Origin of the sequence: Variovorax sp. CF079 (assembly GCF_900101545.1) — a bacterium.
In the GTDB taxonomy this organism is placed as follows: Bacteria; Pseudomonadota; Gammaproteobacteria; order Burkholderiales; family Burkholderiaceae_C; genus Variovorax.
Genome location: NZ_FMZU01000034.1, coordinates 1 through 54,280, shown reverse-complemented (window position 1 = coordinate 54,280; position 54,280 = coordinate 1). Strand labels below are relative to the sequence as shown.

Annotated in this window: 52 protein-coding genes and 4 pseudogenes; 15 read left to right on the top strand and 41 right to left on the bottom strand. The window is 68.3% G+C overall.

Translation table 11 applies throughout. The features are described 5' to 3' along the window. The 3 genes and pseudogenes from BLS74_RS31825 to BLS74_RS34170 all read right to left on the bottom strand — a co-directional run. Nucleotides 1-377 (bottom strand): annotated as a pseudogene (locus tag BLS74_RS31825) (hypothetical protein); the annotation flags it as partial. Further along, nucleotides 374-1,234: a DUF6502 family protein gene (locus BLS74_RS31820; RefSeq protein WP_093111731.1), complete on the bottom strand. Its 861-nt coding sequence runs from the start codon at nt 1,232-1,234 to the stop codon at nt 374-376. The pseudogene BLS74_RS31825 and the gene BLS74_RS31820, both read right to left, overlap by 4 nt. Before the next feature lie 30 nt (nt 1,235-1,264). Beyond that, a complete protein-coding gene (locus BLS74_RS34170; protein WP_139191799.1) occupies nt 1,265-1,468 on the bottom strand; it encodes a hypothetical protein in 204 nt (67 codons plus the stop codon). 521 nt (nt 1,469-1,989) lie between these two features. Here BLS74_RS34170 and BLS74_RS31815 point away from each other — a divergent pair. Both BLS74_RS31815 and BLS74_RS31800 read left to right on the top strand, forming a co-directional pair. After that, nucleotides 1,990-2,325, top strand: coding sequence for a hypothetical protein (locus BLS74_RS31815; protein ID WP_093111729.1), 336 nt, complete (start codon nt 1,990-1,992; stop codon nt 2,323-2,325). Nucleotides 2,326-3,592: 1,267 nt separating this feature from the next. After that, complete coding sequence (locus BLS74_RS31800; protein ID WP_170855788.1) at nt 3,593-4,171, top strand: hypothetical protein; 579 nt, start codon at nt 3,593-3,595, stop codon at nt 4,169-4,171. Between the two features lie 621 nt (nt 4,172-4,792). On the opposite strand, the gene BLS74_RS31795 is transcribed toward BLS74_RS31800, so the two are convergent. Next, nucleotides 4,793-5,083 (bottom strand): acyl carrier protein, encoded by a 291-nt coding sequence (locus BLS74_RS31795; RefSeq protein WP_244504116.1) that lies wholly within the window; start codon nt 5,081-5,083, stop codon nt 4,793-4,795. A 145-nt stretch (nt 5,084-5,228) separates the two neighbouring features. Here BLS74_RS31795 and BLS74_RS34165 point away from each other — a divergent pair, with 145 nt between their 5' ends. Together BLS74_RS34165 and BLS74_RS31790 are read left to right on the top strand one after the other, a co-directional pair. Next, nucleotides 5,229-5,429 carry a hypothetical protein gene (locus tag BLS74_RS34165; RefSeq protein WP_139191798.1) on the top strand — a complete coding sequence of 67 codons (201 nt, stop codon included), beginning with the start codon at nt 5,229-5,231 and terminating at the stop codon, nt 5,427-5,429. A 134-nt stretch (nt 5,430-5,563) separates the two neighbouring features. Beyond that, nucleotides 5,564-5,830, top strand: coding sequence for a hypothetical protein (locus tag BLS74_RS31790; RefSeq protein WP_139191797.1), 267 nt, complete (start codon nt 5,564-5,566; stop codon nt 5,828-5,830). A 335-nt stretch (nt 5,831-6,165) separates the two neighbouring features. On the opposite strand, the gene BLS74_RS31785 is transcribed toward BLS74_RS31790, so the two are convergent. The 8 genes from BLS74_RS31785 to BLS74_RS31750 all read right to left on the bottom strand — a co-directional run bounded on the left by BLS74_RS31785 (nt 6,166) and on the right by BLS74_RS31750 (nt 14,952). After that, the gene (locus tag BLS74_RS31785; RefSeq protein ID WP_093111721.1) at nt 6,166-6,822 is read right to left on the bottom strand and encodes an HAD family hydrolase; all 657 of its coding nucleotides are present in this window, start codon (nt 6,820-6,822) and stop codon (nt 6,166-6,168) included. 29 nt (nt 6,823-6,851) lie between these two features. Continuing rightward, nucleotides 6,852-8,756, bottom strand: a complete 1,905-nt coding sequence (gene pabB / locus BLS74_RS31780; protein WP_093111719.1) for an aminodeoxychorismate synthase component I — start codon at nt 8,754-8,756, stop codon at nt 6,852-6,854. Then, nucleotides 8,757-9,290, bottom strand: coding sequence for a formaldehyde-activating enzyme (fae, locus tag BLS74_RS31775; protein WP_093111717.1), 534 nt, complete (start codon nt 9,288-9,290; stop codon nt 8,757-8,759). A 30-nt stretch (nt 9,291-9,320) separates the two neighbouring features. Continuing rightward, nucleotides 9,321-10,151 carry a formylmethanofuran dehydrogenase subunit C gene (locus tag BLS74_RS31770; RefSeq protein WP_093111715.1) on the bottom strand — a complete coding sequence of 277 codons (831 nt, stop codon included), beginning with the start codon at nt 10,149-10,151 and terminating at the stop codon, nt 9,321-9,323. Then, on the bottom strand, nt 10,148-11,077 hold the full coding sequence (gene fhcD / locus BLS74_RS31765; protein WP_093111713.1) for a formylmethanofuran--tetrahydromethanopterin N-formyltransferase: 930 nt from the start codon (nt 11,075-11,077) through the stop codon (nt 10,148-10,150). The genes BLS74_RS31770 and fhcD overlap by 4 nt, the downstream gene beginning before the upstream one ends. Further along, on the bottom strand, nt 11,074-12,753 hold the full coding sequence (locus BLS74_RS31760) for a formylmethanofuran dehydrogenase subunit A (RefSeq protein WP_093111711.1): 1,680 nt from the start codon (nt 12,751-12,753) through the stop codon (nt 11,074-11,076). Before BLS74_RS31760 ends, fhcD begins: the two co-directional genes overlap by 4 nt. Beyond that, complete coding sequence (locus BLS74_RS31755) at nt 12,750-13,991, bottom strand: molybdopterin-binding domain-containing protein (RefSeq protein ID WP_093111709.1); 1,242 nt, start codon at nt 13,989-13,991, stop codon at nt 12,750-12,752. The genes BLS74_RS31760 and BLS74_RS31755 overlap by 4 nt, the downstream gene beginning before the upstream one ends. Nucleotides 13,992-14,223: 232 nt before the next feature. After that, complete coding sequence (locus BLS74_RS31750) at nt 14,224-14,952, bottom strand: HisA/HisF-related TIM barrel protein (RefSeq protein ID WP_093111707.1); 729 nt, start codon at nt 14,950-14,952, stop codon at nt 14,224-14,226. Between the two features lie 27 nt (nt 14,953-14,979). On the opposite strand from BLS74_RS31750, the gene BLS74_RS31745 reads away from it, so the two are divergent. Genes BLS74_RS31745 through BLS74_RS31735 form a run of 3 tightly spaced genes read left to right on the top strand, consistent with a single transcriptional unit; the run spans nt 14,980 to nt 17,631 of the window. Beyond that, a complete protein-coding gene (locus BLS74_RS31745; RefSeq protein WP_093111706.1) occupies nt 14,980-15,966 on the top strand; it encodes an ATP-grasp domain-containing protein in 987 nt (328 codons plus the stop codon). Then, the gene (locus BLS74_RS31740) at nt 15,953-17,032 is read left to right on the top strand and encodes a hydantoinase/oxoprolinase family protein (protein WP_244504115.1); all 1,080 of its coding nucleotides are present in this window, start codon (nt 15,953-15,955) and stop codon (nt 17,030-17,032) included. The genes BLS74_RS31745 and BLS74_RS31740 overlap by 14 nt, the downstream gene beginning before the upstream one ends. Next, nucleotides 17,032-17,631, top strand: a complete 600-nt coding sequence (locus BLS74_RS31735; protein ID WP_093111702.1) for an amino acid kinase family protein — start codon at nt 17,032-17,034, stop codon at nt 17,629-17,631. Before BLS74_RS31740 ends, BLS74_RS31735 begins: the two co-directional genes overlap by 1 nt. Nucleotides 17,632-17,650: 19 nt before the next feature. Here the strand turns inward: BLS74_RS31735 and BLS74_RS31730 are convergent, their stop codons facing one another. From BLS74_RS31730 to BLS74_RS31710, 5 genes are read right to left on the bottom strand one after another with little or no spacing between them, the layout of a single operon-like run. Continuing rightward, entirely contained in the window at nt 17,651-18,355 is a 705-nt protein-coding gene (locus BLS74_RS31730) for a (5-formylfuran-3-yl)methyl phosphate synthase (RefSeq protein ID WP_244504114.1), read from the bottom strand. After that, nucleotides 18,352-18,933, bottom strand: a complete 582-nt coding sequence (locus tag BLS74_RS31725) for a DUF447 domain-containing protein (RefSeq protein ID WP_093111700.1) — start codon at nt 18,931-18,933, stop codon at nt 18,352-18,354. The genes BLS74_RS31730 and BLS74_RS31725 overlap by 4 nt, the downstream gene beginning before the upstream one ends. Before the next feature lie 8 nt (nt 18,934-18,941). Further along, nucleotides 18,942-20,378 carry a DUF6513 domain-containing protein gene (locus BLS74_RS31720; RefSeq protein ID WP_093111698.1) on the bottom strand — a complete coding sequence of 479 codons (1,437 nt, stop codon included), beginning with the start codon at nt 20,376-20,378 and terminating at the stop codon, nt 18,942-18,944. Next, nucleotides 20,357-21,010 (bottom strand): flavoprotein, encoded by a 654-nt coding sequence (locus tag BLS74_RS31715; RefSeq protein ID WP_093111696.1) that lies wholly within the window; start codon nt 21,008-21,010, stop codon nt 20,357-20,359. The genes BLS74_RS31720 and BLS74_RS31715 overlap by 22 nt, the downstream gene beginning before the upstream one ends. Nucleotides 21,011-21,029: 19 nt before the next feature. Continuing rightward, nucleotides 21,030-23,075, bottom strand: coding sequence for a sigma-54-dependent Fis family transcriptional regulator (locus BLS74_RS31710; RefSeq protein WP_093111694.1), 2,046 nt, complete (start codon nt 23,073-23,075; stop codon nt 21,030-21,032). Nucleotides 23,076-23,288: 213 nt separating this feature from the next. On the opposite strand from BLS74_RS31710, the gene BLS74_RS31705 reads away from it, so the two are divergent. Continuing rightward, nucleotides 23,289-23,801 (top strand): dihydroneopterin aldolase, encoded by a 513-nt coding sequence (locus BLS74_RS31705; RefSeq protein ID WP_348272454.1) that lies wholly within the window; start codon nt 23,289-23,291, stop codon nt 23,799-23,801. An 82-nt stretch (nt 23,802-23,883) separates the two neighbouring features. On the opposite strand, the gene fae (BLS74_RS31700) is transcribed toward BLS74_RS31705, so the two are convergent. From fae (BLS74_RS31700) to BLS74_RS31620, 17 genes are all read right to left on the bottom strand, one after another. Beyond that, the gene (gene fae, locus BLS74_RS31700) at nt 23,884-24,396 is read right to left on the bottom strand and encodes a formaldehyde-activating enzyme (RefSeq protein ID WP_093111692.1); all 513 of its coding nucleotides are present in this window, start codon (nt 24,394-24,396) and stop codon (nt 23,884-23,886) included. A gap of 73 nt (nt 24,397-24,469) precedes the next feature. Next, nucleotides 24,470-25,408, bottom strand: a complete 939-nt coding sequence (locus BLS74_RS31695; protein WP_093111690.1) for a triphosphoribosyl-dephospho-CoA synthase — start codon at nt 25,406-25,408, stop codon at nt 24,470-24,472. Then, on the bottom strand, nt 25,408-26,364 hold the full coding sequence (locus tag BLS74_RS31690) for an ATP-grasp domain-containing protein (RefSeq protein ID WP_093111688.1): 957 nt from the start codon (nt 26,362-26,364) through the stop codon (nt 25,408-25,410). The genes BLS74_RS31695 and BLS74_RS31690 overlap by 1 nt, the downstream gene beginning before the upstream one ends. Before the next feature lie 30 nt (nt 26,365-26,394). Next, a complete protein-coding gene (mch, locus tag BLS74_RS31685) occupies nt 26,395-27,402 on the bottom strand; it encodes a methenyltetrahydromethanopterin cyclohydrolase (RefSeq protein ID WP_093111686.1) in 1,008 nt (335 codons plus the stop codon). Then, entirely contained in the window at nt 27,399-28,550 is a 1,152-nt protein-coding gene (locus BLS74_RS31680; protein WP_093111684.1) for an ATP-grasp domain-containing protein, read from the bottom strand. Before BLS74_RS31680 ends, mch begins: the two co-directional genes overlap by 4 nt. A 14-nt stretch (nt 28,551-28,564) precedes the next feature. Then, entirely contained in the window at nt 28,565-29,482 is a 918-nt protein-coding gene (locus BLS74_RS31675; protein WP_093111682.1) for an NAD(P)-dependent methylenetetrahydromethanopterin dehydrogenase, read from the bottom strand. Between the two features lie 36 nt (nt 29,483-29,518). After that, the gene (locus BLS74_RS31670) at nt 29,519-30,574 is read right to left on the bottom strand and encodes a beta-ribofuranosylaminobenzene 5'-phosphate synthase family protein (RefSeq protein ID WP_093111680.1); all 1,056 of its coding nucleotides are present in this window, start codon (nt 30,572-30,574) and stop codon (nt 29,519-29,521) included. A 192-nt stretch (nt 30,575-30,766) separates the two neighbouring features. Next, on the bottom strand, nt 30,767-31,936 hold the full coding sequence (locus tag BLS74_RS31665; protein WP_093111678.1) for an acyl-CoA dehydrogenase family protein: 1,170 nt from the start codon (nt 31,934-31,936) through the stop codon (nt 30,767-30,769). A 4-nt stretch (nt 31,937-31,940) separates the two neighbouring features. Next, entirely contained in the window at nt 31,941-32,471 is a 531-nt protein-coding gene (locus BLS74_RS31660; RefSeq protein WP_093111676.1) for a nuclear transport factor 2 family protein, read from the bottom strand. After that, the gene (locus BLS74_RS31655) at nt 32,468-32,848 is read right to left on the bottom strand and encodes a VOC family protein (protein WP_093111673.1); all 381 of its coding nucleotides are present in this window, start codon (nt 32,846-32,848) and stop codon (nt 32,468-32,470) included. The genes BLS74_RS31660 and BLS74_RS31655 overlap by 4 nt, the downstream gene beginning before the upstream one ends. Further along, on the bottom strand, nt 32,845-33,603 hold the full coding sequence (locus BLS74_RS31650; RefSeq protein WP_093111671.1) for an SDR family NAD(P)-dependent oxidoreductase: 759 nt from the start codon (nt 33,601-33,603) through the stop codon (nt 32,845-32,847). The genes BLS74_RS31655 and BLS74_RS31650 overlap by 4 nt, the downstream gene beginning before the upstream one ends. Then, nucleotides 33,600-35,744: an acetate--CoA ligase family protein gene (locus BLS74_RS31645; protein ID WP_093111669.1), complete on the bottom strand. Its 2,145-nt coding sequence runs from the start codon at nt 35,742-35,744 to the stop codon at nt 33,600-33,602. Before BLS74_RS31645 ends, BLS74_RS31650 begins: the two co-directional genes overlap by 4 nt. Before the next feature lie 3 nt (nt 35,745-35,747). After that, nucleotides 35,748-36,509 (bottom strand): enoyl-CoA hydratase/isomerase family protein, encoded by a 762-nt coding sequence (locus BLS74_RS31640; RefSeq protein WP_093111667.1) that lies wholly within the window; start codon nt 36,507-36,509, stop codon nt 35,748-35,750. Then, a complete protein-coding gene (locus BLS74_RS31635; protein WP_244504113.1) occupies nt 36,493-37,596 on the bottom strand; it encodes an acyl-CoA dehydrogenase family protein in 1,104 nt (367 codons plus the stop codon). Before BLS74_RS31635 ends, BLS74_RS31640 begins: the two co-directional genes overlap by 17 nt. Before the next feature lie 9 nt (nt 37,597-37,605). Beyond that, nucleotides 37,606-38,793 (bottom strand): acyl-CoA dehydrogenase family protein, encoded by a 1,188-nt coding sequence (locus BLS74_RS31630; RefSeq protein WP_093111663.1) that lies wholly within the window; start codon nt 38,791-38,793, stop codon nt 37,606-37,608. A gap of 20 nt (nt 38,794-38,813) precedes the next feature. Then, nucleotides 38,814-39,776: a flavin reductase gene (locus BLS74_RS31625; RefSeq protein WP_093111661.1), complete on the bottom strand. Its 963-nt coding sequence runs from the start codon at nt 39,774-39,776 to the stop codon at nt 38,814-38,816. Between the two features lie 18 nt (nt 39,777-39,794). Continuing rightward, on the bottom strand, nt 39,795-40,886 hold the full coding sequence (locus BLS74_RS31620; RefSeq protein ID WP_093111659.1) for an LLM class flavin-dependent oxidoreductase: 1,092 nt from the start codon (nt 40,884-40,886) through the stop codon (nt 39,795-39,797). A 99-nt stretch (nt 40,887-40,985) separates the two neighbouring features. Between BLS74_RS31620 and BLS74_RS31615 the strand changes: the two genes are divergently transcribed. Further along, nucleotides 40,986-41,897, top strand: a complete 912-nt coding sequence (locus tag BLS74_RS31615) for a LysR family transcriptional regulator (protein ID WP_093111657.1) — start codon at nt 40,986-40,988, stop codon at nt 41,895-41,897. 8 nt (nt 41,898-41,905) lie between these two features. Here BLS74_RS31615 and BLS74_RS31610 read toward each other — a convergent pair whose 3' ends face one another. Beyond that, nucleotides 41,906-42,787 (bottom strand): SMP-30/gluconolactonase/LRE family protein, encoded by an 882-nt coding sequence (locus BLS74_RS31610; protein WP_170855787.1) that lies wholly within the window; start codon nt 42,785-42,787, stop codon nt 41,906-41,908. Nucleotides 42,788-42,894: 107 nt separating this feature from the next. Between BLS74_RS31610 and BLS74_RS31605 the strand changes: the two genes are divergently transcribed. Continuing rightward, a complete protein-coding gene (locus BLS74_RS31605; protein WP_093111655.1) occupies nt 42,895-44,130 on the top strand; it encodes a CaiB/BaiF CoA transferase family protein in 1,236 nt (411 codons plus the stop codon). Here the strand turns inward: BLS74_RS31605 and BLS74_RS31600 are convergent. Next, a complete protein-coding gene (locus BLS74_RS31600; protein WP_170855786.1) occupies nt 44,097-45,395 on the bottom strand; it encodes a DUF1254 domain-containing protein in 1,299 nt (432 codons plus the stop codon). The genes BLS74_RS31605 and BLS74_RS31600 overlap by 34 nt on opposite strands. Before the next feature lie 166 nt (nt 45,396-45,561). On the opposite strand from BLS74_RS31600, the gene BLS74_RS31595 reads away from it, so the two are divergent. Next, nucleotides 45,562-46,521: a Bug family tripartite tricarboxylate transporter substrate binding protein gene (locus tag BLS74_RS31595; RefSeq protein ID WP_093111651.1), complete on the top strand. Its 960-nt coding sequence runs from the start codon at nt 45,562-45,564 to the stop codon at nt 46,519-46,521. 5 nt (nt 46,522-46,526) lie between these two features. On the opposite strand, the gene BLS74_RS31590 is transcribed toward BLS74_RS31595, so the two are convergent. After that, on the bottom strand, nt 46,527-47,447 hold the full coding sequence (locus BLS74_RS31590) for a LysR family transcriptional regulator (protein ID WP_093111649.1): 921 nt from the start codon (nt 47,445-47,447) through the stop codon (nt 46,527-46,529). Between the two features lie 106 nt (nt 47,448-47,553). Here BLS74_RS31590 and BLS74_RS31585 point away from each other — a divergent pair, with 106 nt between their 5' ends. From BLS74_RS31585 to BLS74_RS31575, 3 genes are read left to right on the top strand one after another with little or no spacing between them, the layout of a single operon-like run. Further along, nucleotides 47,554-49,263 carry an acyl-CoA dehydrogenase family protein gene (locus BLS74_RS31585; RefSeq protein ID WP_093111647.1) on the top strand — a complete coding sequence of 570 codons (1,710 nt, stop codon included), beginning with the start codon at nt 47,554-47,556 and terminating at the stop codon, nt 49,261-49,263. A 35-nt stretch (nt 49,264-49,298) separates the two neighbouring features. Then, complete coding sequence (locus tag BLS74_RS31580; protein ID WP_093111645.1) at nt 49,299-50,273, top strand: Bug family tripartite tricarboxylate transporter substrate binding protein; 975 nt, start codon at nt 49,299-49,301, stop codon at nt 50,271-50,273. 7 nt (nt 50,274-50,280) lie between these two features. Further along, nucleotides 50,281-51,411: a CaiB/BaiF CoA transferase family protein gene (locus BLS74_RS31575; protein WP_093111643.1), complete on the top strand. Its 1,131-nt coding sequence runs from the start codon at nt 50,281-50,283 to the stop codon at nt 51,409-51,411. 44 nt (nt 51,412-51,455) lie between these two features. Here the strand turns inward: BLS74_RS31575 and BLS74_RS35410 are convergent. Beyond that, nucleotides 51,456-51,677: pseudogene (locus tag BLS74_RS35410) on the bottom strand (LysR substrate-binding domain-containing protein); the annotation flags it as partial. A gap of 32 nt (nt 51,678-51,709) precedes the next feature. Here BLS74_RS35410 and BLS74_RS31565 point away from each other — a divergent pair. Then, a pseudogene (locus BLS74_RS31565) lies at nt 51,710-52,030 on the top strand (isochorismatase family protein); the annotation flags it as partial. A 133-nt stretch (nt 52,031-52,163) separates the two neighbouring features. On the opposite strand, the gene BLS74_RS31560 reads toward BLS74_RS31565, so the two are convergent. The 3 genes and pseudogenes from BLS74_RS31560 to BLS74_RS31550 all read right to left on the bottom strand — a co-directional run. Continuing rightward, nucleotides 52,164-53,444 carry a TRAP transporter large permease subunit gene (locus BLS74_RS31560; RefSeq protein ID WP_093111641.1) on the bottom strand — a complete coding sequence of 427 codons (1,281 nt, stop codon included), beginning with the start codon at nt 53,442-53,444 and terminating at the stop codon, nt 52,164-52,166. After that, nucleotides 53,441-54,037, bottom strand: coding sequence for a TRAP transporter small permease (locus BLS74_RS31555; protein ID WP_093111639.1), 597 nt, complete (start codon nt 54,035-54,037; stop codon nt 53,441-53,443). The genes BLS74_RS31560 and BLS74_RS31555 overlap by 4 nt, the downstream gene beginning before the upstream one ends. Nucleotides 54,038-54,073: 36 nt before the next feature. Further along, nucleotides 54,074-54,280, bottom strand: a pseudogene (locus tag BLS74_RS31550) (L-idonate 5-dehydrogenase); the annotation flags it as partial.

Genomic DNA, 54,280 nt, shown 5'->3' with positions numbered 1-54,280 from the left:
GCGGTGTCCGTGTCGTAGCGCAGTCCGCTGACGATGATGCTGCCCGCGCCATCGACCCCGCCGATGCCGGCCGCATCGGCGGTGCTCACGCCGGTGCCGCCGGAGCCCACGCCCGAGCCACTGTCGCCGCTGGAGGCCGTCGAGGTGCCGTTCGAGCCGCCGCCGGCGCCGGAGCTGCCCGAGCTGCCGCCGCCCTGGCCGTCGCCTGCTCCGCCGGCGGGGCTGCCCTCGCCACTGGGAATCAGTCCGCCAGTGAATCCCGCGCTGCCGGCACTCCCGAAAGCTGCGCCGCCGCCACCGCCTCCACCGCCGCCGCAAGAAAGCAGCAAGCCGATCAGCAGTGCCAAAAAGCCGTTGCGCAGCAAGGTGCTCGTCATGCCTTTCTTCGCGATCGTTTGGGGGGAGCGGGGGCCGATTTTTTAGCGTACTCGGTTGTGCCGTTTTCGTAGTAGGTGTAGATGCCGATCCTGATGCGGCCCGAAGCCGTTTTCTCGGCCTCTTCGAAGGCGCGCGTCATTTCCCGGGTCAATTCGTGATGAAGTTGGCTCCACCGCTCGCGCACGAGCTCGTGGATGCGTTCGCAGTCCTCCAGCGCAATCCCGGTTGCGAATACCGATCGTTCGAGCAAGGGCGGCTCCGCGCCGAGCGTGTTGGCCACGCTCGCGAGCAGGTGATCGCGCGTGTTGTCGCCCAGGAAGGCGAGCATCGTCTTCAAGTCCTTCGCCGGAACGAAGGCGGTGGCGTTGAGCTCGGCGCGGCCCTCGTGCTCGATCGCCATGTTCAAACGCACCAGCTCGTCGAGGATGGTACGGTGGTGCACGTTGCCACGGCTGGCGCGCCGGGCGACGGTTTCGAACGATGACGCCGGGGCTTCGGCCACGATGGGCAGGGACCGGTGCGCAGGGTCCTCGTCGATCATGTGCAGCCACAAGGTCAGGGTCTTGGCCGCGGCCGACATCCCGGTGTGCGGCAACGGATCTTCCGCTTCACGCACCATGGCAGTCACCGCCTTGCGGTTCAAGCCTGTCGTCACCGACAGCTGACTGATGTTCGGCTCGGCGCCCTTGGATTTGAGCCAAGCGCTGCGCGCTTCGTCGACCAGCACGTCGCGCAGCAGTTCCTCCAGGTGGGCATGCTTGACACCGAAGGCCAGCGCGAGCCTGACCAACGGCCGCATGACGCGTGCGCAAGCCGAGAGGACCCAGGAGAGTTGGCCTTCTGTCGTCTGCGTCATCTGTCGCAGATCGATCGACGCCGGGCTTGATCACGCTTGGCGTCTTTCGATCCAGTGGGTTTCGTGGCCATGAAGTCTGTCTCCCAGCGCTGCAGCCTGTTGAAGCCTCTCTCTATTGCGAGGCGTGTCAGGAACCCACAAGCCGCCGTTGACCTGGGTAGGAGCTTCCTGCAGCACCTTGTCAGTCCAGCGCAGCCTGATCTCGAACAGCGCGCGCAAGGTTTGGTGCGACACGTGGATCCTTGGACGGGGTGAGATGGGCGTTAACACCCAGTTACCAACTGGACCAGCGACATCCGCCGAAGTCTTACAAAAGTCCTCGCCACTATAAGACAAGAGTAGTACAAATGTGAAGCCTTCACATTTGCCGCGCCGTCGAAGGAGAGCGAGATGTCAAAGTCTGTCACACGCAGAAAGGGCCCGCTAGCGAGGAAGAGGCGCCGTCTTGCTGCACTGCGGCACCGCGGCGCGCGGGCACGAAGGTCCATCGAACCTTGCGAGCGGAGTGCCCGCAGGGCAAGGGCTGCGGCGGTGCGGGTCCGCAAGGCAGTTCAGGGCCGCATCGTTCGAGCGTTCCGAAAGCAGATCGAAGGTTCGGGCGCCGGTCCCGACGACACCGACCTACTGATGTTTGCAAGGATCGCCGTCGCCGAACACCGATTGGGGCGAAGCCTGGCTCAAGCCAAAGCGCAACGCTACCGCGGCGCGCGGGCGCACACCGAACCCGCAACCGTCCTTCGTCCAGGAGCGCATCAATGACAGCCGCTGCCGTTTTTGTTGCCGAGACTAAGAGTCCCTCTTCGAGCGTTGCCTTCGGCAACCTCATCGATCTCGCAAGATTGCAAGCAGGCACCTCGGCGGAAATCTGTGAGGCCTGCAGCACCATCAACACGGGCTCCGCACACATCTGCAAATGCTGCTCTCACAAGCTGCCTGCGTTCTATGCAGCCAGCAAGAATTCGGGCGAACAGGTACCGCCGCCGAAGCCGCCGCGTGGCCTCTCAAAGTGGGCATGGGCCATGGACTTCGTGGCGTTCTGGGTCGTGATCAATTCGCTCGTGATCATCACGAAGTTCATCCCTATTCCGTAGCGCCCCAAGCGCTGCTGTCCTGTCCGGGGAAATGCCGGTATGACGAAGTTCTGCGAGTCGTGCCACACGCCCAACAGGGAGCGCGCCAGGTACTGCTGCGGCTGTGCCGGCAAGTTTTCGGGCATTCGCTCGGGCACGACGACCTTCGACACTACCGTCAGCGAGCCGCGCTGGCTGCAAACGGCTTCGCCCTCTTTGTTGCCATTGAACGCTGCTGTTCTGAAGCAGAAAAGTCAGCGCGCGCCGAGACGCATCGGCTTTATCCCCGTGCCGCACGGCGTCGACGTCTCCATCGTCTGGCTGTTGATCGTCCTGGCGCTGTTGCATGGAGCCTTCGTCTTCTGGTACTTGGGCCGCTCTGCGATGAGCGGCCCGACGCTTTCGAGCGCGATCTCGTCTCTGCTGCAGTCGGCCAACCTGCCCACGGAACGAACAGAAGCGCCTCCGTCGCAATCGCCCCTCGTGCCGGTGGGCCTGTCGACGGCAACCTCTCCCCCGCCTTCTGCCGGCTCTGTGAACCGCGCGGCGAAAGCTGTTCCCCAGCCGCCTGCAGCCTCTGTGGATCAGACGATGGCCACTGCTGCGCCGCCGGCGGCGCCTGCGGACCAAACAGTGGTGGTCACTCAATCGGCCGCGCCGGCAACGGAAGGCGCAAAGCAGCCCGAATCGCCGCACACTCCATCAAGCGTGCCTGCCCAGGATGCACCGACTGACTCGGTCGCCCAAGACGACCTCGCTCCGCAGCAGGCTCCAACAACCGTGATGACGGTCCGCATTTCGCCTAGATCGGCGCGTGTCGCACCGACGCCGACACCGGGGCCGGTGCCAAGAGTGCAACAACCCCCAGAGCCCAGAACTGCCAGGACAGACGCGTTCGAAGCCAAGGCTGCCACCCCGGCCACTTCGGCACCGGCACCGGCACCGGCACCGGCACCGGCACCTGCCGTGGCGCTGGTGAGGCCGCCTGCTGCTGAAACGCATCCCAGCGTCGGCGACGCGCGTCCATTGGCGCGTCCAGATACACGGTTCCAAGCCGCCGCTCCTCCTGCGGCACCAAGAAGCTCGGCCGCATGCGACCGGTACAACCCCTTTGGGGAGGCGCCTTGCTTCAACACCAGGAACGCAAGTCAGTTGGTGCGATCGCCCCTGGTCGGGGGCTCAGGGTCACCTCCGGGGGCGACCGGTTTTTCTGGCGCGGCCAACTCAGCTGTGATCTCCAAAGGTTCGGGCGGAGGCGGGACCGTTGGAATAGCCAGCGCAGACCCGGGTGGTAGCGGCGCCGGCGGCGGAGGTGCTGGTGTTGGCGCAGGCGCTGCTGGTGCAGGTGGCGGCGGTGCAGGTGGCGGCGGTGCAGGCGGCGGCGGTGCAGGCGGCGGCGGTGCAGGCGGCGGCGGTGCAGGTGGCGGCGGTGCAGGTGGCGGCGGTGCAGGTGGCGGCGGCGCAGGCGGCGGCGGCGCAGGTGGCGGCGGTGCAGGTGGTGGCGGTGCAGGTGGTGGTGGCGCAGGCGGTGGTGGCGCAGGCGGCGGCGGCGCAGGCGGCGGCGGTGCAGGCGGCGGCGGTGCAGGCGGTGGCGGTGCAGGCGGTGGTGGTGCAGGCGGTGGTGGTGCAGGCGGTGGCGGTGCAGGCGGTGGTGGTCCCGGCGGTGGCGGTGGTGGTCCCGGCGGTGGCGGTGGTGGTCCCGGCGGTGGCGGTGGTGGTCCCGGCGGCGGCGGTGGCGGTCCCGGCGGCGGCGGTGGCGGTCCCGGCGGTGGTGGTGGGCCTGGCAGATAAGGGCCAGCAGAAGCGACCGTCGCGCCCAGCTCCACAGGTTCCGCAGGATGAATCGTGCGCCGGACCGACCAAGTAGGCGGCGTCCTGCGGGGTGCACCGAACCCATCCGATGCGGTTGCACTGGAGGAAGGTCGAGTTCGGGAAAGCCGGAAACGGACACCCCGAACGCGCGGAGGCCCTGCCCAGAGACGAAAGTCCGGGCAGGGCTTCTTGTAGCGAACCTAGCTCCACAGGCCACAGCTCGGGCCGGTCAAGGACCGTGTTGGACTGCAATCATTCAGCCGTCAGGGCGTCAAGTCACGATCTCCCAATGGACCGCGTCCTGACGAAATGTGGCGCACTGGAGCACGCGTCGAAGCTTGTCGATTGAATGCGCGCCGCAGCCACCAAGTGGGCGGCAAACCAGGCAACTGAGCAAGTGATGGCAGCGCGGAACTCGGCGCCAGGCCTCCCGGTAGTCGCGACTGCAGCCTTTGAGCTCATGGTGCCTATTTCGCCTTCAGGTAGGCACGAACCTTGGGCGCGCCATGCGCGGCTCAACTTACCCTCCGCGAGCAGCGCGAGATGGCCCCGCCACGGAGAGTTCGACCTCTATCTCACCGACGACGGGCTTGCTGCCATCAACGAGCCCTGGCCTCGCCAAGAGGCAGCGTTCGAGCGATGACGGATATGCCGCTATTGACGGCGACCTCGGCTTTCACTTGGCTTGCGTCATCCGGATCTTGTCGTCGACTACCGCCGCGAGCCCGGCCAGCGTGTCCACGCTGTTCGTCTCTTCATCCGCAATAGAGATGGAGAAGCGGTCTTCGATCGCGAACACGAATTCGATCAGCGTCAGCGAATCGAATCCCTTGTCGCGCAGGGGCGCGTGTGGTTCGAGCGCTGCCGCTTCGCTGCCGTATAGCTTGAGGATCAAATCCCGAAGTTCGTTCAGCGAACTTGGGCCCGAGCTCACGTCAACCATGGTGTTGTTCAGTGACGAGTCCATGCGTATTCCCGGTCAAGTACATCTTGGCACCTATGTGAAGAGTATGTGAAAAGTTCACATCCGGCGAATATTGCCGTACATTGCGCCTGATGCGACGTAAGACAGCACGCTCTTACGTGGTGGAACACGACGAAAGGAGAAGCCAGTGTCCCGCAAATCACGTGCACTCATCGAGATCAGGCTGCGCCGTTCGAACGATCTGGTCCAGCAAGAGGCTGTGGCCGTTGTCCATGAGCTGTGGCGGCCGGACACACCCCACAACCGGGAAAAATTGGCCTTCGTTGCACACCAGGGAAATCGTCTCTTTGGTAACGATACCCACTGGGTCGAACGACGATTGGCTTGACCGTGGTTCGCGCCATTCCATGCCCGTGACCTCATCCTAGAGGTGATCCGGCGGCTGCCGCCGGCAGCTGACTCTTGGTACAGCGTTGCCCCAACTCCGAGTTGCAGCTCGTGCAGCTTCCCAGGGAGATCAATATGAACAATGAGATTATTCAGAGGAAATTCGACTATCGAGGCGCGGTCATCACCATCGAGGTGACTGGTGATGGCGAGCAGATTTCCGCGCATGCCGATGTCCATCGGGGCGGCGAGTTCGCGGGCCGGGTCGCGTTGACCACGAGCCAGGCCGAACGGGAGATCATTTTTGACAAGCTCGACTGCAAGGCGAAGAAGCTCGTCGACGGGCTCTTGGTGGCCAACAAGCGGGATGCGACGACAGCCAGCGGCCATTGGCTGCAGTAGATGGCCTCTTTCCATAGCGGCGCATGGTCATCCTCGTCCGCACGGCCTCATGGACTGACAAGACGCTGATCGACTGCGGGCGCTTCTATCTGGGCCGAGCGCACGCCTGACGGCTCGTCTTCGCGACGTGAAGCCAGACGCTGAACTACCGCAGCACGCCATCCGAGCTCCGCGCCGAGCTTTGGCGGAAGGTTCGAGACGCGATCGCGCCGCTCAAGGCCGCCAAGCTCCGCCTGGTTCATTCCGTTCCCGCCCAGGCTGATGTGCAATCAAGAGGGCCGCGACCATGTGCTGGAGGGAATGACGTTGAGAGTTCACGGCGAAGGTCGGCATCTTCAGGTGCGTTCGAGAATTTCCCAGCCGGCATCCAAGGCCAGGGCGCGCAGGCGCTCGTCGGGGCACACCGCCACCGGATCCGAGACCGCGCCCAGGAGCGGCAGGTCGCTGATCGAGTCGGAATAGAACCACGATCGCTCGAGCGCCTCGAGCGACAAGCCTCGCGTTGTCAGAAAGCGCTTCACGTGCATCAGCTTGTGGACGCCGAAGCACGGGTCGCCGTCGATCGCCCCGTCGAGCGCGTCGTTGACGACCCGCGACTGCGTCGCCAGCACGTCGGCAACGCCGAACAGCCGGCCAAAGGGCTCGGCGATGAGCCAGGTGGTGGCGGTCACGATGGCGCAGAGGTGGCCGGCGGCCTGGTGCTGGCGCACCAGCGCACGCATCGCCTCGGGCACCTGCGGCGCCATCTCGGCCTCGAACTCGCTCGCCCATTGCCGCAGCACGGCGAGGCCGAAGCGCGCCAGCGGCGCGACGCTGATGCGATGCAGCTCGCGAATGTCCAGCGTGCCGGCCACGTACTGCTGGCAATAGCCCAGGTAGACCGACTCCGCATGCGCCGGCAGGACGCCGCGCGCGATCAGGAAGCGCGTCCAGGCCATGCCGCTGTCGAACGGAATCAAGGTGTGGTCGAGATCGAACAGCGCCAGCTTCATTGCGGGGCCGGGAGTCGAACGCGCGCGCCTCACGCGGCCGAAGCCTCATGCGCCTGGAGCTGGAGCTGCGCCGGCAGCGCGCCGCGCAGCGCGTTGCACACCACGAGCGCCTGCGCCGCCTGCAGGTCTTCCCGGCGCAGCGTGCGTTCGGCCGCCTGCCACGCGGGATCTTCGAGCAGCACCTCGCGCATGACGCCGGGCAGCGCGCCATCGGCGACCGGCGGCGTCCACCAGCGCCCTTCGATGCGCGCGAACAGCGTGCTGCGTCCGCCTTCGGCGAGCCGGCCGTCGGCCGTGAAGAACACGCTGTCGAAGGCGCCGGCGCGTTCCGCGGCACGCACGCCGGCGTCGTAGTGCCGGCGCAATGTGGTCTTGTGCGCAGCCAACGGGTTCCCATCGGGCAATCGTTCGTCTGCAATCAGCAGCTTCACCGCGCCGCCGGCGAGGGGCGCCAGCGGCGCGTGCGTGAGGTGAAGCCGCCCGTCATGCGCCAGCGCCAGGCGCAGGCGCGAGGGTTGCCCCGGCGCGAGCGCCGGCAACGCTTCGCGCAAGGCCGCGAGCGCCGCGTCGCGGTCGAACGCGAAGCCCAACGAGCGGGCGCTGCGCGCCAGCCGCGCCAGGTGCCGCTCCAGGTGCCGGATGCCTTCACGCCGCGTGGCATGCATGGTTTCGAACAGTTCGAAGCCCGGATCGAGGGCGGTGAGAAAGCGCGCCTTGAGCAGGCACTCCTCGAACTCGTCGGCGGCGCGGCTGTCCTGCACGATGCCGGCGCCGATGCCCAGCCGCAGCGGCCGCGAATGCCCGGCCTCGGCGCCGAGCGTCAGGGTGCGGATCGCTACCGACAGGCAGAAGTCACCGATGCGCGCGCCGTGCGCCGGCGCATCGACCCAACCGATGGCACCGCAGTAGAGCCCGCGCGGCGTGCTCTCCAGCGCGGCGATCCATTCCATCGTGCGGTGCTTGGGTGCGCCGGTGATGGAACCGCAGGGAAACACAGCGCGCAGCAGCTCGGGCATGCCGACCTCGGCGCGCAGCCTCGCCTGCACGGTCGAGGTCATCTGGAACACCGTGGCGTAGGGTTCGACGGCGAACAGCGCCGGCACCTTCACCGAACCGATGCGCGCCACGCGGCCGATGTCGTTGCGCAGCAGGTCGACGATCATCACGTTCTCGGCGCGGTTCTTGGGGTCCACCGACAGCAGGCGCGCCATCTCGCTGTCGCCCTCGGGCGCGCCGCCGCGCGCCGCCGTGCCTTTCATCGGACGCGCTGTCAGCACGCCGGCATCGTGGCGCAGGAAGAGTTCGGGCGAGCACGAGAGCACGTGCGTGACATCGCCCTCCTCTTCCTTCTCGCTCTGCGGCAAGGCGATCAGCGCGCCGTAGGCCACGGGCTGGCGCGCGCGCAGCCGCCGGTACAGGCTCACGGGCGAACCGTAGCTTCGGCCCTGCAGGCGGTAGGTGAAGTTGACCTGGTAGGTCTCGCCCGCCCGGATGGCGGCGTGAATGCGCGCGATGGCATCGGTGAAGGCGGCTTCGTCGATGCTGGACACGAGCTCCATCACGCCGGCGGCCTGCGGCTCGCCGGCTTCGGACGATTCGCTCTGTTCGCGCTCCGCGAGCCAGGTGGCGACCTCGTCGGCCGAGAGCCTCGCGCATTGGCGAAACATCAGCACCCGCAGCGCCGAAGCATCTTCCGATGCGAGCCGCGCCTGCCCGGCATGCAGCAGCTTGGCACCCCACTCGTAATCGGCCAGAAGGACCGCGTGCAGGCCCTGCCGCAGATCGGCATCGACCTGGTCCCACACGGTGTCGAGACTCGCTGGGTCGGTGCAACGGTGCTGGCGGACATAGCCGGTGTACAGCCGGCTGGTCGGCCGCTCGCGCGTCGAGGCGCAGTCGTCGAGCAGCGCGAAGCTGAGACAGTCCCTAGGCATTCAGCTCCAGTCGTCCATGTCGTGCTTGATCCGGTGGCGATTGGCGATCAGTTCGTCCACGGTGGGCTCGTTGTTCAACGCGCGCCGGATCGCGAGCTTGGTGGCCTCGTAGTTGGTGCGGTACATGTCTTTCTTGTCGAGATTGTCGTCCCTGGCGCATCGCGGATCGATCCACACCAGGCTGATGATGCACAGCTCGTTGGCCAGGTCCTTGGGAATGATGCCCTCGATCAGGCAATCGACCACCGCGTCAGCGGTCGCGCTCTGCACCACCCCGCCGAAGAGCTCGATGTTGGCCGAATCCTTGAGCGTGACCTTGGGCACCATGATGGTGGCCGGTCGCACGAGCTGGTTGCAGGCGCGGATCGCGAACATCGCCGTGTGACCCTTGCTCTGCGCCATCATGCCGGCGAAGGCGGCGCCCACCGGCCCGTCGACAAGGCCGATCAGGATCTCCGGCATGGCATCGGTGAACTGGCCGTCCTTGGCGAGTACGGTGGCCTCGCCGGCGTGGAAGAGATGGGGATGCGTCACAAAGACTCCAGATGTTAGAAGAGCCGTGGGTCACGGGTTCACGTAGATCAGCTCGCCCTTGCCATCGGCTGCGAGATCGCCCAGATGGCGCTCGATGCGGCGCGCTGGCAGTTCGCCGAAAGCTCCGCCATGACGCGCCAGATCGCGCGCCAGCAAAGCCCAGAACACGGGGGTCGCGGCGCGATTCGCCACGAAGGTCGGCATCGTCTCGACGCCGATCGGCACGGCCGCGCCGGGCCCCGCAAACACCACGCTGCCGCGACGCATGCCATGGCCCGCATGGGCACCGACACGGCCACCCACGGCGATGGTGCCCGCGACCATGCGCGAACCGAGGAAAGCCCCCACGTCGCCATGGACCAGGGCGGTGCCGCGCCGCATGCGGTCGCCGAAGCGCTCGCCCGCATTGCCGCGGACGACAAAGGTGCCGCCGCGCATGCCGTCCATGCTGCCGGGCAAGATGCTGGCGGCGAAGTCGCCGACATCGCCCTCGACGGTGAGCGTGCCGCCCGCCATTTCGCAAGCAGCCAGCAGGCCTGCGCGGCCCTCGATCTGCAGCTCGCCCGCGCGCATGCAGCCGCCCGCATAGTCGCCGGCATGGCCCTCGACGCGAATGCGGCCGCTGTCCATCTGCCAGCCGATGCGGTCGAAGCGTTCGAGACTGCCTTCGAAATGCAGCACGCCCTCCTCGCGCGGCGCGATGTCGAAGAGTTCCGCCAACGCCAGCGTCGTGTTGCCATGGCCGACGTGCAGCCGCTCGACCTGCTCGATCGGGAGCCCTGCAAGCACGGCGGGCGTGATGCCGCGCAGATCGACGCGCAGCGCAGGCGCCTGCCGCAGCCTGAAATGCCACCCGCTCATTGGTCATCTCCCGCGGCGAGCAGCCTGCGCAGATGGAAGTGGAACGGACCCAGCTTGCCGCCGTAGTTGCCGGCGGAAATGCGCAGCAGTCCGCCGGGCTGTCCGATCGCCACGGCGGCCTCCATGCCCACGCGCATGGCCGCGCCCACGTCGGCCTCCGTCAGGCCATCGATCACGATCTCCATCACGCAACCGATCTGCTGCACCGGCCCGCCGCGCGCCAGTTCGCTATGCGCCACCAAACCTACCAAGGTGGGGCAAAAGGCGTCGTTGGTCGACGCGCTGAGCGCCGGGTACTTGCTGCCGACCTTGGAGCCCGAGCGCACCACGCCGCCGGGGAAGGGCATGATGACGTTGGGCAGCTGCTTCATCGCCGCCACCGCGGCCTCGGCCACGGCCAAGGCCGCATCGGTATCGCGCGCCAGCAGCAGCAGGTTGCCGCCGCCGACGGCCTTGACCACCGCCGTGGTTTCCTGCGCGACGAACTCGCCGTCCATCACCGGCACGCGCCAGTAGCGAACACCGGCGATCACCTTGCTGGTCTGCCAGCCGTCGCCGAAGAAGCGCAGGTTCTTGCCCAGGGCCACGGCTTCGCCCTCCGCGATGCCGGCGAACACCGCCGTCGTCGGGCAGGTCAGCACACATTGGCCGACACGGCGTTCGATCTGCTTCGCCAGCTCCTTGCCCGACATCGAGAAGATCAGCACCGCAATGCCCGGCCGGCCATCGGGCGTTTCCTCGGGCGCCAGTTCGCGCTCGATGCCGGCTTCGCAGCCGCAGGCGATCACCGAAGTCGCGAAGCCGGTGGCCGACACCGCCGCGTGGTGCGCCCAGACGGGGTTGTGCGCCGTGATGACGATGCGCGTGGCCTTCATCGGGAATGCCTCGGCGAAGCCGTCGTCGATCGCGACGCCGTTGACGATCATGAGGTCCCCTCGAAACAGGCCGCCGGCAGCAGGCTCCCACCGTTGCAGCATCGGCACAGTTCGTCGTGGCCGATCGCGAGGTGATCGAAGTTGACCGACCCTTGCGCGGCGAGGTGCCGGCGCAGCCGTTGCTCGATGCCGCGGTCGTACTCCGGCGCGACGAAGTGGGTGCCGCCCACGGGCACCGCCGTCACGCGGCCGGCGCGCGATACCAGGACGCCGTCCTTGAACACGTACGCGGGCGTCGCGAACATGGCCTCGCGGTTGCCGTCCTCGCGGTACACCGCGATGTCGGCTGCCGCGCCCGCGCCCAGGTGGCCGCGGTCGCGCAGGCCCAGCAGGCGGGCGGGACCGGCGCGCGTCATGATCGCAATCTCGTAGAGCGACAACTCGCGCGTGATCGAGCGCAGCGCGGCGTGCGCAGCCACCTCGGGATGCAGCTTGGCCAGTTGCTCCTCCCGAAAGCTGCGGTCCATCAGCAGGCGGATCAGGTGCGGATAGCTGGTGAACGGGCCGCCGTTGGGATGGTCGGTGGTCAGCACCACGCGCCATGGGTCGTCGACCAGCAGGAAGATCTCCAGCCCGATCACCCACTGCAGCGCATTCACGTAGCTCTGCTCGCGATACCGGAAGGGCACTACGCCACAGCCTGCCTCGCATTCGATGTCGGCACCGATCCATTTGCGTGGATCGGCCAGGCCCGACTGCGCGTGCTGCCGCATGGTGTCGCCGGAGGCCGTGACGGTCTGCCCGAACATGATCTGCCCGACGTCGATGCTGACGTTCTTGTGCGCGTTCACCGCCTCCGCGAGTTGCAGGGCGGCCGAGGAGAACTTCTTCGGCCCCTCGGTGCCATAGGCATGGAACTGGATGTGCGTCAGGTGTCCGGGCAAGCCCTCCAGCGCAGCGATGGTGTCCAGCGTGGACTGGATATTGCCGGCCACCCCGAGGTTGCTGCCGTGGATGTGCAGCGGATGCGGCACCCCCAGCTCGCGCAGCGCGCGCGCCAGCGTGTGCACCACCTGCCTGGGCGTGATCTGCCAGTGCACGTGGTTCTCGTCGACGTCGAGCTTGCGCTGGTTGAACTTGAAGGCCGAGATGCCGCCGGGGTTCACCACCTTCACGCCCATCGCCTTGCTGGCGTTGATGGTCCAGCCGGCGTAGTCGCGGATGCGTTCGAAATCCCAGCGCTCGGCCAGCATGCGCAGGAACAGCTCGTCGTTGCCGAGCATCACGTAGGCGCCATGGTCGAGGATCGGCGTGTCGCCCATTTCCATGTGCGTATGGCGCGCATTGCAGGCCATCATGGCTGGCTCGAAGGCGGCCGTGTAGCCCATCTCGACGTAGCGGTAGCCGGTGGCCAGCGTGCCTGGCGTGCAGGTGCCGCAGGAGGCCATCTCGAGCGAGTTGTCGGGCAGCGCAAGAGGGTTGGCGTTGGCCCGATGGTCTTCCGGCATCAGCATGCGCGCGAGATTGACCTTGCCGCCGCCGATGTGGGTGTGCATGTCGATGCCGCCGGCCATCACGATGCAGCCGCTCGCGTCGATGTCCTCGGTCGCGGCGCCATGCGGCGCCGGCTCGACGATGCGGCCCTCGCGCACATGAAGATCGCGCACCTCGTCGCACCCGTTCGCCGGATCGATGACGCGGCCGCCGCGCAGGCAAAGGGTCGTCACTGCGCAAGCCCTCGCCTCAGTGCCTGTACCGACTGGGTCAGGCGCCGGACGACGTCGCTCACGCTGGGCAGCCCGTCGTCGTACAGCGGCCGCAACGGCAGCAGGACCGAGCCGTCGGTGCGGAAGAGATGGCCGCCGGACCCGATGCCCGGCGTCGACACGGGGATGAACACCAGCTCGCGGGGAGGCATCGCTTCCTGCTGCAGCCGCATCTGCGGATGGCCCAGGACGATGCGCGGCAGGTCCACCGGCGGCGGCCCGGGTTCGGGGCCGAAGCTCGACACCCACAGCAGCGTGTCCACCGCGCCAACGGCCAGCAAGCGCTCCGCATCGAAGCACAGCGGCTCATGCTCGAGTCCCGCAGGCCCGGCACGCGAGCGCAAAGGCAGGCCGGACAGCCAGGCGAACACCTGGTTCACGGTCGCGGCGCCGTCGTCGCCGCCCAGCGACAGCGAGGCCGCGCGCGTGCTGCGGTTGAGTGTGGCGACGATGCGCTGGATGCCTTCGACGATCAGCGCGCCGTGGGCGGGCAGGCATCCGGGCTCGTACACCAGCACCGCATAGCGGGCTGCATGCAGACGCTCCGACAGTGCTGCGAGGTCGGCCGGCACGCGCGCATCGTCCGCAGCGAGACGGCCGGCCACGAGCGCCGCGAGCAGCGCCACGGTGTCGAACAGATCGCCGTGCAGCGGCAGGATCTCGGTGCGCGCGCCCTCCGGCCCGCCCACGCCGCAGCGGCGGAAGAATTCCGGATAGCGCGGCGTGGGCTCCCCGGTCATGCAGACGATGAGGTCGGCCCGGGTCCTCACTTCGGCCAGCGTGGTCGAGAAGCCGCCGCGATCCTGCAGCGCGCGCAGGCCGTGCATCAGCGCCGGTCCGCGGGCCGGGTCGCAGATGGCACCCGTTTCGCAGGCCAGCGCATAGAGTGCCCGGGCGCCCGCGACATCGGTGCCGAGGCCGCCGAACAAGGGCTGGCGGCTGGCCGCGAGCAAGGATGCGGCGGCGGCCAGCGCGGTATCGAGATCGCAGTCGCGGCCGTCGACCCGCGGCCGCTCGGTTGCGGCCGCGCCGCCGAATGCGGCCAGCGCACTGCGCGCGCGCGGGCACTCGCTGCCGGTCAGCCTGGGCGGCGTGCCGGGCGGCCCGAGCTCCACGCCGAAGCTGTCACACAACAAGGGGCAGAAAGGACAGGTCCACGGGGCTTGGCCGGGCTGCGCGCTTGCGTCGACTGGAGTCATGGGCAGGCACCCACGCAAAGCACGTGCCATTCACCCGCCAGGCGAGCCGTGCCTGGCCGAAGCCCGGCTGACACACGCGTTATGAGACAGAGTGTTGCGCTTTCGGGCGGTCAATGCGCGCCGGCAAGCGCCGATGGCAGGGCGCGCGAGCCGCTCGCGGGATGGCACGGTTCGTGTGTGCAGGGCGCTGATGGCATGCCCCCGAACCTTCCTCCCACCGGGCGTCCTCGGTTCAGCGCCGCATCCGCGGCAGCTGCAGGTCGTGCAGCGCGCTGGCCACGAGCCAGGCATCGGCGCCCGCCGCGCTGGCGCGCGCCAGGTCGTCCTCGCTGCGGATGCCGCCCGCACCGATCAGCATGGCGCGTGGCGCCAGGCGGCGCACCTCCTGCAAGGTCTCCAGGTCCGGCCCGGCGCCGGAGCCGACGCGCTCGAGCGTCATCACGATCAGCCGCTGCGGCCACAACTCCACCGCGTCCCAGCAGCCGGCGGCGTCGAGGCGCTGGCCGTCGCGCCGGTCCAGCGACAGCGCGGCCCGGACTTCGTCTTCACCGGCGCCGTTGCCGAAGCAGCGCGCCAGCGCCTCGCGCGAACGCAGGGATTCGCTGCCATACACGAACACGATGCGCGAGGCGAACGGTGCCAGCTGGCGGCGCAATGCCTGGCCGGCCGATGCATCCGCCAAGCCCGCGTCCAGCCAGAGCTCGATCTCGGGCAGCGCCTGCAGCAGATCGACCAGCACCGCAATCTGCGTGGCCCGGCCCTGCAAGGCATCGAGGTCGGCCACGTACAACTGCCGCGCCGCACAGTGATCGCACAGGATGCGCGCCACCGTCACCGGATCGCTGCTGGCGCACAGCGCCGACACGATCGGCCGGTACGCTTGCCGGTCGCCGCGCACGGCACGCACCACCTGGCCTTGCAGCAGGTCGATGACGGGGATCAGGTTCAATTCGGAGATCATGGGTAAGCACCCGGAAGGAGGATGGAAATGACGACACGCGTGTTTGTTTACGAGTATCTCAGCGGCGGAGGCTGGACCGACTACGGCGATGACGCGGCGGCCGACGAGCTGCTGCCGCTGGGGCTGTCGATGCGCGATGCCATGGTCGCAGACCTGATGCGCGTTCGCGATTGTTCCGTGTCGGCGGCCACCTGCGTCCCCGTGAACACCCTGCCCGCCCACGCCGCGCCGCTGCGTCCGCTCGCGGGCGAATCGGCCTTCGCCTTCGTGGCGCGGCAGAGTGCGCTGCACGACATGGTCTGGCTGGTCGCGCCCGAGACGGACGGCCTGCTGGCGCGCTTCCAGCGCATCGTGGGCGATGCGCGCTGGCTGGGCTGCAGCGCCGAAGCCATCGAACTCACCGCCGGCAAACACGCCACGCTCGTGCACCTGGCCGCGCACGGCGTGACGACACCACTGGCCTTCGAGCATGCGCCCGAGATCGAGCGCTGGGTGGTCAAACCCGACGACGGCGCGGGCGGCGTGGCCACCCACGTGCACACCCGCCGCGCGGCTGCGCTCGAGGACCAGGCCCGGCGCGCGCAGGCCGGCGCGGCCGTCACGCTCGAGCCCTGGGTCGAAGGCGAGGCCCTGAGCCTGTCGCTGCTGTGCACAGAGCAGAATGCCGAGATGCTGAGCGTCAACCGCCAGCGCATCGCGATCGATGCGCAAGGCAGACTTTGCTTCGAAGGCGTGACGGTCGATGCGCTGGGCCGCGACGATCCGCGCACGCGTCCCCTGGCCGCCTTGGCCATGCAGGTGGCGCGCGCCATCCCGGGCCTGCGCGGTTTCGCCGGCATCGACCTGGTCTGGCATCCGCAGCGCGGGCCGGTGGTGATCGAGGTCAATCCACGCGTCACCTGCGCCTATGTCGGGCTCTCGGCGGCGTTGGGCCGCAACCTGGCGGCTGAACTGGTGGCGAGCCGCTTGCACGGCGACACCCAGGATCGGGAACTTGCGCGTGCCCACGTCTGAACGCACCACCATCGGGTGGGACATCGGCGGCGCACACGTCAAGGCCTGCCTGCTGCAAGGCGGCGAGGTCGTCGACGTGGCGCAATGGGGTTGCCCTCTCTGGCAGGGCCTGGACCATCTGGTGCGCGCATTGCAAGCCGCGCGCACGCGCTGGCCCGCGCTCGAGGCCGCGCAGCATGCCGTGACCATGACGGGCGAGATGGTCGATCTGTTCCCCGACCGCGAGGACGGCGTTCGAAGCATTGCCGCCACGCTGGCGGCCGCGCTGCCGGTTCCGCCGAGCGCGCTTCATTTCTTTGCCGGCGACGCCGGCTGGTGCGCCGCCGCGGAGGTTGCCAGGCAATGGGAGTGCGTTGCCTCGGCCAACTGGCTCGCGACGGCGCGGCATGCCGCGCTCACGCTGCCGGAGGGCGTGCTGGTCGACATCGGCAGCACGACCACCGACCTGATCGCGTTCGGCAACGCTCGCGTGCTGACCGCGAGCCGCAGCGACGCCGAACGCCTGGTGAGCGGCGAGCTGGCCTACCACGGCGTGGTGCGCACACCCCTGTGCGCACTGACCCAGCGCATCACATGGCGCGGCCATGCGCGCCATGTGATGAACGAATTCTTCGCCACGACCGCCGACGTCTACCGGCTCAGCGGCGAGCTGGATCCGGCGCACGACCTGCACCCGAGCGCCGACAACGCCGCCAAGAGCCTGCCGGCGACGCGCCAGCGTCTCGCACGCATGGTGGGACTGGACGAACGCGATGCCGCCGCCGATGAATGGCTCGATCTGGCACGGGCTTGGCGCAGCGCTCAGCTCGAAGCACTGGCCGCGCAGTTGCGCCGCGTGCTGGCCGCGCATGCGCTCTCCCGTGAAGCCGTGATCGTCAGCGCGGGCTGCGGCGCCTTCCTGGTGCCCGAGCTCGCAGCCGCCGAAGCGGCCCCGCGACGGCTCGCCGCCTATGGCAGCGATGTAGCCAAGGTGGCCCGCCAGGCGGCGGCGGGCACCGCGGGCTGGGCGCAAGTGTGCGCTCCGAGTGTCGCGGTGGCGGCGCTGTTCGAACGGGAGCACGACTGATGTGGGTCGTCAAGATCGGCGGCAGCCTCTGTGCCGACCCGGTGCTGCTGGAGTGGCTGGATCTGCTCACGCAGATCGGCGGCGGCCGCGTGACGATCGTCTGCGGCGGCGGCAGCTTCGCCGACGAAGTGCGACGCGTCCAGGCGCACTGGCAGTTCGATGACCTGGCCGCCCACAACATGGCGGTGCTGGCGATGGCGCAGACCGCCTACCAGTTGCACGCGCTGAATCCCACACTGCAACTGGCCGCGCGCAGGACCGACATCCCCGATCTGCTGCACCAGGGAAAGACCGCGCTGTGGCTGCCCCTCGAGCTGCGGCGCGACCAGCCGGACGCACGCACCGGTTGGGACGCCACCTCCGACACCATCGCGCTGGACCTGGCGAAGCACCTCAACGCCGAGCAGCTGGTGATGGTCAAGTCCTGCGCCATCGACCCGGGGCTGACACTGGCCGAGCTGGGTGATACCGGTGTGGTCGACCCGCAATTTGCCGAGCTGTCCGACGACGCAGCCTTCCCGATCACCTTGCTTCACAAGAGCCAGGTGGCGACCATGCGCGCGCTGCTGCTGGGCGAAGCCACCTACGCTGCGCGCTGAGCGCCGGCGCAGGAGAAGATCAAGCGGGCATGGGCTCGTCGACGGCCTGCCCGTGCAGCAGCGCGGCCAGCGCCGCCAGCCGCTGTGGGCACAGCGCCGTCTTGCGGTCGCCAACGCAAACGGCACTGCGAAAGCCCGCGAAATCGGGCGCCAGCGCCTGCAGCAAGGGAATATGCGTCGTGCGCAGCGCGCCCGCCAGCCCGACCAGCCGGCCCGAGGCGCGCACCAGCGCCAGAAAGTGGCGCAGGTCCGCCATCGGGACCGCATCGAACAGGCTGCCGGCCTGCTTGTCGGCGGTGTCGGCCATGAGCGCCGGAAACTCGAGCCCACAGGCATGCGCGACCAGCGCCGCATCCAGGCCGCGGTCGGCAACGAAGACCGGCACCACCGGCCAGTCGCAGGCCGCCAACGCGTCGAGCACGGCGAACGCCTCCGGCCCCCGCTCGATGCCGACCTTGACGTAGTCGACGCCGCAGGCGCCGACGGCCTCGACCTGAGCCCGGATGCGAGGCAGCGCGTGCATCGGCAGGTCGCCGATGGTCGCGCTCACGGGCCGTGCGATCTCGTGCGCTCGCAATGCACTCACGATGGCGGCGATCGTCGCCACCGGCAAGCCGCCCAATGCGCCCTCGCCGGGCTCCTTCAGGTCGATGAAGTCGGCCCCGCCGCGTGCCGCGAGCAGGGCCTCTTGCACGCTGCGGACACTCACGAGCATGCGCGTCATGATGTCCGCTCCTGCGCGCGGGCATGGTGCTGCGCGACCGCGGCGCGCAGCCATTCCCACGCTTCGCGCTCCTCGGGTCCCGCAGTCTTGTCGATCGCGATCTGCAGATAGCTCATTTCGGTTTCCACTTTCTCGGGTGCCAGCATATGCAGGCGGCTGACCAGCACGGCCCCTTCAATCACCGCGGCCTGGGCGCGGTTGAAGCCGGCGAAGGGTGCGTGCGTGGCCTCGTACACGGACATCATGCGCAACACCGGTCGCTGCGCGTCGTCGCGGCGCTCGGCCAGCTCCAGTTCGACGTGGCGCAGCGCACAGGCCAGCCGCACGCCGTCGATGCGTTCGGCCGCATGCGTGGGCCAGAGCTTGCGGCCGGTCACGCAGCCGGCGAACACGCGGGTGTCGCACACGATGTTGAGCACCGCACGGCCGGTGGCCACGATGTTGTCGTGCGTGGTGGAGGGCTTGAACGGCATCAGCACGATGCCGCCTTCCTGGTACCGAACTCCCATCGGCGCCACATGCGCCTGCCCGCCGGGCGCCACGGTAGTCACCACGGCTTCGAAGATCTGGTCGTTCATGGGAGTGCTCATGGCCCGGGCTCGGCCGCATTGTTTGTCGGCGCCTTCATGGTGCTTCCCGGCGCACACCAGCGCGCCAGGTCTTCGGTGGCCCGCGGCGCGGCGCAGCCCCAGTCCAGTGGCTGGTCCTGCACGTAGCGCTTGCCCAGCTGCCAGGCGATCTCCGCGCGCGCCAGCTCGACACCCATGTAGAAGGCATGGTCCGCATCGTCTTCCAGCTTGAGCTGCGGCCAGAGTTCGAAGGCGCCCTGCCCCAGGCGCATGCCGTCGCGGTTGTACACGTGCAGGCCGAGGGGCGAGATCTGCACGCGGAAGTTCGGGTCGCGCACCTGCGCGGCGATCTCGCCGATTTCTTCGGGCGTATCGGGAAACGGATGCTTGGCATGCACCGTCATCAGCGCGTCGCTCATGCCCTTGGGCAAGGTGCCGTGCTGAGCCGCCGCATGCATGATGCGGCGCGCCCAGTCGGCCTCGCACACCGCGCGGCGCGCATGCTGACTGACCTGGGTCGTCAGGACAGCGGCAACGTTCAGTTCGGCGGCGATGCCGAACAGCACGGCATTGATGCCGCTCGTGTCGGCCTCGGTGAGCTCGGTCAGGTTGCCGACGCCGAGCATGATCGGCGCGTCGGGAAAACGCGCGCGCAGCCGGTGGTAGCGCACGATCGAGGCGGTTAGCCCGAACGGTATCGGATCGAGGATCGAATCCGCCAGGAAGGCGCGCCCGCGGCGCTGCATCTGCACCACCGCTTCGTACAGCGACTCCTCGTCGGCCGGAACGCGCGGGATCAGCACCGGCGTCGCGGCGACCTCGTCGGCGATCCACAGGCTGTCCAGCGTGAGGCTCAGCAAATAGTCGGCGCCGGCCTTGCCGCCGCGCAGCAGTTCCTGTGAATCGCTCGAATCGACGCTGACCTGGAAGCCGGCGGCCTTCAGCGCCTGCACGCTCTCGGCCAGATGATCGAAGCGCGTCTCGGGCAGGCAACCGAGGTCGATGACGTTGGCGCCGTCTGCGGCCAGCCGCTGCGCCCGCTCGATGATCTGCGCCACCGACAGCCGCGGCGCATCGACGATCTCGGCGAAGATCGCAACCTGGTATTCGTTCAGGTCGATGTGCTGCGCAGCCCGGTTGAAGTGGCGCGGCAAGTCCTTCAACTCCTGCGGACCGCGCTCCACCGGAACGCCGTAATGAAGACTCAAGGCCTCGACATCGCCACGGCAGCGGCCTGGCACGATGATGCGATCGGCACGCCGCTTCTCGCCTTCGCCTTCGCTCAACACGGGCGCCGCCACGCGGCGGCGGATCAGGTCGGCCGTCATGAGCGCCGCCACCTGCAGCCCGATCTCTCGCACTTCCCATGTGAACGGAGCCGCCTCGATGCCGGCCAGCACCCGCGTGAGGCTGGCTTGGGCGAGGCGCCCGGTCAGGAAGACGATGTGTTCCATGCGAGAGAGAGTTCCTTCAGTCGTGCATCGAGCACAGCTTCGAGTTCGGCCGGTGAAGAGACCACCCGGCAGAAGTCGATGCCGCGCAGCCGCTCCACGTTGTCCAGTTCGATGCGCCGCGGGCGCAGCGTCACCCAGTCGTGCGGCGACTTGGTGACCACCACCGGTTCCGTATCGCATGCAAACACGATGCCAGGGATGCCGAGCTTGCCGGCCTGGGCGAACATGTTGGTCGGCAGCGTATCGCTGATGCCGAACGCGCACTTGGCCACCGTGTTGCTGGTCGCCGGCGCGACCACGACGGTGTGATAGATGTCGTCGTAGAGCATGCCCACCGGCACGCCGCTGGCCGTCTTGTCGCGGAACACGCGAAAGCGCGGTTTCAGCGTCTCGATGTGCAGCTTGTAGATCGGCAGCACTTCCTCGGCAGCGGCCGAGAGGAACAGGTCCACCGCCGGCAGCCGCGCCGCGAGCGCGAGCGACTCCTCGAGGAAATGACCGGAGCCGGTGATGCACCAGGCCAGGCGCGAACGCGGCGGCACTGCAGGCAGCTGCGGCTCGCCGGCTTCGAGAGCCAGGCCGGCGCCGCGCGGGTCGATGGCGACCGCATCGGAGTGCCCCAGATTGGCCATGGCCGATGGATGCGCGGACTCAGTCCGGCGGGGAGATCTCGATGTGGAGCTTGTGGAGTTTTCGGTACAAGGTGTTGCGGCTGACATCGAGCGCCTTGGCGACGTTGCTCACGTTCCAACGATGCTGCTCCAGCATCTGCAACAGTACCTGCCGCTCGTTGGCCTGAATCGGGTTGAGTTTGACCGCGGGCGCAGCGTCGGCAGATGCCGTGTTCGCCTCGGCATCCATCGCCTCGGCGACGGCGGGCAGCGCAGCATGGGCGTGCAGGGACGACGGCGCCTGCCGCGCCGCGAGCGAAGGCAGGTGCTCTCTCGTGATGGTCTTGCCGTCGGCCAGCGCGGCCGCGGTGCGCAGCACGTGGCGCAGCTGCCGCAGGTTGCCGGGCCATGGATGAGCCATCAGCAGGCGCTCGGCCTCTTCGCCCAGCCTGCACGCACTGCCGCCTTCGTCCGCCAGCACGGCCTGGATCAGCTCGCGCTTGTCGCTGCGGTCGCGCAAGGGCGGCAGGTCCAGCTCGATGCCGGCCAGCCGGTAATAGAGGTCCTCGCGGAATCGGCCTTCGCGCACCAGGCTCGGCAAATGGCGATGGCTCGCGCTCACGAGCTGGAAGTCCACAGGATGGGTTTCCTCGGTGCCGAGCGGCGTCACCTGGCGCTCGTCGAGCACACGCAGCAGGCGGGCCTGCAACTCCAGCGGCATGTCGGCGATCTCGTCGAGAAACAGCGTGCCGCCATCGGCCTGCAGGATCTTGCCGCGTCGTCCGCTGCGCTGCGCGCCGGTGAAGGCGCCGGCCTTGTAGCCGAAGAGCTCGGATTCGATCAAGGTTTCGGGCAGGCTTGCGCAGTTGACGGCGACGAAGGCGCCCTCGGCATGCGGACTGGTCTCGTGGATCGCTCGCGCGAAGACCTCCTTGCCGGAACCGGTCTCGCCGCACAACAGCACCGGGGTGCGGCGCGCCACCACGCGCCGCGCGGTGTCCAGATGGGCCACGAGCCGCGCGTCCTTGAAGGTGCGGATGATCGGCGCGCCACGCCCGGCAGACACTCGCGACGGCACGCGAACGCCTTCGCCCTGCGCCTCGTCCAGTGCCACGATGCCCATGCCCGCCACACGCGCACGCGCGGGCGTGGCAGCGTCCGACGCCGGCCGGCGCGCCACCGCGAAGAAGCGCAGCGCCGCCTTGGCGCGGTAGGCCACGACCGGGTGGAAGGAGGAGGACAGGCTGCGCTGCAGGATGTCTTCGAGCGAGGTCTGGAACAGGTCATCGATGCGCTGGGAACGAATCTCGTCCATCGATTGCAGGCCGAGCTGGAACAAGGCGCTGCGGTTGGCCGCAAGAATGCGCCCGTCCTCTCCGACCGCGAGCTTGCCCTCGTGCAGCGTGTAGACGAATTCGGGCCGGCTGTGGAAATGCAGCGGATGCGCATTCGAGAAACGCTTGTCGATGAGCCGGTTCTCGATCATGCGCGCCGTCATGCCCAGCAGGACCAGCACATGCTGCTGCATCAGGCTGGAGCGGCTGGTCACGTCGAGCACCGCGATGATCTCGCCGGTCGGATCGAGCACCGGCACCGCCGAACAAGTCAGCTGCGTGAACTGGCTGAAGAAATGCTCTTCCCGCCGCACGGAGATCGGATGCGCGGCCGCGAGGCAGGTGCCCATGCCGTTGGTGCCGGCTTCGGCTTCGCCCCACATGCCGCCGGCATGCAGGCCCATCGGCTCGACCTCGGCAGCGAACTCGGGCGAAGACACCATGTGCACGATCACGCCGTCGGTATCGGTCAGCACCACGGCGGACTCGGGGTCCGCGAGCTGCTGATAGAGCGTGGTCATCTCGTAGCGTGCGCATTCGATCACGTCGGCATGCTGGTTGCGCCGGCTTTGCAAGGCCGCAGACTCAATCACCACCGGTTCGCGCGCGCGCCCTGGGTCGAGCTGGTACTGATTCAGGCAGCGGCTCCACGAGCGCGTGACCAGATCGTTGCCCTCCTCGTGAAATCCTCGTCTCACGACATCGAGCACACGGTCGGCGTGGCGATCACCTTGCCGCGGCATCAATGTCATTGGAGTTCTCCGGCGCGTTCCATCGTGTCTCCTTGGTTGGCTCATTGTTGTGCTTGCCGGCATGCCGCGCACCCGGTGAAACACCGAGCCGGGGCAGCGCCGGAGCAGGTCCGTTCACTGGCCTGCATTTTGCGTTGATGAATCCCGCATGGGGGGCTCGACTCGCCAGCGGACACACTTTCAAACACATTCGAATTCACCTGGAGACATCACTTGAACACCAGCCTGCGTCCCTCCATCGACCACCCTTCCAATGTCTCCCTGGTCTCCGACACCGCCGATGCGACGGCACCGATGGACCTGATCTTCATCGAGGGCTTCAATGGCGAGACGGTGATCGGCATCCACGAGTCCGAACTGCACCGCCCGCAGCCGCTCCTGATTGACGTGTACGCAGGCGTGCCTCGCGCGCATGCCTGCGACACCGACTGCATCGGCGACACGATCGACTACAGCGTCGTGCGCGAACGCCTGCACAGGCTCCTGGTCGAACACCGGCTGCAACTGCTCGAGGCTTTCGCCGAGGCCATCGCCGACATTCTCATCAACGAATTCCGCGCGAGCTGGGTTCGCGTGAAGGTCGTGAAGCCGCGCAAGTTCGACGACGTGCAATCGGTCGGCGTTCAGATCGAGCGCCACGCGCCGACGTACCGCACGTCGAGATCGGCTCACAGCGCGACGGTGCTGAAGTTTCTCGCCAGCGGCATGGTGCCCGCCAAGCGCTGAGCGCGCCGCGCCTCGCTCCGAGGCGAAAGAAAAGAAGCCGGCCCGATTCACGCGCCGGCTTCTTCTCGTTAGTGCTTGTGGCCTACAGGTGTGCCGCGAACGGATGCGCAGTCGTGCCCTTCTTGTCCACCACTTCGGCGGCTGTGGGCGAGCCCGAAACGGCGCGCTGGATCGCCTCGCGCGTCGCCTGGTAGTTGTAGTCCTGGATTTTCTTGTCGTCGTCGGCGAGCCAATGGATGAATACGCCGACGCACAGGAACAGGTTGTCCGCCTCGGCCATGGGGATGGTGCCATCCTCGACGCTGTCGACCACCGCCAGCGCCACCGCGCGCTGCGCCGGTCCGAACATCTGCACCGCCTGCTTGGCGCCCTTGATGGTCACTTTGTTGAACATCACGGTCGCCGGCTTGGTCAGCAGGTTGGGGGCCACCACAGCGAGCAGCGAGGTAAAGCCATCCTTGTTGTTGGTCAACGCGTGGGCGAAGGCGGTTTCAGCGGCGCTGCCGCGCGGGCCGATGAGCAGGTCGATGTGGGCGACTTCATTGCCCTCGCCGACGAGCGATTCGCCCACCATCAGTCGATCGATTTTTGCCATGGTTTCGGGTCTCCTCTAAGGTGATACGGTCGTTACGACACCGGCCAGGATGACCAGCGCAATGTCATGGGTATCACGATCCGTGCCATCCGTTCGCTGCTTCGCGCGCGGGCGTCGGGCACGAGCCGATCCAGCCCGCAAGCAGCAGCGCCGCCACCGTGAAATCGGCGCTCGTCCCCGGGTTGATGCGTGCGGCCTTCAGTGACAGATCCCAACCGGCGAAGTCGGGCTCGGCATCGAGCACGGCGCCTGCGCGCTCGCGCTCACGCCAGGCCTGCGCCGCCGTCATGACAGTCTGTGCCACGCGCTCGCCGTGATTTCGCACAATGTGTGAATCCGCAAAGCCGCTCAGGCAAGCCAGGTAAAGCCGTTGGACGGAAGCCACAGTGGCGGCATCGGGCGGCGCCTCGCCGTCGACCGGGCCTTCGCCGCAAGTCATGCCGTGGATCGGCGCCTGGAAGGCCAGTGCAAACAGATCCGCAAAGCCGTCGCGGTACTGCCGCGCGATGAGATCGCGCTCCGCAGCCAGCGCCATCGCAGCACGCAGGTCGATGCTCGGATCGTCGTGCACATCCTCCGCCGGGGCGTTTCCCAGGCCGCCGGGGCGCGCGCGCGCAATCGCGCGATAGGCCGCGCGTGCATCATCGATGTCGAGCGCGGCCAGCACGGACTCGACCGCAGCATGCAAGGCCGCACAGGTCGTGGCGCCGGGGTGGCGCTCCATGGCCAGCGCGATCGGCGCGCACAGCAGCAGGATGCCGAGGTTGGTGTTGCATCCGGCGACCTCCCAAGTCGCGGCCACGGCGCGCTCGATGCGCCCGCCCACACATAAGCCGGGTTCGAACAGCGCGCCCGCCGCCGCTTGCGCGCTGGCGATGAACATCGAGGCCTGCATGCCGTGCCCCGGAGAGACGAGGCTGACGTTGCCCGGCTTGCGCACCGCGACGTCTAGCCAGCAGGCCCGCAGGAAGCAGGCCCGGGCCCTTTCGATCGCCGCCTGCTGCGCGCTCATCAGGCGCGGCGCTCCGGAGCCACGCCCTCCTCCAGGCGGCGGCGCGCCTGCGCCATCTTGCGGTCCAGCAAGTCGTCGACGATGGCCCCGGCGATGTTGAAAGCCGTCACGCGCTGCAGCCCCTGCCAGGCAGCGACGCCATTGACTTCCAGCACTTGGATCGGCGGCCCGCTCGCCGCTGCGATGAGGTCCACGCCCGCGTAGTCCATGTCCAGCGCGAGCGCGGCGCGTTCGGCCAACTGCGCGAGCGGCTGCTCCAGTTCGGCAGGCTCGCAGCGCGCACCCTGGGCCACGTTGTGGACCCAGTGCGCGCTCACGCGCCGCATCGCGGTCAGCGCGCGCCCGCCCACCACCAGCACGCGCCAGTCGAAGCCCGGCGCAGCCACCGGCGGCACGAAGCGCTGCAGATATGCCAAGCCCGCGTAACGTGCGTCGGTGTCGGGCATCGGGTGATGCACGCCGTCGACCTCGCCCACCAGCTGCAGGTCCTTGCCCTGCGAGCCGAACAAGGGCTTGAGCACCAGCGCATGGCCCGCAGCCGTCTCGCGCATCGCAATGCGCCGGGCCTGGGCCGCCGATTCCGTCGCCCAGGTGGCGGGGGCCGGAATGCGCGCGGCATGCAGCAGCAGGCTGGTCATCGACTTGTCCACCGAACGCTCGATCGCGCGGGCATCGTTGTAGACCGGCACGCCCAGCTCGCGCAGCGCGTGCAGCACGCCAAGGCGCTTCGTGACCTGCTCGAAACTGCCGCCGGCAATGCCCCGGACCAGGACCGCGTCGGGCAGTTCGCGCCCGTAGCCGGGAATGACCAGGCCATGCCATGCCGCAGTGGTGTCGATCTGGCAGGCCGCCAGGTCGACGCAGCGCCCTACCGCACCGCGCGTGCGCAGCGCGGCTTGCAGCTGGCGCGTGTGCCAACCGATTTCGTCACTCATGATGACCACGCGAATGGTCATGGACTCACCCCGCGCATGCGATCCATCATTTCAGGCCTCCTGCAGCCACAGGCGCTGCAGCAGCGCCATGTCGGACGCTCCGCCGTGCCAGGTGTTGCCGCTGTCGAGATTGCTGACCCATACCTCGGCCGGGGCGAACAGCGCGCCATCGATCTTGTAGAAGTCGTACGCCACCTCCTTGAAGATCTCCGCGAACGAACGCCCGTAGTCGCGCGAGTTGCGCGAGGGCAGCGCACGGGCCAGCGCGCGGGCCGCGTCGTCGTCGCCGCGCACCGTCAGATGCACGCGGCCGCCGTACAGGATCGCGTCGTTGGTGCGCCCCATGGCCTCGACGCCATCGCTGCTGGGCGACGGCAGCGGAGCGCTGGCGTCGCCATCGACGATGTCCGCCAGCGCATAGCCCAGTTCGTGCGCCTTGTGCAGCGCCACTTCGAGCACGCGCGCCACCACCTGCGTGGTGCCCGCGAGACTGGTGGTGGGCGTGAGGATCAGCGTCAGCGCCTGCGCGGGCAGGTCGCAGTCGCGCAGCAGCTTGTCGACCACGATCTTCGGCGGCGTGCGATCGACTTCCAGCACGAGCACGCCGAAGTCCGCGCGATCGCGGTAGCCCAGCTCGGCGAAGAGTTTTTCCTTGACCGCCAGCGCGCGCGCCGGACCGGAGCCGAGCGAGAAGAACTTCTTGCCGCCGGTCTCCTCCTTGGTCGCCGACAGGCTCCAGCCCGCGTACTGGCTGCCCAGGCACGCCAGTACCGGCTGCGAACTGCGCACGTCGAGCCAGGTCGGCCAGCCTTCGGCGCTGCCGCCGCTGCGCAGGTGCGCATGCCCCAGTCCACCCATGCAGATCTCGCCGATCCGCAGCCCGGCAGCCATGCTGCCGCGCGCCTCGATGCCGGCATCGACGATGTGGACCCCGGTGTCGTCGCGGCGCACATGCAGGCCCAGCGCATCGGCATCGGCCAGCAGGCGTTCGACCAATGGCTGCGCCAACAGGTTGACGCTCAGGCCCGCGGCCGCCGCCGGCGAGGAAGTGTTGCTCATGCCAAGGTCTCCAGTGATTGCAGCAGCCGCTCGCGGCCTTCGTTCAAGCGCGTGCGAACCTGCTGGGCGCTGCTTGCGCTCGCCGTCAGGGTGCACACGGGGTCGTCGATGCCGAAGCGCTGGCCGGCATCGGGGAGGTCGCGAATGCCGGGCCATGCGGCGAGCCGCTGCGCTGCCGGCGCGTCGAGCTGCAGGGCTCGCGGCGCGAACACGATCTCCATGCCTTCGACATCTTGCGCAGGCAAGGGCGTTGCCGGCGGCAACTCCCCGTCCAGGCAGGCGCGCAAGTGCGCCTGCATCAGGCCCGGCGAGCCGGCCGGCCGACGGTAGAGGCTCATGCTCGCCGGCGGCCTCGGATTGACTTCCAGCACGCCGATGGCGTCGCCGTCGCGCATGAAATCGAGACTGCACAGGCCGCAGAGCTCGAACTCCGCGGTGAGCGCCAGCGCGATGGCCGTGACGCGGCGCGCCATGTCGGCCGCTACGGGGACCGGGCCGACCGCGCCGCAAAAAACAAAAGGCCGCGCGCCGAAACTGCGCACGCTCAGTTCGTTGAAGCCGAGCACATGGACATTGCGTCCATTGGCGATGAAGGTGGCCGACATCGGCAGCCCCGGCATCTCGCGCTGGTAATAGCGGTGCGCGCTGGGCCGCTCGTCCTTCGGCCAGGGCGCGCGGCGAACATGCCAGCCGCCGCAGCCATGTGCATCCTTCATCAACCACCCTGCAGGATTCTCGGGAGGCTCGAAGCTCACCTGCGGATGCGGCATGCGCTCGGCCGCGAGAAAGCCGAAGAACATCACCGGATCGCGCAGGCGGCGCACCGCGGCCGCTGCAGTGCCGATCAGCGGCAGTACGGCCGCGCCCTGTTCGAGCAACGCGGGCTCCCCCTCGAAACCGCTGCCCGCCACCCATCCCACGACCGGCCCCCCGCCTTCACGTTCGCGCGCCAGCTCGCGCAATGCGGCCAAGACCCGCACGCCATCGATATGGAGGCTTCCAGGCGCGCCGATCGGCAGCCAGCGCGAGGCCGCGCGCCGCGTGTCGACATCGCCGAACAGGTCGAGCGCGACCACGTCGAAGCCGTCGTGCGCTGCCGCCTCGGCCATGGCACGCGCGGAGATTGCGGCGACTGCGAGCGTGCGCATCGCGCGAGCGCGCCTCACGCCGCCTTGCCGGCCTGCTCGGCCAGGAAGGCGCGGGCAACCGCGAAGGCCTCGGGGAAGCTCAGCACCTGCGCCTTCTCGGCCTCGCACATCTGCACCAGCAAACGATGCTGCGTCTGGTACTTGACGTTGCCCACCGCCAGCGCGCCGATGCCGACGGCCTGCGTGCCGGCCAATGGCTTGGCGTCGTCCATCACACCGACGCCGGCGATGCCTTCGGGCGGCACGGCATTCACGTCGGCCGCGACCTTGAGCCGGGTGGCGGCGCCGAGCGCCTCGATCGACACCACCTGGACGCCGGCCGCCGCGCAGGCCAGCAGCACATCGGCCTCGGCGATGGATCTGCGCACCGCGGCCGGGTCTCCGCCGGACAGGCCGTGCAAGGTCACGCCGAAGCGCCGCCCGGTTTCCTGAGCGGCTTCCTCAGCCGCGTCGATGCCGTTGCGGCTGGACAGAAAGACCTCGGCGCCGGCCTGCGCGGCGATCACGCCGGCCACGCGGCCTACCGGGCCCGTGCCGCCCAGAATCACCACGCGCTGGCCTTCCAGACCTTGGGGCTGGTGGCGCTTCAAAGCGGCCTCGACACAGGCCACCATGGCCGCGGCGGTGGTGTAGGCGCCGCTCGGATCGGCCATCAGCGAGACGACGAAGGGCTTGACCATCGAGGTCCTCGCGCGCTCGAGCATGTCGGCGGCCAGCTGCGCATCGCGTCCGCCGATGAAGATGCCGGTGCGTGCGGCGCCCTTCGGCCCGCGCGAAAAGATGGTGTCCTGCGTCAGTGCAGTGATGCGATCGAGGTCCACCTCGCAGTAGGGCACGATGATCTGATAACCCGCATCCGCCGCCATGTTGATGTCGAAGGGACTCATCTGGCGGCCGGGCGTGAACATGTGGAGGATGCGGGGACGTTCCATGGGAGCTTTCGGTGTGGATGGTTGTCTGCGGCGTGTTCAATCGATGCGCGGGTCCGAGCTGACTTCGCACACCATCGCGGCGTGGTTGCGGCCGGACACGATGCGCAACTTCAGATGGGCGTCGACCCGACCGGCTGCCTGCGCGGCTTCGACCAGCGCTTCGGCGCGCGCTTGCGAAGGCAGGATGGCGAAACCCGTGGGACCCCACGAGCTTTGACCGATCGCGGCCGACGGCCCGGCCTTCGCATCGCGGCTCGCCTCGGCGATCCACTGCATCAGCCGGCCGACCGCCGGGCTCGTGAAGGCACCGCCCTGCGCCGGCGCGAAGTGCTCGCCGAGCAGCTGCTGCATCCGGCGGATGCCTGCGGCGAACGGCGCGAATTCCGCGCTCGCCGCCCCCGGCAGGATGCGCATCAGGACCTGGTGGCAGATGTCGGCGGCGCGAGCCTGCGGCAAGGGCGGCAAGGCGGCAATGGCCTTCTTTTCCGCGCTGCCCGACAGGCCCCGATGCGAGGGGTCCTGGGCCACGACGATGCGCCACGCCTCGGGGAAGGCAACGCGCGACAGCAGCGGCGCGGGCAGGCCGTCCGTGCCGGGGCCGCCATCGACGAGCAAGCCTCCGGCGTCGAAGCCCGCGATCCCGACGCCCGATCGCAGGCCGCGGCCGAGCCATTGCGCCAGCGTGGCGGTGTTCAGATCCAGGCCATGCCAGTGCGCGAAGGCCCGACCGATGGCGCACGCGAGCTGTGTGCCGGAGCCGAAGCCCGCGTGAGGCGGCAACACCTGCCGCAGCCGCAGGGACAGCGGCGCATGGCGGCCGCTGCGCTGGCGCAGCAACTGCAGGAAGGCGCCGGCGCGATCGAGTTCCGCTTGCGCGGCCGGCGTATCCCCCGTCATGCGGTCCGAGGCCGCCGCTGCCAACTCGACCTCGGTCGTGAAGCCATCGATCACCAGCCCAAGGCTGCCGAACGCGCGCCCCAGCGAGCCGGCGGGATCGAAAAAGCCCAGATGCAGCCGCCCGGGCGCGTCCACGCACACCGTGCGCACGCTCAGGTGGGGCCTGGAAGCAAGGGCGGTGTCGGGTGGGGTCATGGGCGGTGTCGTGCGACGAAACGAAGGTTGGACCTGCTTGTCAAAGCAAGGGCCGTTCCGCCGGCGCGCCCACAGGGCCACACCGCGCCTTGGCTCGTGGTGCGCGCCGCTGATGTCCCAGGACTGGAACAATGTGTCACACGCTGCGGTAGCAGCGGCGACGAAGCTCCCTTTCAGGCCCGACCTGGTAGTTCATGACCCAACCGCGTCCTGTGCGGCCAGTGCGATGGTTCGCTTGGCAATGTTGACGAGGTGGATCTGACTCGTTCCCTCGTAGAGCCGGAACAGGCGCACATCGCGGTAGAAGCGCTCAGCCACATTGCCGGCCATGTAGCCGCTGCCACCGAAAACCTGCACGGCCCGATCTGCGACACGGCCGCACATCTCGGAGGCGAACAGTTTGCACATGGACGCTTCCATCGTGACGTCGGCGCCGTCGTCTCGCTTGCGTGCGGTCTCGAGCACCAGTGCACGCGCCGCATGCACCTCCGTGTTGCTCTCGGCGATCATCTGCTGCACCAGCTGGAACTCGCCGATCGGCTGCCCGAACTGGTGGCGTGATTGCGCGTGCTTCGCCATTTCCTCGACGAGCCGGATCGCGGGGCCGGTGCACAGGGCGGCGAGATTGATGCGCTGCTTGTTCAGCGTCTTCATGGCGGTGCGGAAGCCCTGCCCTTCGATGCCGCCGACGATGGCGGAGGCTGCAACCCTGACCCGGTCCAGCACGACCTCGCCCACCGGGGAGCCATGCTGGCCCAGCTTGCGATAGGGCGCCGAAGTCGACAAGCCCGGTGTGCCCCGCTCGACGAGGAATGCGGTGATGCCCTTGGCGCCTTTCGCGTCCGGGTCCGTCCTGGCGAAGACGGTGAACAGGTTGGCGATCGGTGCGTTGGTGATGAAGCATTTCTTCCCGGTGATCAGGAAGCTGTCGCCGTCGCGCACCGCGACCGTCTTCTGTGCCGTCGCGTCGGAGCCGGCTTCCGGCTCGGTCAACGCGAAGCAGCCGGTCATCTCGCCGCTGGCCAGCCGCGGCAGGTAGGTCTTCTTCTGCCCGGGCGTCCCGTCGACCACGATGGACTCCGACGCGATGCCGGTGTTGCCGCCGAAGCGCGCCCGGAACGTGGTTGCCACCTGCGAGACCTCGATGTTCACCAGCGACAACTCCTCCGTGCTCAGGCCGGCGCCGCCATAGGCCTCGGGGATGCTGTGGCCGAACAGCCCGATCTCGCGCATGCGCTGCACCAGCGCCTCGGGGATCTCGTCGTTGCGGTCGACCTCCTCCTCGAGGGGCAGGCACTCGGCGCGGACGAACTGCCGAACTTCGGCGAGCAGGGCCGAGAATTTTTCCGGGTTACGCATCACGTGTCTATCCGACGCGGACTTCCCGCAGCAGCGCGTACACCGAATCCCCGGGCGCTGCGCAACCCACCGGCTGTCGCACACCGAACAGGGCCTCATCGGCAAGCGCGAGCTCCGGGCGCTCGCGCTCCTCGATCCAGTCGTACACGACCGTTCTGGCGGCGATCCGCCACTCGCCGTGCCGGCGTTCGAAGCGGTCGACGTAGCGTCCGCACAAGAAGGTCTGCTTGGAGTTCCCGGCAGGAGCCTGCAGCGCAAGAAAATAGCTCTCCACCGCAGCGACACCATCATGCAGCTCGATGGAGACATTGCTCACCTGGTGCACGCGCCGGCCGCCCAGGCGCAGGCGTTGCAAGGCCTGATCGATGAAACCCGTGGCGCTGCCGTTCCAGGCGCCGTGGCAATCCGTGGCGTCCTCCCAGTAGGCGGATCGCAGCGCCGCCTCGTCGGCACGGTCGATGCCGCGGCAGTAGCGATTGAGGCACTCCCGGATCGCCTCGCGATCGAGCAGGGCCTGCAGTTGCGCAGCGGAGCTCATTGCGCCGGGGTGGCCGCGCGCTTGAACAGCTGCACGACGTTGCCTTCGGGGTCGCGCAGCGACATCACCGCACCGTGCGCCCCCATGTCACGGATGCCGAGCACCTGGCCGCCCGCGCCGGCGATGCGTTCCTCGGCACCGGCGAAGTCCTCCACCTCGAACACCATCACGAGCCCGGACCTCGCCGGCGCCGCTTCTTCCTTGCACGCCACGGCCACACTGGTGTTGCCCACGCCGTACTGGAACCAGCGGTCCTTGTCCCGGAACTTGAGCTTGAGCCCCAGCGCGGATTCGTAGAAGGAATGCAGTTCGACCGGCCGCTGCGCCACCACGTACACGTTCTGCAGCCGTTTGGGAGCGCTGTCCGTCGCGCTCACAGCGAAGTCTCCGACGCGCCGCCGTCGAGGCGCAGCACATCCGCGCTGATGAACCGGGAGCCGTCCCCGGCCAGGAAGCAGATCGCGTCGGCGATGTCTTCCACCGTGCCGAGCCGGCCGAGCGGCGTGCGCGCGATGCGCTTCGCATCGAGTTCCGCGTTGCGGTGCTTCGCCGTGCCTTCCGTCGGCACCGCACCCGGCGCGACCGCATTGACGCGGATGCCGCGCGCGCCCAGGTCGGCGGCCGCGGCCCGGGTGATCCCGAGCACGCCGGCCTTGAGGCCGCTGTACACCACCGACCGGGCCGGCGACTTGAAGGCAGCGATGGACGCCACATTGATGATGGAGCCGCCGCGCTCCGGGTCCATCGCCTCGGCGGCGGCCTGGATGCCCCAGATCACCGACTTGAAGCCGATGTCGACCATGCGGTCCATCACCTCGGGCGTGATCTCCGCCAGCGGCTGGTAGCGCACCCAGGCGGCGTTGTTGACCATCACGTCGAGCCGCCCTGCGTCACGCGCGAAGCGCAGCACGGCTTCGCGCATGCCGTCGCGGGTGGAGACATCCTGCGCCAGGGGCATCGCCTTGCCGCCCAGCCGATGAATCTCGGCAACGGTTTCTTCGACGAATTCCTGCTTGAGGTCGTTGACGCCGACGGTGGCGCCGAGCCGGGCCATGGTCAGCGCGGTGGCCCGGCCGATGCCGTGGCCGGCGCCGCTGATAAATGCCACGCGGCCTTCGAGAGAGGGATTCATGGATTGCCTTTCGTTTCCGGCACCAGCAGCGCATCGAGCGCGAACGCGCCCTGCCCCTGGTCCATCACCACCAATGGATTGATGTCGATCTCCGCGACGACATCGGCGTGCTGCGCAGCGAATTGCGAGAGCGCCGCGACGGCGCGCGCCGCCGCCGCCACGTCCGCCTTTGCCCGGCCGCGCGCGCCGTCGAGCAGGGGGAAGGCCCTGAGCGAGCGCAGCATCTGCGTCGCCTGCTGTTCGGTCACGGGCGCGATCTGCAGAGCCACGTCACGCAGCACCTCGGCAAAGATTCCGCCCAGGCCCACCATCACGACCGGCCCGAAGACTGGGTCCTTCTTGGTCCCGAGGATCAGTTCGATGCCGCCCTGCGCCATCTGCGCCACCAGCACGCCGGCGATCCGGGCTTCTGGCGCCTTCTGCGCGACGCGCGCCAGCAGGCTGTCGTACTCGGTCGCGAGTTGCGCCTCCGAGCGCACGCCGACCACGACGCCGCCGACCTCGGTCTTGTGCGGAATGTCGGGCGAGACGATCTTGAGCACAACCGGAAATCCGATTTCGCGCGCCGCCGTCAGCGCCGCATCCCGGCTGGCTGCCGTGACTTCCTTCAGCACGGGAACGCCCGCCTGCGCGAGCGCCGCCTTGGCGCTCGCCTCGTTGGCGAATGCTTCTTGCGGCAGCGCATCGGTCGAAGACAACGTCGCTGCCGTCGCGGCTTGTTCGCCCCGCGTACCGAGCCGCACCAGCGCCGCCAGGGTCGAGCAGGCCGCGTCGATGGTTTCCACCGTGGGGAAGCCCATCCGGTTCAGTTGCGCGATCGTGTCGCGCGGCGCTTTGCAGCACAGCAGGATGAGCCGCGACGGATGGTCTAGCCGCACCTGCTCCAGCGCGGCGATATACACGTCGCGCAGCCGCGGCATCTGGAAGGCATAGGCGGACTGCAGGATCACCGCATCGCACACGGGGTCTTCCGCCACCGCGGACAGCACCTGGACCAGCAACTCCGGCCGGCTCGACACCTGCGCGGTCATGTCGACCGGATTGCCGGGCGATGCGTAGGGCAGCGCCGAGAGGATGCGCTCCTGCGCGCGCGCGGAAAGCTTCGGCAGATCCAGGCCCTGGGCGCTGGCCGCATCGGCCATCAGCACTCCGAAGCCGCCGGAGGCCGTCACCAGCGCGGCGCGCTTGCCCTTCGGCGCGCGGGCAGTGCCAACCACCGAGACGGCGTGGCCAACGTCCAGCAACTGTTCGATGCTCGGCACCCGGATGGCGCCGCCGTTGCGCAGCACCACGTCGAACACCGCGTCCGAACCGGCCAGCGCGCCGGTGTGCGAGGCAGCCGCTTCGCTGCCGGCGTGGGACACGCCGACCTTCAGCACGATGATCGGCTTGCCGGCCTCGCGCGCCATCGCCAGCGCCCGAACCAGCTTGCCCGCGTTGCGGCAGGTTTCCATGCAGCACAGGATCACCGAGGTGGCCGGGTCGGTGGCCAGCGAGGCGATGCCGTCGGCGATGTCCACGTCGCATTCGTTGCCTGTGGTGAGCAGGCGGCTGATGCCGATGCCGCGATCGACAGCGAGCCGCATCGTGTAGCTGCCGAGGTTGCCGCTCTGCGACACGATGCCGACGTGGCCCGCGGTGGGGAACGCCGACTCGAGCGCCACCGAAAAAGTGGCGATGCTCTTTTCCGCGACGCCAATGGAGCCCAGGCAGTTCGGGCCGACCACGCGCATGCCTGACGACCTGGCCACCTTGCCGATCTCGGCCTGCAGCCGGCTGCCCGCTTCACCCATCTCGGAGAAGCCGGAGGAGAGGATGACCGCCGCGCGCACCCCGCTCCTCGCGCAGTCCTTGATCGCCTCCAGCACGCTCTCGGGGGGAACCGCCATCACGGCCAACTCCGGTGCCTCCGGCAGGTCCGCCACGCTCGCATAGGCCTGAAGCGACTGCACCGTGCCGCCCTTGCGGTTGATCGGATAGATCGCGCCGCGGTAGCCGTACTTCTGCAGGAACTGCAGCGGCCGCCCGCCGATCTTGGTCACGTCCTCCGACGCGCCGAAGATCGCGATCGAACGCGGCTGGAACAGCGCGTCCAGACCCCTTCCCACTTCCACGACTTCCGCGACTGCAACGACGGCCATGGCTCAGCGCCCCTTGTAGACAGGCTGGCGCTTTTCCAGGAAGGCCTGGCGCGCTTCCTTGGCGTCGTCGGTCTTGGACAGCGCCATGGTGATGTTCTGCTCGAAGCGGTAGCCGTCGCGCTGCGGCATCAGGTCCATCATGTTGGCGGCCTGTTTGGCGTAGGCCAGCGCAAGCGGGCTCTTGGATGCCATCTCCTGCGCGAGGCGCAGGGCCGCGGGCAGCAGCTCGTCCGGCGGCAGCACTTCGTCCAGCACGCCCCGGCGGTACAACTCGGCGGCGGGCACGCGCATGCCGGTGAAGAACATGCGGCGCGTGAAGGAGCGGCCGAACATGGTTCGCAGCATCGACACCCCACCGGCCAGTCCCACGTTGATCTCCGGCATCGCGAAGCTCGCGTCCTCGGAGGCCAGGAAGATGTCGCAGGCGGCCATCAGGCCGAAGCCGGCGCCCAACGCCGGACCATTGACGGCGGCGATCACGGGCTTGGCGCACTCGCGGATCGCATTGCCGGTTTCGCGGGTCAAGCGGTTGTGGCCGAGGAAGTCGCCGGGCTTCTCCGGGTCCGGCCGATCCTTCAGGTCGGCGCCGGAGCAGAAATACTTGCCCGTGCCGGTGAGGATGGCCACGCGGATGTCGGCGCGTTCGGAGACCTCGTCGAACACATCGATCAGGCGCTGCCGCGTCGCGCGGTCCAGTGCGTTGACCGGCGGCTTGTTCAGCCGCACGACGGCGATGTACTCGGAAACTTCAAGGCTGACGTTCATAGTGAACTCCTGGAAAGGTTGGTTGCGGCGCGAGCAGCCGCGCCGCATGCGTGAGGCGGTCGCCGTAGCGGAATTCGGAGGCGAGCAGGCGCTGGGCGAGGCGCGTGGCCAGGACCTCCTCGCTCACGCCCATGCCGCCATGCATCTGGATGGCGCTTTCAGCGCAGGTGCGGGCGGTTTCCGCCAGCGCCACCTTCATCAGGCGCAGGGTGCGGCGCAGGTCAGCCGCGTCGCTGTCGTATTCCTGGAAGGCGTGCATCAGCAGGCCCTTGGCGCCGAGGTAGCGCACGTACATGTCGGCCGTGCGGTGCCTGAGCACCTGGAAGGACGACAGCGTCACGCCGAACTGGCGCCGCTCCTTCAGGTGGTTCACGGTCTGCTGGATCAGCGTGGCCAGCGCGGCCACGGTGTCCGTCGCCGTCAGCAGGAGGGCCGCGTTGTCGGCCTGGACCAGCGCGCGCTGAGCCTCGGCGCCGCGCGCGATGCAGGCCAGCGCCGGCTCCGTCAGGTGCTCCAGCCGGAAGTCGGCGCCGCGTCGCCCTTCCATCGTCCGGTAAGTTGTCGTGGGCGCGGGGATGCGCTCCTTGTCGACCAGGAAGATCGCCGCCTCGCCCGTCCCCTGCAGCACCGCGGGCACGAGATAGTGCGTGGCGGCCAGCGACACATCGACGCCCTGGACCACGCCGGTCAGCTCGCAGCCGATGTCCAGCTGCTTCGCCTGCACCGCGATGTCGTCCAGCGATGCGGACAGCGCGGTCAGCGGCGCGATCTTCGCGCTGCCCTCGCACACGGCTTCCAGCCAGCGCGCAGAAGCTTCGGGCGCCGCGCCCTGCAGCAGGATGGGCGCGACGGCACAGGTCTCCACCACCGGCAAGTGCAGCCCGTGCGTGGCGAGGCCTTCGACGATGGAGGCAAGGTCGGCCAGCGTGCCGCCGACGCCGCCGGACTCTTCGGGCACGACCGTACAGGCCCAGCCCATTTCCCGGATCGGGTCGGTCTCGGCGAAGTCCTGTGTCGCGGCGTGGTCCTGCGCGAAGCGGTCGGCCGCATCGAGCAGCATGCCGGGAAACAATGGCGTGAATGACATGGACACTTTTCAGGCTCCCAGCAATTCGTTGGCGACGACGTTGCGCTGCACTTCGGAGGTGCCGCCGGCAATCGTTCTCGCCCTCGTGAACATGTAGTTCTGCACCCAGGTGGCGCCGGGCACGCCCTCGCCGTCATGGGCGAGGAAGCGGTGGGCCGCCTCCGGCCCGACCGCATCGAGCGCGATGGAGGTCAGGCGCTGGGCGACGTCGCTGCACATCAGCTTGATCACCGAAGGCTGCACGCCGAGCGGACGCTGGTTCTTCAGGTCGTCCGTCGCATTGGCCAGGATGACGCGCGCGCCCTTGACGTCGGCTTCGGCGAGCAACAACCGGTAGCGCAGGTTGCTGAAATCCCGGCGCCCGACGGCGGCCTTCGCAGCCTCTTCCACCACGCGCGTGACCTGCCGGCGCACCAGTTCCAGCCGCGCGACATTCGCCGGCGGCAGGCGCTCGCGTTCCAGCAGGTACTTGGCGCAGGTCCAGCCCTTGCCGGCTTCGCCGATCAGGTTGGCGGCGGGCACACGCACCTCGTCGAAGAACACCTCGTTCAGATGGTGCCAGCCGTCGATGGTGCGGATCGGGCGCACCGTGATGCCCTTGCTGTCCATCGGCACCAGGATCAGCGAGATGCCGTCCTGCTTCTTCGCCTCCTTCGAGGTGCGCACCAGCACGTAGATCATGTTGGCTTCGTGCGCGTGCGAGGTCCAGATCTTCTGGCCGTTGATCACGTAGTCGGCGCCGTCCAGCCGCGCGCTGGTGCTGAGCGAGGCGAGGTCCGAGCCCGAGCCCGGCTCCGAGTAGCCCTGGCACCACCAGTCGGAGCCGTCCAGGATGCGCGGCAGGAAGCGCGCCTTCTGCTCCTCCGTGCCGAAGCGGATGATGACGGGGCCGATGTGGCCCAGACCGTGGTGGTACAGCGGCGGGCAATCGGCCTCGGCCATCACCTCCTCGAAGATCAGCCGCTGCTTGATGTCCCAGCCGGTGCCGCCGTATTCGCGCGGCCAGCTGGGCGCGCCCCAGCCCTTCTCATGGAGGATCTTCTGCCACCCCATGTACTCGCGCTTGGTGACCTTCTGGCCCGCTGCGACGACGGCGCGGATCTCCGGCGGGCAGGCGCCGCGGGCAAAGTCCTCCAGCTCGCGGCGGAACGCGGCGTAGGCATCCGCCTCGCCATCGGCGATTTCGGTGTTCGACATGTTGTCTCCTGTCCTGTTTTCTATGAGCGGCTGGGCTCGGCGGCCACGTCGCCGCCCGTGCGCAGCTTCGTGACCAGCTCGTCCAGAGCGGCAGCGGCCCCGTCCGCGTCACGCTGCCGAAGGCACAGCACGACCTTGCGCCGAAGCGGAAACAAGTCCGGCCGCAGCCGCACCGGGACCACGTGCGTCAAGCGCTCGCGCAGGATGGTGGTCATCGTCTGCGCCATGAGCATGAGGGCTTCGTTGTGCCCGGCTGCCGCGATGGCAGAGAAGAAGCGACTGGCCGACTCGATGCGTTGCGCGAGCGAGTCCGTGGCTCGATGCCGCTCGATGCCGTCGACGGCGGCCTCGATCGCATCGATCTCGCCTTCGGTGGCCCGTTCGCACGCCAGCCGCAGCAGCGTCCCATACAGCGTGCGATAGGCTTCGTCGAGATCGGCCGAGCCGAGCCGCCCCTGGATCACCAGCGTGCGAAGTGACTCCGCCAGCATCATGTAGGCGCCCTTGTAGAACACCAGCGCCTGGTCGGCGGGGCCTCCGCTCATGTGCTTCACTTCTCCGATGAAGACGTCGTGGTCGCCGGCCTCATGACGGGCGTGGACGCTGCACTCGAAGCTTGCCAGGCAGTCTTCGATGATCGGCATTCCGAGCGGCCCCGAGCGCCAGGCCACGCCCTCGAACTTGTCCGCGATCTTGCTCGAGGCAAAACGACTCGACAGCGCATCCTGGCGCTCGGACAGGATGTTAATGGCGAACGCATCGGCTTCGGCGAACGCCCCCAGCAAGCTGCTTGCCTTGCGCAGACTGAACAGCACCAGCGGCGGCTCCAGCGATACCGAGCTGAAGGAATTGCAGGTCAGGCCTGCGGGCCGTCCGTCGGCGGCACGCGTCGTGATGATCGCCACCCCCGTCGGAAAGCAGCCGAGCAGCTGTCGAAACAGCGTCGGTTCGATGGCATCGCGGTGCAAGGTCGTGCTACTCATGGCGTATGCCTGCGCGCCTCAGGCGGCGGCGGCCTCGGTGGCAGGCTTGGCCACGTGCGGCGGGTCGTTGGCGATCTCGCGCTGCACGGCGGGCATGATGACCTTGGCCCACAGTTCCAGGTGCTTCAGCATCGTCGGGTGGTCGAAGTCACCCATCTGCGTCTGGAAACAGTAGTGCACGGGCTTGATGGCGCGGATCTCGCGCACCACCCGCTCGATCACCGTGTCCACCGAGCCCACGGGCAACAGGGCACGCATTTCGTCCAGGGTCGGCTCGCCTTCCGCCATCGTCTCGGCCACCTGGTAGTCCTCGGCGATCTGCGCCGTGCGGCGCTTCAGGCTGAGTGCCACGCGGCGCTGGTAGCGGGCGCAATCGAGGTAGCGATCCACTTCAGCCTTGTTTTCGCTGGCGTAGGCCGCGCGCAGCACGCCGACCGGCACCTGGGCCGGGTTCTTGCCTTCACCCAAGGCTACCTTGTCGATCAGGGCGCGGGTGGCCTGCAGCTTCTCCACGCCGCCGTCGCCGCCGGAGACGAACACGTGGTGGTCGCCACGCACGGCGCGGGCAAGGAAGGTCGGGTCCACGCTGGTCACCCACAACGGCGGCATCGGCTGCTGCACCGCGCGCTGGCTGATCGCGCTCTCGGGCTGCTGGTAGAACTGGCCGTCGTAGGCGAACTTCGGCTCCTTCAGGCCCAGCTCCAGCATGTCCAGCATCTCCAGCGTGCGCTGCTTGGAGGTCTCCAGCGAAACGCCGAAGCGCTCGAACTCGAAGTGCTGGTAGCCGGAGCCGATGCCCAGGTTCAGGCGGCCGTCGGACAGCTGGTCCACCATCGCGACGTCGGCGATCAGGCGGGCTGGGGTGTACAGCGGTGCGACGACAATGCCGGTGCCCAGGCGAATGTTGCGGGTGACGGCGGCGCAGTGCGCGATCATCGTGAGCGGCGACGAGCACATGCCGTAGTTGCTGAAATGATGTTCTGCGAACCAGGCGCCGCCGAAGCCCAGTTCGTCCGCCAGCCGCGTCTGCTCCACGGCATCGCGCAGGATCTGGTGAGAGGTTTTGTGCTTGTTTCGCTGCTGCATCAGAATGAAGATTCCGAAATCCATGACGAGGCTCCTGGTTGGCTTGGTTGCGTGGAGCGATCTTAGGAACGGAGTGCCTGCGCCGCGCACCACGCCGCGCACACCTTCTTTGCGTTTTCTGAAATGAAGGCCCTCGATTCGCTGCGGATCTTCGTGACGACCCTGCGGAAGGGAAGCCTCTCGGCCGCGGGGCGCAGCCTGAGTCTTTCGCCCGCCACCATCTCGCGCCGCATCAGCGCGCTGGAGGAAGAGCTGGGGGTGCAACTGGTGGACCGCACCAGCCGCAAGCTCAAGGTCACCGAGGCGGGACAGGCCTTCCTCGGGCGCGCGGAGGTGGTGCTGGAGGCGATGGCGGAGGCGGAGGAAGCCGCGCGCAGCTCGAAACTGCTGCCCGAGGGCCGTCTGCGCATCCACTCGCGCACGCAGATCGGCCTGCGCGTGATCGCGCCGCTGCTGCCGCGCTTCGCCCAGCGCCATCCGGACATCCAGCTGGAGTTCGAACTCTCCGAACACCCTGTGAACCTGGTGGAGCACGACTTCGACATCGACATCCGCACCGGCGAGTCGACCGATTCGAGCTTCGTGATCAAGCGGCTGCTCAGCAGTGACGAAGTGCTGGTGGCCAGCCCATCCTTCATGAAGGTGCACAAGCGCATCCGCCACCCGCGCGACCTGCCGGAGGTTCGCTGCCTCACCTACCGTCGCGAGCACGAGGCCACCACCTGGAAATACATCGATGAACAGGGAGAACAGCAGGAGCTGGTGATCCAGGGCGTGCTGAGCTCGAACAACGGCGAACTGCTGCGGCTGGCCGCCATCGGCGGCATGGGGATCGCGCTGCTATCGGAGCCCACGGTGCGCAGCTGCATCCAGGACGGCTCGCTGTTGCGGCTCCTTCCCGATTACCGGTTCGCGGTGCGCGGGTTCTCCAACGGCATCTACGCAGTGTTCCGCCAGAGCCGCGCGCTGCCGCTGAAAGTGCGCGCCTTCGTCGACTTCATTGCCGAGGCGCTGCGCGAAGGCGACGCGGCCTGAGGCCGGCTTCAGTCCGCGAAGCGGTGCGCCGGCATCCCGGCGGCGGGCATCCCGCTCAGCTCGAACAGGCCGCCGTCCTGCGGCAGGAGTCCCGCGAGATGCGTGCTCCTGGAGATCGACGTGACATAGGCAACTTCGAACTGCGGGCCGCCGAAGCACAGGCTGGTCGGATGCGTTGCCGGCAGTTCCACCATCCGGTCGAGCCGTCCGTCGGGGGCGAAGCGGGCCATCTTCCCGATCCGCGTCAGCACGGTCCAGACGAAGCCCTGAGCGTCCACGGTCGCGCCGTCAGGGCCGGATCCGTATCCCTCGGTCTGCACGAAGACGCGCTGGTTGGACAACGGGCCTTCCGGCGCGTAGTCATAGGTCCAGATCGTGCGGACCGTGCTGTCGGCCACGTAGAGCGTGCGGCCGTCGAGGCTGAAGCAGGGGCCGTTGGTCAACCCGAACCCGCCCGCAATGCGCTCCACGCAGCGGTCGGGCCGCAGCCGGTACAGGCCGCCGAGGACAGCGTCGCCCGGCTGGCGGTTGATGTGCATGGTGCCGGCGATGAAGTTGCCCCAGGGGTCGCATTTGCCGTCATTGAGGCGCACGTCCGGGTGATCGATGTCGATGCTGGCCAGGATCTCCAGCTTGCGCGTGGCGAAGTCGTAGCGGGCGAAGCTGTTCTTCAGCGCCGCGACCACCGAACCGCTCTCGCAAGGCGCAATCGAGCCGACCGGCGCGGGCAGGCCGTGTTGCTCGGCCTCGCCGGTGGCAGGCCACAGCCGCTGTAGCGTTCCCGCCAGCGAGTCGATCCAGCAGACGGCATGCGCGCGCGCATCCCAGCACGGGCTTTCGCCCAGCAGGTCCTTCGTCTCGCCGACCCTTCGAATCTCCACGGTCATCATGGGGTCGAAGTTTGGCGACGATCCGGCACAGCCGGCGGCGCGCCCTGCAAAGCAGCTTTGCAGTTCCTGCGTTCCCGTGGTCCCACTCGGCTCCTAGAGTCGCCCGGATGAACGAACGAGCCGCTCCTCCCCCGCCCCTGCAGGGCATTCGCGTCATCGAACTCGGCAACTACATTGCGGGCCCCGGCACCACGATGACGCTGGGCGACCTCGGCGCGGAGGTGGTCAAGATCGAATCGCTGGAAGGCGACATGGCGCGCCACACGGGCCACTTCGGCCACGCCATGCTGCGCGCCTACAACCGCAACAAGAAGTCGATCGCCCTGGACCTGCGCAATCCGCGCGGGGTGGAGATCGCGCTGCGCCTGATCGAGCGTGCCGACGTGGTCGTGCAGAACCTGCGGCCGGGCGCCGCCGAGGCACTCGGATTGGGGGCCGATGCATTGCGCGAGATACAGCCGGGGCTGGTCTACGTCTCGATCAGCGGCTTCCCCGCGGGCGCGCCCTCGCGCGACCGGCCCGGCTACGACATCGCGGCGCAGGCGGAAAGCGGCCTGATGTCGGTGACCGGCGAGCCGCAGGGCCTGCCGCAGAAGGTGGGCGCCACCATCATCGACACCGCCACCGTGCAGGTGGCGGCGCAGGCGATCCTGGCTGCGCTCTTCCGGCGCGTGCGCACCGGCATCGGCGAAACCATCCGCATCTCGCTGCTGGAAGTGGCGCTGAACCTTCAGCTGCCGAACTGGAGCGACTACCTGGCGCGCGGCGTCGAGCCCACCCGCAGCGGCGACGGCCAGCCGCTGAGTGCCCCGGCGGCAGACATCTTTCGCACGCACGACGGCATGGTCGTGGTCTCCGCCTACGTGCAGGCTCACTGGGTGCGCCTGTGCGAAACCATCGGCTCCCCCGCGCTGGCGACGGACCCGCGCTTCCTCACCAACGAGCTCCGCGTCGCGAACCGGCCGGCCATGAAGGAGGCCGTGAGCGAACGGCTTTCGCGGTACGGCACGCGCGAGTGCGTCGACCTGCTCACGCGCAACAACATCGTGGTGGGTGTCGTGCGCAGCTACAGCGATGCCCTTGCGGGCGAAGACTTCCGGGCCAGCAGCATGGTCATCGAGGCTGCGCCGAACGGGGATCGCCCCGGCTATCGCAGCTTCGGCCTGCCCTACGACCTGTGCGACACGCCGCGCCTCCAGACCCAGGCCGCACCGGCCCACGGCGCGCACACCGAGGAATTGCTGCGGGAGGCGGGATTGAGCGACGCCGAGATCGCGGCACTGCGCGAGGCCGGCGTCGTGAAAGCCGATCAGTCCACCCGCTCCACTGGCGGCAGCTTGTAGCGCCCCTCCAGCAGGCGCTGCTGCGGGTGGTACATCCGCAGGATCAGGTAGAAGGGGGCGTCCGGCGCTGGCAACCAGTTCGACCCGGGCGTGGCAGGCCGCCGGTGGCCCACGTGGATCGTCAGTGCGCCGTCCGTGTCCCGCTCCAGGCCGCTGCGGCTGCCGAGCGCATGCCGGCCGAGCGGATGACCGGCCAGGAAGCGGTCGTCGCCATACACCGTGATGGACCAGAACGCATCCACCGGCAGGTCGCCGCCGTCCTCGAACCGGATGCGGTACGCATTGCGCCCGTGCAGCAGCTCGCTGTGCTGGTCGTAATCGGCCGGCGCGTAGATCGCCTCGTCCGCGGCCAGCGCGCCGATGCCTTTCCAGGCGGTGGCTGCGCGCAGCATGTAGTCGTTGCCGAAGCGGCCCAGGCGCGTGGAGAAGCGCCAAGGCGCCTTGGATGCGGTGTGGGTGTGGCCTTCGATCAGCGCCATGCCTTCGCGATACGCCCCGCGCAAGCCCTCGATCGCGGCGCCGCGCAACTCGGTGAGCACGCCATCGGATGGCAGCGCGATGTTCGCGGCGGTGAGCAACTCGAGAGGCGCGCGCTGCGACGGCGGCGGCGGAAAGTCATTGAACGCCCGCGCCAGGTTGGAAAAGAAGTCGAGCGCCGCATCTCCCGTGTCCTGCCACTGTGCCAGGCTCGCGAACGGCGCCGGCGCCGGCGCGCCGTGCAGCCGGAACCCGGCTTGCATCGCACGCGCCGCGGGCAGGTCCGCTTCGTCATCCACGATCACGCGGCCGAGCAGCCACACCAATGCGGAAGGACAACGAACGGCGATCGTGCCTGCCACTGCGGGCGACTCCGGCGCGTCCGGGCCCAGGAGTGCATAACGAGCGCCCTCGGGGGGCACGTTGCGCGTGCCGAGGTTCTGGAAGTTGTTGGTGTAGACATCCAGGAGCTCCACGACGAAGTAGCGGCTGCGCGCCGGGATCTCCAGCACCACGGGCCCATGGCGAAGGTCCAGCCAGGCGTTGCTGTAGAGCAGGTCGACGGTCGGCGTGTTGAAGTCGCGGTCGCTGTGGGTCCACTGCCGCGTGCTGTGCGCGATCGTGTTGAACGGCGCCCGACCATGGCCCGGCTTGCCGGACATCGCCTGTCGCCGGCAGGTCTGCAGCGCCTCCAGCAGCGGATAACCGGCGATCACGGCCGGCAGCGCGGCCTGCATGGCCCACCGGGCCTGGATGGATGACGGCGTCACCGGAACTGTGGATGTCATTCGATGAAGTGAACCAACGGATGGACGCAGGATAGGCCGCGCAGGCCTGCCCCGCGTGCACGACATACAAAGCAGCTTTTCATTCCCTGCACGTCCGCGCGTTGTACCCGGCCATAGACTGAGTCCAGGATTTACCTGCCCCTCCGAGGGGACAAAAGGAGACAAAGTGAGCTATCGGAAATTCATCTCGGGACTGCTGTCCGGACTGGTCGTGGCCCTGGGTTCGGCCCAGGCGCAGACGGCCACCAAGATCGTCGTTCCCTTCGCCGCCGGTGGCGGCACCGACCAGTACGTCCGCATCCTTGCAGCCGAACTGACGAAGCGCGGGACCCAGGTCATCGTGGAAAACAAGCCCGGCGCCAGCGGGATCGTCGCCGCAGACTACGTGGCGAGGTCGCGCCCGGACGGGCTCACCGTGCTGGTGTCGTCGCTGGGAACCCTGGCGAACAACACCGTCCTCTACGAGAAGCTGCCCTACGATCCCAACAAGGACTTCGCGCCGGTCACGCAGATCGCCTACCAACCGGCGATCATCGTCGGCCGGGCCGACCTGCCGTACACCAACATCAAGGAGATGGTCGCGTACGCCAAGGCCAACCCCGGCAAGATCAACCGCGGCTCCCCGGGCGCGGCGATCCTGACCAACCTTGCTCCCATGAGCTTCGAGAAGGCCGTCGGCATCAGTACAACCCATATCCCCTTCAACGGCGATGCCCCCGCCGTGCAGGCCCTGCTCGGCGGCCAGATCGACATCCATGGGACGTCCATCACCGGCTCCTTGCCGCATATCCGCAGCGGCAAGCTCCGCGTGTTGGGCGTGATGGACAGCCGCAGGCTGCCGCAGGTGCCCGAGGCGCCGACGTTCAAGGAGATGGGCTACGACTTCGACGCCACGCTGTGGTACTCGCTCTCGGTGCCGTCCGGCACGCCGAAAGACGTGATCGACCGTCTGAACAAGGCCGTCAACCAGGTGATCGCCGACCCGGAGTTCATCACCAAGGCCCGCGCCATTGGCATGGAGCCGCGCGGCGGCACGCCCGAGGAACTGGCGAAGTTCGTGCGCACGGAGCACGATCGCTGGGTCCCGCTGCTCCAGAGCCTGAACCTGCCCAAGCAAGTCCACTAGGTGATTCAAAGGCCGCCCGGGGGCGACGCCCCCGATTGGCGACGCGGACCCAAGCTCCGCGCCACTTCATCGAGCAGCCGCGGCACCAGCACGTTCTGCGACGACGCGAGCCATACGCCGTAGGCCTCCGACGACGTGCTCGCGCCCTCCAGCGGACGAAACACCGCCCCCGGCAGCGCGCAATGGCGCATCGCGTCGGGCACCAACGCCACGCCCATGCCCTGCGACACCAGCGACACCACGGCCAGCCAATGGCGCACCTCCTGGCGCACCTCGGGCCAGAAGCCGGCGTCGGCGCAGATCGACAGGATGCGCTCATGGTAGTCGGGCGATGCGCTGCGAGAGAACAGCACGAAGGATTCGTCGCGCAGGCCGGCGAGCGCGACCTTGCGCTTCTTCGCCAGCCGGTGCTGGGCCGGCAGGCAGGCGACGAAGGGCTCGGACACCAGCAGCCGGCACTGCAGTTCGGCCGGCACGCGGCGTGTATGGACGAAGCCGACGTCCAAGCGGTCGTGCAGAAGCTCGGCCATCTGTTCGCCGGAGTTGAGCTCGGCCAGCGTCACGCGCACCGCCGGATGCGCCGCCTGGAAGCGCGTCAGCGCCTGCGGCAGGCCGCGGTAGAGCATGGCGCCGACGAAGCCGATGCGCAGCCGCCCCGCGGATCCTTGCGCCACCTGCCGCGCCTCCATCCGCGCCTCGTCCGCATCGCGCAGCAGCGCGCGCGCCGAGGCCTGCAGCGTCTGGCCCGCGGCGGTGAGGCGCACCGCCTTGCTGTTGCGCTCGAAGAGCTGCGCGCCGACCGATTCCTCCAGCTGGCGAATGGCCACGCTCAGCGGCGGCTGCGAGATCGCCAGCCGCCGTGCGGCCCGGCCGAAGTGCAGCTCTTCGGCCAGGACGATGAAGTAGCGCAGGTGGCGAAGCTCCATGGCGAGGCCCCTTTCAACAATAGTCATATCGGATTGATCAAGACCAATTTGATATTAGACAAGAATCATCGCCGCACCAAGAATTCGGGGAACAAGGAGACAAGCCATGCCCAGCCACGCTGCGACCGCCGACGGCACTACCGTCCATCCCGTACCCGACCGCCACGGCCGGAGCCTCTACGCCGACGACACCGAACTGCACAGGTTGCTGGCGCTCTACCTGCCGGCCGACCTGCTGGCGCACATGCAGCCGCACTTCGAGCGCCTTGGGGCCCTGGCTGGTGGCCGGCTCGACGAGCTCGCGCACACCGCAGACCAGAACCCGCCCACGTTGACGCTGCGCACCCGCACCGGCATCGACGACCCGCGAGTCCACAAGCACCCGGCGTACGTCGAGATGGAACGGCTCGCGCTGAGCGAGTTCGGCCTCGCCGCGATGTCGCACCGCGAGGACACGCTGGGATGGAAGGGCCGCATGCCGCCGCTGGTCAAGTACGTGCTGACCTATCTCTTCGTGCAGGCCGAGTTCGGCCTGTGCTGCCCGGTGTCGATGACCGATTCGCTGACGCGCACCCTGAAGAAGTTCGGCAGCCCCGAGCTGGTCGAGCGTTTCATGCCGCGCTTGCGCTCGCTCGACTTCGACACGCTGGCGCAGGGCGCGATGTTCATGACCGAGCAGGCTGCCGGCTCCGACATCGCCGCCACCCAGACCCGCGCCTGGCAGGACGAGCAGGGCCAGTGGCGCCTGGGCGGCGACAAGTGGTTCTGCTCCAACCCCGACGCCGACTTCGCGATGGTGCTGGCGCGCGTCGACGGCGGCCCGCCGGGCATGAAAGGCGTGTCGCTGTTCCTGCTGCCGCGCCGTCTCGACGACGGCAGCGCCAACCGCTACCGCATCCTGCGGCTCAAGGACAAGCTGGGCACGCGCTCGATGGCCAGCGGAGAGATCCGGCTCGAAGGCGCCCTGGCCTACCTGGTGGGCGAGCAGGGCCGCGGCTTCGTGCAGATGGCCGACATGGTGAACAACTCGCGCCTCTCGAACGGCGTGCGCGCCGCCGGCCTCATGCGCCGCGCGGTGGCCGAGGCCGAGCACGTCGCGCACGAGCGCCGCGCTTTCGGCAAGCGGCTGGAAGACATGCCGCTGATGCAGCGCCAACTGCAGAAGCTGCGGCTCCCCGCCGAGCAGGCGCGCAGCATGGTGTTCCAGACCGCCCAGGCGCTGGCACGGTCCGACGACGGCGAGACCGCCGCCTACCCGCTGCTGCGCATCCTCACGCCGCTCATCAAGTTCCGTGCCTGCCGCGATGCGCGCAAGGTGACAGGTGACGCGATGGAAGTGCGCGGCGGCTGTGGCTACATCGAGGAATGGGCCGACCCGCGCCTGCTGCGCGACGCGCACCTCGGCTCCATCTGGGAAGGCACCAGCAATATCGTCGCGCTCGATGTGATCCGCGCGGTGAAACGCGAAGGCTCGCTGCCGGTGCTGCAGGCGCACTTCGAGGCGCTGGTCGACGACGCGCCGCTCGCGCCTGCCTTTGCCGCCGCGCTGCGCGATGCTCTCGCGCGCGCCGTAGCGCTGGCGTTGCTCGCGGCCGCAGACGGCGGGGACCGCCTCGCGCGGCAGGCCGCGTCGGCGCTCTACCACGTGGCCAGCGCCATCGCGATGGCCTGGGAGGGCGCGCGTGGCGGCTCGGCGCAGCGTATCGAATGGGCGCAGCTCGTACTGCTGCACCGCGTGTTGCCGCGTGACCCGCTTGCTGCATTGGCGGTGCCGCGCGACTGGACCGCCGATTCCCCGGAGGCCCTCACGGCCTGACCCCTTCTCACCCACACAACGACGGAGACAAACCCATGCGACTTCTCGCCACACTCGTGCTCGCCAGCGCCGCGGCCCTGCCCTTGCTGCCTGCGGCACAGGCCGACACCTTTCCCGACAAGCCCGTCACGCTCGTGATCCCGTTTCCGCCGGGCGGCCCGACCGACGCGATGGCGCGCACGCTTGCTGCAGAGATGAAGAACCGCCTCGGCCAACCCATGATCGTGGAGAACCGCGCGGGCGCCGGCGGCAACATCGGCGCCGACTACGTCGCGCGCGCCACGCCCGACGGCCAGACGCTGCTGTTCGGCACCTCGGGACCGTTGGCTATCAACGCCAGCCTCTACCGCAAGGTGAGCTACGACCCGGTGAAGAGCTTCGCACCGGTGATCCAGGTCGGCCATCTGCCGAATATCCTGGTGGTGAACCCCGCCGTGCCGGCGAAGAACGTGAAGGAACTGATCGCCTACGCCAAGGCCAACCCGGGCAAGCTGAGCTACGCCTCGTCGGGCAACGGCGCGTCGTCGCACCTGGCCGGCGTGCTCTTCAACGCCTCGGCCGGCGTCGACCTGCAACACATCCCGTACAAGGGCACCGGGCCTGCGTTGAACGACCTGCTGGGCGGCCAGGTGAGCATGAGCTTCACCGACGTGCTCACCGCCCTGCCCTATGTCAAGGCTGGCAAGCTGCGCGCGCTGGGCGTCACGACGGCCGAGCGTTCGCAGGCGCTGCCGGATGTGCCGACCGTCGTCGAGCAGGGCGTGCCCGGATACGAGGTGAGCGTCTTCTTCGGCATCGTCGCACCGGCCGGCACACCGCCCGAGCGCATCGCCAAGCTCAACCAGGCCTTCGTCGAGGTGCTCGACACGCCCAAGGTGAAACAGCTCTTCGCCTCGCAGGGCCTGGAGCCGGCGCCCGCCCACACACCGCAGCAACTGGGCAAGTTCATTCAGGCGCAGATGAGCAAGTGGGCCGGCGTGGTGAAGCAGTCCGGCGCGCAACTCGACTGACACCGCCATGAACGCATCGCCTTCCTCCACCGGCGCGCTGGCCGGCATCCGCGTGCTGGACATCTCCCGCATCCTCGGCGGCCCCTACTGCGGTCAGATCCTCGGCGACCACGGGGCCGACGTGCTCAAGGTCGAGCCGCCGCAAGGCGACGACACACGCACTTGGGGCCCGCCCTTCAAGGACGGCGTGGCTTCGTACTATCACGGGCTCAACCGCAACAAGCGCACGATGCACCTCGACCTCGGCAGCGCCGACGGGCGCGAGGCGCTGCTCGCGCTGGTGGCCGAGGCTGACGTACTGATCGAGAACTTCAAGACCGGCACGATGGAGCGCTGGGGCATCGGCTACGAGACTCTGGCGCAGCGCTTCCCGCGGCTTGTGTGGTGCCGCGTGTCGGGCTTCGGCTCCGACGGCCCGCTCGGCGCCCTGCCCGGCTACGACGCCGCGGTGCAGGCGATGACGGGCATCATGAGCATCAACGGCGAGGCTGACGGCGGGCCGCTGCGCGTAGGCCTGCCGGTGGTCGACATGGTGACGGGCCTCAATGCGGTGATCGGAGTGCTGCTGGCGCTGCAGGAGCGCCAGCGCAGCGGACGCGGGCAGTTCGTGGAGGCGGCGCTGTACGACAGCGGCCTGTCGCTGCTGCACCCGCATGCGGCGAACTGGTTCGTCGACGGCAAGGCGCCGAAGCGCACCGGCAATGCGCACCCCAACATCTACCCCTACGACGCGCTGGCGACCGGCACCGAACCGGTCTTCGTGGCGGTCGGCAACAACGGACAGTTCGCGGCCTTCTGCCGCTGCATCGGCGTGCCCGAGCTGGCGGACGATCCGCTGTACGCCACCGCAGGTGCCCGTTCCGTGAACCGCGAAGCGCTGAAGGCAACGCTCGAAGGCGCGATGAAGGGCTTCGACGGCAACACGCTGGTCGACACGCTGATGGCCGCCGGCGTGCCCGCCGCACCGGTGCTGCCGGTCGACGCGGCGCTGGCACATCCACACACAGCGCACCGCGGCATGGTGGTGGAAATGGCCGGCGGCTACCGCGGCATCGGCGCGCCCGTCAAGCTCGGCCGCACACCGGCGACGTATCGCCACGCGCCGCTTACTCCGGGCGAGGGCTTTGAAGCGCGCTGAGATTCACTCGTCGGGTGGCGCGGCTTCGAGGTCGGGCGAGCTTGCTGCCCCAAACGCTCCTGCAGGAACTCGATAAAGCGCTGCGTCTTCGCCGGTAGCAAACGGGTCTTGGTGAGTGCGTAGACGGGCGTCGGGTTGGCCTGCCCCCCTGGTAGAACCCGTCGCAAGCGACCGGCCACCACATCCTCGGCGGCCACCTCCTCAGGCAGCAGTATCACGCCCAAGTCCAGGGTCGCCAAGCGCCGGAACATGCCGACGCTGTTGACTTGATCGACCCCTTCCTGGGAATCGACCATGCGTGGATGAGTGCTCCCACTTCGCTGCGGCGGTGAAGTCGACCGGCCGCAGGAAGTTCATCATCGCCGGTGTGACCAATGACGTGTGCGCGGTCTATCCGGCGCTGACCCTGGTATCGCAAGGCTATGACGTGCAGGTGGTCGCGGACGACGGTGGCTCGCCGAGCAAGTTGGCCGACGACATGGCGCTGCGTCGCATGGAGAAGAACGGCGTCACACTGACCAGCACCAACCAGTTGATTGCCGAATTGGCAGGCAGCTGGGCCACACCTGAAGGCGGCCGCATCGTGCAGGAGGTGCTGATGGACGCACTGCAGGGTTAAAAATGTCGCATGCAGCCAATCGTTGAGCGCTGCTCGAGCCGCAGCGATTGGCATGCAGTCTGCTCTAGCTGTGATGTTTCAGTAGGTTGTTCAACGTCCGCTTGTTCCCCGTGGATGGCGCCGTGCAGCCACTTCAGCCGCCGAACCACTTGGCCGGCACGGTGACGAGTTGCGGGAACAGCACCATCAGGAACAGGATCGCGAACTCGGCCGCCATGAAGGGCAGCACGCCCCTGGTCACATCGTCCATCTTCATGCGCCCGACACCGGCTACCACGTTGAGCACGGTTCCGACCGGCGGCGTGACCAGGCCGATCGAGTTGTTGATGATGAAGAGCACACCGAAGTAGACCGGGTCGATGCTCGCCTGCTTGATCACGGGCATCAGCACCGGCGTCAGGATCAGGATGGTCGGCGTCATGTCCATCGCCGTCCCGACGATCATGCACAGCACCATGATCGCGATCAGCAGCATCGTCTTGTTGCCCATAAAGGGCTCGAGCAGCCCGATTACCTTGCCCGGCAGATCGGCCACCGTGATCAGCCACGCCGACACCAGCGCGGCCGCCACCAGGAACATGATGACGGCCGTGGTCTTGGCGGCACTCACGAACACGGCGTACAGCTGGCCGACCTTTAGTTCGCGGTACACCACCGTGGCGACGAAGAAGGCGTAGACCGCCGCCACCACGGCCGCCTCGGTCGGCGTGAATACGCCGAAGCGCAGTCCCACCAGGATGATCACCGGCAGCATCAGGGCCCAGGTCGCCTGGCGCAGCGCCGTCCAGATCTCGCGCGCCGATTTGCGCGGCGGCGGCACGATCTTTTCCTTGCGCACCAGGAACATCCAGGTCAGCCAGAGCGAAGCGCCGATCAGGATGCCGGGGAAGATGCCGGCCAGGAACAGCTTGGAGATCGACACGTTGGCTGCGACGCCGAAGATCACGAAGGCGATCGACGGCGGGATCACCGGCCCGATCACGCCCGAGGCCGCGATGAGTCCGCCGCAGCGCGCCTTGTCGTGGCCGGCGGCCACCATCATCGGCAGAAGCAGCGCGGTGAGCGCGGCCGCATCCGCCACTGCCGACCCCGACAGGGCCGACAGCAGGATGGCCGCGAGGATCGCCACGTAGCCCAGCCCGCCCCTGATGTGGCCGACGAGGGCCAGCGCGACGTCGATGATGCGCTTGGACAGGCCGCCCACGTTCATGATCTCGCCGGCCAGCATGAAGAAAGGTACGGCCAGCAGCGGGAAGCTGTCGGCGCCGTTGACCACGTTCTGCGCCAGGATCTGCGCATCGAACAGGTCCAGGTGCCACATCAGCGCCACGCCGGTGGCCAGGAGCGCGAAGGCGATCGGGATGCCCAGCGCCATGGTGCCGAGCAGCGCGCCGAGGAAGATGGCGACGGTCATGTCCTGCTCCTGGCCTGCTCGCTGGCGGCAGGCGCCGACTCCGCGTTCTGTCGCGCCAGCTGCGCCTGGAGTTCCTCGAATTCGGCGGCCTCCTCCGACTCCTTGACCATCACCAGTTCGTCGTCGCGCAACTGCCCGCTCAAGGTGCGCCACAGCTCGCGCAGCAACAGCACACCTGCCGACACCGCGAACACGACGCCGGCAAGATAGAAGATGCCGATGGAGGCACCCGTCACCGGCGCCTCGACCTCCCAGTTGATCTTGACCTGTGCCAGGCTGCCGGAGAAGAGCAGCCAGGTGACGTACAGCATCAGCAGCTGGCCCAGGACCAGGCAGACCTTCTTGCCGGCCACCGGCAGACGCGAGACGAGCATGTCGCTGCCGAGGTGCGCGTGCTCCTTCAGCGCGACGATGGCGCCGAGAAACACCAGCCAGACGAACAGCCAGCGCGACACCTCTTCCGACACGGTGATGCCGGTATTGAATGCATAGCGCAGCACCACGTTGCCGAACACCAGCACCACCATGATCGCGAGCGCCAGCGCGACCAGCGCATCGAGCAGCTTGCAGTAGCCATTGATCAGTCGGTTCATCGACGTCCCCTCATGACGCGCGGTGCGCGTCAGGTTTCAATCAAAACTGAGCAGCACCTTCATCGCCTGCGAGCGATCGGCCGCCAGCGCGAAGGCGCGCGCCGAGTCGCGGTAGGACAAGGTCGCCGAGATCAGCGGCTTCACGTCAACCAGCCCCTTGTTGAGCAGTTCCACCGCCACCGCGAACTCCTCGTGGAAGCGGAAGGCCCCGCGCAGGTCGAACTCCTTGGCCACGATGGTGTT

Bases quoted from the DNA above. Each gene is read 5' to 3' on its own strand.
- BLS74_RS31820 (WP_093111731.1), bottom strand. From the start codon at position 1,234: ATGACGCAGACGACAGAAGGCCAACTCTCCTGGGTCCTCTCGGCTTGC.
- BLS74_RS31815 (WP_093111729.1), top strand. From the start codon at position 1,990: ATGACAGCCGCTGCCGTTTTTGTTGCCGAGACTAAGAGTCCCTCTTCG.
- BLS74_RS31795 (WP_244504116.1), bottom strand. From the start codon at position 5,083: ATGGACTCGTCACTGAACAACACCATGGTTGACGTGAGCTCGGGCCCA.
- BLS74_RS31790 (WP_139191797.1), top strand. From the start codon at position 5,564: ATGAACAATGAGATTATTCAGAGGAAATTCGACTATCGAGGCGCGGTC.
- BLS74_RS31785 (WP_093111721.1), bottom strand. From the start codon at position 6,822: ATGAAGCTGGCGCTGTTCGATCTCGACCACACCTTGATTCCGTTCGAC.
- pabB (WP_093111719.1), bottom strand. From the start codon at position 8,756: ATGCCTAGGGACTGTCTCAGCTTCGCGCTGCTCGACGACTGCGCCTCG.
- BLS74_RS31770 (WP_093111715.1), bottom strand. From the start codon at position 10,151: ATGAGCGGGTGGCATTTCAGGCTGCGGCAGGCGCCTGCGCTGCGCGTC.
- fhcD (WP_093111713.1), bottom strand. From the start codon at position 11,077: ATGATCGTCAACGGCGTCGCGATCGACGACGGCTTCGCCGAGGCATTC.
- BLS74_RS31755 (WP_093111709.1), bottom strand. From the start codon at position 13,991: ATGACTCCAGTCGACGCAAGCGCGCAGCCCGGCCAAGCCCCGTGGACC.
- BLS74_RS31750 (WP_093111707.1), bottom strand. From the start codon at position 14,952: ATGATCTCCGAATTGAACCTGATCCCCGTCATCGACCTGCTGCAAGGC.
- BLS74_RS31745 (WP_093111706.1), top strand. From the start codon at position 14,980: ATGACGACACGCGTGTTTGTTTACGAGTATCTCAGCGGCGGAGGCTGG.
- BLS74_RS31735 (WP_093111702.1), top strand. From the start codon at position 17,032: ATGTGGGTCGTCAAGATCGGCGGCAGCCTCTGTGCCGACCCGGTGCTG.
- BLS74_RS31730 (WP_244504114.1), bottom strand. From the start codon at position 18,355: ATGACGCGCATGCTCGTGAGTGTCCGCAGCGTGCAAGAGGCCCTGCTC.
- BLS74_RS31725 (WP_093111700.1), bottom strand. From the start codon at position 18,933: ATGAACGACCAGATCTTCGAAGCCGTGGTGACTACCGTGGCGCCCGGC.
- BLS74_RS31720 (WP_093111698.1), bottom strand. From the start codon at position 20,378: ATGGAACACATCGTCTTCCTGACCGGGCGCCTCGCCCAAGCCAGCCTC.
- BLS74_RS31715 (WP_093111696.1), bottom strand. From the start codon at position 21,010: ATGGCCAATCTGGGGCACTCCGATGCGGTCGCCATCGACCCGCGCGGC.
- BLS74_RS31710 (WP_093111694.1), bottom strand. From the start codon at position 23,075: ATGACATTGATGCCGCGGCAAGGTGATCGCCACGCCGACCGTGTGCTC.
- fae (WP_093111692.1), bottom strand. From the start codon at position 24,396: ATGGCAAAAATCGATCGACTGATGGTGGGCGAATCGCTCGTCGGCGAG.
- BLS74_RS31695 (WP_093111690.1), bottom strand. From the start codon at position 25,408: ATGAGCGCGCAGCAGGCGGCGATCGAAAGGGCCCGGGCCTGCTTCCTG.
- BLS74_RS31690 (WP_093111688.1), bottom strand. From the start codon at position 26,364: ATGACCATTCGCGTGGTCATCATGAGTGACGAAATCGGTTGGCACACG.
- mch (WP_093111686.1), bottom strand. From the start codon at position 27,402: ATGAGCAACACTTCCTCGCCGGCGGCGGCCGCGGGCCTGAGCGTCAAC.
- BLS74_RS31680 (WP_093111684.1), bottom strand. From the start codon at position 28,550: ATGCGCACGCTCGCAGTCGCCGCAATCTCCGCGCGTGCCATGGCCGAG.
- BLS74_RS31675 (WP_093111682.1), bottom strand. From the start codon at position 29,482: ATGGAACGTCCCCGCATCCTCCACATGTTCACGCCCGGCCGCCAGATG.
- BLS74_RS31670 (WP_093111680.1), bottom strand. From the start codon at position 30,574: ATGACCCCACCCGACACCGCCCTTGCTTCCAGGCCCCACCTGAGCGTG.
- BLS74_RS31660 (WP_093111676.1), bottom strand. From the start codon at position 32,471: ATGAGCTCCGCTGCGCAACTGCAGGCCCTGCTCGATCGCGAGGCGATC.
- BLS74_RS31650 (WP_093111671.1), bottom strand. From the start codon at position 33,603: ATGAATCCCTCTCTCGAAGGCCGCGTGGCATTTATCAGCGGCGCCGGC.
- BLS74_RS31645 (WP_093111669.1), bottom strand. From the start codon at position 35,744: ATGGCCGTCGTTGCAGTCGCGGAAGTCGTGGAAGTGGGAAGGGGTCTG.
- BLS74_RS31640 (WP_093111667.1), bottom strand. From the start codon at position 36,509: ATGAACGTCAGCCTTGAAGTTTCCGAGTACATCGCCGTCGTGCGGCTG.
- BLS74_RS31635 (WP_244504113.1), bottom strand. From the start codon at position 37,596: ATGTCATTCACGCCATTGTTTCCCGGCATGCTGCTCGATGCGGCCGAC.
- BLS74_RS31630 (WP_093111663.1), bottom strand. From the start codon at position 38,793: ATGTCGAACACCGAAATCGCCGATGGCGAGGCGGATGCCTACGCCGCG.
- BLS74_RS31625 (WP_093111661.1), bottom strand. From the start codon at position 39,776: ATGAGTAGCACGACCTTGCACCGCGATGCCATCGAACCGACGCTGTTT.
- BLS74_RS31620 (WP_093111659.1), bottom strand. From the start codon at position 40,886: ATGGATTTCGGAATCTTCATTCTGATGCAGCAGCGAAACAAGCACAAA.
- BLS74_RS31615 (WP_093111657.1), top strand. From the start codon at position 40,986: ATGAAGGCCCTCGATTCGCTGCGGATCTTCGTGACGACCCTGCGGAAG.
- BLS74_RS31610 (WP_170855787.1), bottom strand. From the start codon at position 42,787: ATGATGACCGTGGAGATTCGAAGGGTCGGCGAGACGAAGGACCTGCTG.
- BLS74_RS31605 (WP_093111655.1), top strand. From the start codon at position 42,895: ATGAACGAACGAGCCGCTCCTCCCCCGCCCCTGCAGGGCATTCGCGTC.
- BLS74_RS31600 (WP_170855786.1), bottom strand. From the start codon at position 45,395: ATGACATCCACAGTTCCGGTGACGCCGTCATCCATCCAGGCCCGGTGG.
- BLS74_RS31590 (WP_093111649.1), bottom strand. From the start codon at position 47,447: ATGGAGCTTCGCCACCTGCGCTACTTCATCGTCCTGGCCGAAGAGCTG.
- BLS74_RS31585 (WP_093111647.1), top strand. From the start codon at position 47,554: ATGCCCAGCCACGCTGCGACCGCCGACGGCACTACCGTCCATCCCGTA.
- BLS74_RS31580 (WP_093111645.1), top strand. From the start codon at position 49,299: ATGCGACTTCTCGCCACACTCGTGCTCGCCAGCGCCGCGGCCCTGCCC.
- BLS74_RS31575 (WP_093111643.1), top strand. From the start codon at position 50,281: ATGAACGCATCGCCTTCCTCCACCGGCGCGCTGGCCGGCATCCGCGTG.
- BLS74_RS31560 (WP_093111641.1), bottom strand. From the start codon at position 53,444: ATGACCGTCGCCATCTTCCTCGGCGCGCTGCTCGGCACCATGGCGCTG.
- BLS74_RS31555 (WP_093111639.1), bottom strand. From the start codon at position 54,037: ATGAACCGACTGATCAATGGCTACTGCAAGCTGCTCGATGCGCTGGTC.